Annotated in this window: 50 protein-coding genes and 1 pseudogene (1 of these 51 running past the window's edge); 43 read left to right on the top strand and 8 right to left on the bottom strand. The window is 73.5% G+C overall.

Annotated elements, in window-relative coordinates; translation table 11 throughout:
- Both smc and ftsY read left to right on the top strand, forming a co-directional pair.
- Positions 1–1971, top strand: the 3' portion of a protein-coding gene (smc, locus tag ACIQVD_RS31130) for a chromosome segregation protein SMC (protein ID WP_402292419.1). It extends 1761 nt beyond the left edge of the window; 1971 of the gene's 3732 nt are visible here — the last part of the coding sequence; its start codon lies off the left edge, out of view; the stop codon is at positions 1969–1971.
- Positions 1972–1995: 24 nt separating this feature from the next.
- On the top strand, positions 1996–3267 hold the full coding sequence (gene ftsY, locus ACIQVD_RS31125; protein ID WP_402292418.1) for a signal recognition particle-docking protein FtsY: 1272 nt from the start codon (positions 1996–1998) through the stop codon (positions 3265–3267).
- 114 nt (positions 3268–3381) lie between these two features.
- On the opposite strand, the gene ACIQVD_RS31120 is transcribed toward ftsY, so the two are convergent.
- On the bottom strand, positions 3382–4056 hold the full coding sequence (locus ACIQVD_RS31120) for a bifunctional DNA primase/polymerase (protein WP_400692742.1): 675 nt from the start codon (positions 4054–4056) through the stop codon (positions 3382–3384).
- Positions 4057–4496: 440 nt separating this feature from the next.
- On the opposite strand from ACIQVD_RS31120, the gene ACIQVD_RS31115 reads away from it, so the two are divergent.
- The 7 genes from ACIQVD_RS31115 (at position 4497) to ftsH (ending at position 14722) form a co-directional block, all read left to right on the top strand.
- Positions 4497–5954: a hypothetical protein gene (locus ACIQVD_RS31115; RefSeq protein WP_402292417.1), complete on the top strand. Its 1458-nt coding sequence runs from the start codon at positions 4497–4499 to the stop codon at positions 5952–5954.
- Between the two features lie 261 nt (positions 5955–6215).
- Positions 6216–7541 carry an ammonium transporter gene (locus ACIQVD_RS31110; RefSeq protein ID WP_400692746.1) on the top strand — a complete coding sequence of 442 codons (1326 nt, stop codon included), beginning with the start codon at positions 6216–6218 and terminating at the stop codon, positions 7539–7541.
- Entirely contained in the window at positions 7538–7876 is a 339-nt protein-coding gene (locus ACIQVD_RS31105) for a P-II family nitrogen regulator (protein WP_100836209.1), read from the top strand. Before ACIQVD_RS31110 ends, ACIQVD_RS31105 begins: the two co-directional genes overlap by 4 nt.
- A gap of 119 nt (positions 7877–7995) precedes the next feature.
- On the top strand, positions 7996–10428 hold the full coding sequence (locus tag ACIQVD_RS31100) for a [protein-PII] uridylyltransferase (protein ID WP_402292416.1): 2433 nt from the start codon (positions 7996–7998) through the stop codon (positions 10426–10428).
- Positions 10429–10530: 102 nt separating this feature from the next.
- The gene (ffh, locus tag ACIQVD_RS31095) at positions 10531–12090 is read left to right on the top strand and encodes a signal recognition particle protein (protein ID WP_400692752.1); all 1560 of its coding nucleotides are present in this window, start codon (positions 10531–10533) and stop codon (positions 12088–12090) included.
- 103 nt (positions 12091–12193) lie between these two features.
- Positions 12194–12718 (top strand): GNAT family N-acetyltransferase, encoded by a 525-nt coding sequence (locus tag ACIQVD_RS31090; RefSeq protein ID WP_402292415.1) that lies wholly within the window; start codon positions 12194–12196, stop codon positions 12716–12718.
- Between the two features lie 99 nt (positions 12719–12817).
- Positions 12818–14722, top strand: coding sequence for an ATP-dependent zinc metalloprotease FtsH (gene ftsH, locus ACIQVD_RS31085; RefSeq protein ID WP_400692757.1), 1905 nt, complete (start codon positions 12818–12820; stop codon positions 14720–14722).
- 27 nt (positions 14723–14749) lie between these two features.
- Here ftsH and ACIQVD_RS31080 read toward each other — a convergent pair whose 3' ends face one another.
- Positions 14750–15565 (bottom strand): SAM-dependent methyltransferase, encoded by an 816-nt coding sequence (locus ACIQVD_RS31080; protein ID WP_400692760.1) that lies wholly within the window; start codon positions 15563–15565, stop codon positions 14750–14752.
- Positions 15566–15915: 350 nt separating this feature from the next.
- Here ACIQVD_RS31080 and proS point away from each other — a divergent pair, with 350 nt between their 5' ends.
- The 18 genes and pseudogenes from proS to ACIQVD_RS30990 form a co-directional block, all read left to right on the top strand.
- The gene (gene proS, locus ACIQVD_RS31075; RefSeq protein WP_400692762.1) at positions 15916–17328 is read left to right on the top strand and encodes a proline--tRNA ligase; all 1413 of its coding nucleotides are present in this window, start codon (positions 15916–15918) and stop codon (positions 17326–17328) included.
- A gap of 421 nt (positions 17329–17749) precedes the next feature.
- The gene (locus ACIQVD_RS31070) at positions 17750–18328 is read left to right on the top strand and encodes a hypothetical protein (protein WP_030458815.1); all 579 of its coding nucleotides are present in this window, start codon (positions 17750–17752) and stop codon (positions 18326–18328) included.
- Positions 18329–18635: 307 nt separating this feature from the next.
- Positions 18636–19064, top strand: a complete 429-nt coding sequence (rpsP, locus tag ACIQVD_RS31065; RefSeq protein WP_014138264.1) for a 30S ribosomal protein S16 — start codon at positions 18636–18638, stop codon at positions 19062–19064.
- 2 nt (positions 19065–19066) lie between these two features.
- Positions 19067–19306, top strand: a complete 240-nt coding sequence (locus tag ACIQVD_RS31060) for an RNA-binding protein (RefSeq protein ID WP_402292414.1) — start codon at positions 19067–19069, stop codon at positions 19304–19306.
- A gap of 201 nt (positions 19307–19507) precedes the next feature.
- Entirely contained in the window at positions 19508–20143 is a 636-nt protein-coding gene (rimM, locus tag ACIQVD_RS31055) for a ribosome maturation factor RimM (protein WP_402292413.1), read from the top strand.
- Between the two features lie 5 nt (positions 20144–20148).
- Positions 20149–20967: a tRNA (guanosine(37)-N1)-methyltransferase TrmD gene (gene trmD / locus ACIQVD_RS31050; protein ID WP_100838478.1), complete on the top strand. Its 819-nt coding sequence runs from the start codon at positions 20149–20151 to the stop codon at positions 20965–20967.
- Positions 20968–21123: 156 nt separating this feature from the next.
- Entirely contained in the window at positions 21124–21474 is a 351-nt protein-coding gene (gene rplS / locus ACIQVD_RS31045; protein WP_099902885.1) for a 50S ribosomal protein L19, read from the top strand.
- A 65-nt stretch (positions 21475–21539) separates the two neighbouring features.
- Complete coding sequence (gene lepB / locus ACIQVD_RS31040; RefSeq protein WP_402292412.1) at positions 21540–22430, top strand: signal peptidase I; 891 nt, start codon at positions 21540–21542, stop codon at positions 22428–22430.
- Entirely contained in the window at positions 22414–23517 is a 1104-nt protein-coding gene (gene lepB / locus ACIQVD_RS31035; RefSeq protein ID WP_402292430.1) for a signal peptidase I, read from the top strand. The genes lepB (ACIQVD_RS31040) and lepB (ACIQVD_RS31035) overlap by 17 nt, the downstream gene beginning before the upstream one ends.
- Before the next feature lie 203 nt (positions 23518–23720).
- Positions 23721–24638, top strand: coding sequence for a signal peptidase I (gene lepB, locus ACIQVD_RS31030; RefSeq protein WP_400692774.1), 918 nt, complete (start codon positions 23721–23723; stop codon positions 24636–24638).
- A 182-nt stretch (positions 24639–24820) separates the two neighbouring features.
- Entirely contained in the window at positions 24821–25567 is a 747-nt protein-coding gene (gene lepB / locus ACIQVD_RS31025; protein WP_402292411.1) for a signal peptidase I, read from the top strand.
- An 82-nt stretch (positions 25568–25649) separates the two neighbouring features.
- A complete protein-coding gene (locus ACIQVD_RS31020) occupies positions 25650–26123 on the top strand; it encodes an NUDIX hydrolase (protein ID WP_111556233.1) in 474 nt (157 codons plus the stop codon).
- A gap of 56 nt (positions 26124–26179) precedes the next feature.
- The gene (locus ACIQVD_RS31015) at positions 26180–26506 is read left to right on the top strand and encodes a DUF2469 domain-containing protein (RefSeq protein ID WP_030458804.1); all 327 of its coding nucleotides are present in this window, start codon (positions 26180–26182) and stop codon (positions 26504–26506) included.
- Between the two features lie 276 nt (positions 26507–26782).
- On the top strand, positions 26783–27253 hold the full coding sequence (locus tag ACIQVD_RS31010; protein ID WP_400692780.1) for a YraN family protein: 471 nt from the start codon (positions 26783–26785) through the stop codon (positions 27251–27253).
- The gene (locus ACIQVD_RS31005; protein WP_402292410.1) at positions 27254–28915 is read left to right on the top strand and encodes a YifB family Mg chelatase-like AAA ATPase; all 1662 of its coding nucleotides are present in this window, start codon (positions 27254–27256) and stop codon (positions 28913–28915) included.
- Positions 28916–29691: 776 nt separating this feature from the next.
- Positions 29692–30735, top strand: a complete 1044-nt coding sequence (gene dprA, locus ACIQVD_RS31000) for a DNA-processing protein DprA (protein ID WP_402292409.1) — start codon at positions 29692–29694, stop codon at positions 30733–30735.
- A gap of 1362 nt (positions 30736–32097) precedes the next feature.
- Positions 32098–32964, top strand: a complete 867-nt coding sequence (gene whiG / locus ACIQVD_RS30995) for an RNA polymerase sigma factor WhiG (protein WP_400692786.1) — start codon at positions 32098–32100, stop codon at positions 32962–32964.
- Between the two features lie 183 nt (positions 32965–33147).
- A pseudogene (locus ACIQVD_RS30990) lies at positions 33148–33720 on the top strand (TetR/AcrR family transcriptional regulator); the annotation flags it as partial.
- Between the two features lie 199 nt (positions 33721–33919).
- Here ACIQVD_RS30990 and ACIQVD_RS30985 read toward each other — a convergent pair.
- Positions 33920–34465 (bottom strand): murein hydrolase activator EnvC family protein, encoded by a 546-nt coding sequence (locus ACIQVD_RS30985; protein ID WP_402292429.1) that lies wholly within the window; start codon positions 34463–34465, stop codon positions 33920–33922.
- A gap of 658 nt (positions 34466–35123) precedes the next feature.
- Between ACIQVD_RS30985 and rpsB the strand changes: the two genes are divergently transcribed.
- The 7 genes from rpsB to rlmN all read left to right on the top strand — a co-directional run bounded on the left by rpsB (position 35124) and on the right by rlmN (position 41259).
- The gene (gene rpsB / locus ACIQVD_RS30980) at positions 35124–36044 is read left to right on the top strand and encodes a 30S ribosomal protein S2 (protein WP_402292408.1); all 921 of its coding nucleotides are present in this window, start codon (positions 35124–35126) and stop codon (positions 36042–36044) included.
- Between the two features lie 132 nt (positions 36045–36176).
- Entirely contained in the window at positions 36177–37016 is an 840-nt protein-coding gene (gene tsf, locus ACIQVD_RS30975) for a translation elongation factor Ts (protein ID WP_100836194.1), read from the top strand.
- Positions 37017–37307: 291 nt separating this feature from the next.
- Entirely contained in the window at positions 37308–38063 is a 756-nt protein-coding gene (gene pyrH / locus ACIQVD_RS30970; RefSeq protein WP_400692793.1) for a UMP kinase, read from the top strand.
- 80 nt (positions 38064–38143) lie between these two features.
- Positions 38144–38701, top strand: coding sequence for a ribosome recycling factor (gene frr / locus ACIQVD_RS30965; RefSeq protein WP_033215169.1), 558 nt, complete (start codon positions 38144–38146; stop codon positions 38699–38701).
- 184 nt (positions 38702–38885) lie between these two features.
- A complete protein-coding gene (locus ACIQVD_RS30960; RefSeq protein ID WP_402292406.1) occupies positions 38886–39752 on the top strand; it encodes a phosphatidate cytidylyltransferase in 867 nt (288 codons plus the stop codon).
- A 145-nt stretch (positions 39753–39897) separates the two neighbouring features.
- Positions 39898–40086 (top strand): hypothetical protein, encoded by a 189-nt coding sequence (locus tag ACIQVD_RS30955; RefSeq protein WP_400692800.1) that lies wholly within the window; start codon positions 39898–39900, stop codon positions 40084–40086.
- Positions 40087–40158: 72 nt separating this feature from the next.
- Positions 40159–41259, top strand: coding sequence for a 23S rRNA (adenine(2503)-C(2))-methyltransferase RlmN (gene rlmN, locus ACIQVD_RS30950; RefSeq protein WP_100836190.1), 1101 nt, complete (start codon positions 40159–40161; stop codon positions 41257–41259).
- A 64-nt stretch (positions 41260–41323) separates the two neighbouring features.
- On the opposite strand, the gene ACIQVD_RS30945 is transcribed toward rlmN, so the two are convergent.
- The 4 genes from ACIQVD_RS30945 to ACIQVD_RS30930 form a co-directional block, all read right to left on the bottom strand.
- On the bottom strand, positions 41324–42463 hold the full coding sequence (locus tag ACIQVD_RS30945) for a hypothetical protein (protein ID WP_400692804.1): 1140 nt from the start codon (positions 42461–42463) through the stop codon (positions 41324–41326).
- A gap of 10 nt (positions 42464–42473) precedes the next feature.
- A complete protein-coding gene (locus ACIQVD_RS30940) occupies positions 42474–43190 on the bottom strand; it encodes an ABC transporter ATP-binding protein (RefSeq protein WP_111556221.1) in 717 nt (238 codons plus the stop codon).
- A gap of 276 nt (positions 43191–43466) precedes the next feature.
- Positions 43467–44861 (bottom strand): aspartate aminotransferase family protein, encoded by a 1395-nt coding sequence (locus tag ACIQVD_RS30935; protein WP_014138338.1) that lies wholly within the window; start codon positions 44859–44861, stop codon positions 43467–43469.
- Positions 44858–45331 (bottom strand): Lrp/AsnC family transcriptional regulator, encoded by a 474-nt coding sequence (locus ACIQVD_RS30930; RefSeq protein ID WP_030458782.1) that lies wholly within the window; start codon positions 45329–45331, stop codon positions 44858–44860. Before ACIQVD_RS30930 ends, ACIQVD_RS30935 begins: the two co-directional genes overlap by 4 nt.
- Before the next feature lie 266 nt (positions 45332–45597).
- Between ACIQVD_RS30930 and ACIQVD_RS30925 the strand changes: the two genes are divergently transcribed.
- From ACIQVD_RS30925 to ACIQVD_RS30905, 5 genes are all read left to right on the top strand, one after another.
- On the top strand, positions 45598–47043 hold the full coding sequence (locus ACIQVD_RS30925; protein WP_402292405.1) for a gamma-aminobutyraldehyde dehydrogenase: 1446 nt from the start codon (positions 45598–45600) through the stop codon (positions 47041–47043).
- Positions 47044–47257: 214 nt separating this feature from the next.
- On the top strand, positions 47258–48616 hold the full coding sequence (locus ACIQVD_RS30920) for an aspartate aminotransferase family protein (RefSeq protein WP_402292404.1): 1359 nt from the start codon (positions 47258–47260) through the stop codon (positions 48614–48616).
- Between the two features lie 115 nt (positions 48617–48731).
- Entirely contained in the window at positions 48732–49046 is a 315-nt protein-coding gene (locus ACIQVD_RS30915) for a hypothetical protein (protein ID WP_400692814.1), read from the top strand.
- Positions 49043–50062 carry a WXG100 family type VII secretion target gene (locus ACIQVD_RS30910; protein ID WP_400692816.1) on the top strand — a complete coding sequence of 340 codons (1020 nt, stop codon included), beginning with the start codon at positions 49043–49045 and terminating at the stop codon, positions 50060–50062. Before ACIQVD_RS30915 ends, ACIQVD_RS30910 begins: the two co-directional genes overlap by 4 nt.
- A complete protein-coding gene (locus ACIQVD_RS30905; RefSeq protein ID WP_402292403.1) occupies positions 50059–50757 on the top strand; it encodes a hypothetical protein in 699 nt (232 codons plus the stop codon). Before ACIQVD_RS30910 ends, ACIQVD_RS30905 begins: the two co-directional genes overlap by 4 nt.
- A 24-nt stretch (positions 50758–50781) precedes the next feature.
- Here the strand turns inward: ACIQVD_RS30905 and ACIQVD_RS30900 are convergent, their stop codons facing one another.
- A complete protein-coding gene (locus tag ACIQVD_RS30900) occupies positions 50782–52428 on the bottom strand; it encodes a PucR family transcriptional regulator (protein ID WP_111556214.1) in 1647 nt (548 codons plus the stop codon).
- 202 nt (positions 52429–52630) lie between these two features.
- Here ACIQVD_RS30900 and ACIQVD_RS30895 point away from each other — a divergent pair, with 202 nt between their 5' ends.
- From ACIQVD_RS30895 to ACIQVD_RS30880, 4 genes are all read left to right on the top strand, one after another.
- Positions 52631–54145: a gamma-aminobutyraldehyde dehydrogenase gene (locus ACIQVD_RS30895; protein WP_402292402.1), complete on the top strand. Its 1515-nt coding sequence runs from the start codon at positions 52631–52633 to the stop codon at positions 54143–54145.
- Between the two features lie 124 nt (positions 54146–54269).
- The gene (locus ACIQVD_RS30890) at positions 54270–54800 is read left to right on the top strand and encodes a hypothetical protein (protein WP_402292401.1); all 531 of its coding nucleotides are present in this window, start codon (positions 54270–54272) and stop codon (positions 54798–54800) included.
- A gap of 4 nt (positions 54801–54804) precedes the next feature.
- Positions 54805–55644 carry a hypothetical protein gene (locus ACIQVD_RS30885; protein WP_402292400.1) on the top strand — a complete coding sequence of 280 codons (840 nt, stop codon included), beginning with the start codon at positions 54805–54807 and terminating at the stop codon, positions 55642–55644.
- A gap of 106 nt (positions 55645–55750) precedes the next feature.
- Positions 55751–57277, top strand: a complete 1527-nt coding sequence (locus ACIQVD_RS30880; protein WP_100836178.1) for a CoA-acylating methylmalonate-semialdehyde dehydrogenase — start codon at positions 55751–55753, stop codon at positions 57275–57277.
- Positions 57278–57506: the final 229 nt, after the last annotated feature.

Here is a 57506-nt window from a genome sequence, read left to right as displayed (position 1 = left end):
GCCGACACCGAGCGCCTGCCCGCGGGCGCCCGCCGGGCCGGGGAACTGGTCGGCGGACCGGACGCGGTGGCCGCCGCCGCCCGGCGGGTGCTGGCCCGCACCGCCGTGGTCGCGGACCTCGCCGCCGCCCGGCGGCTGACCGACCGCCACCCCGGCTGGAGCGCCGTCACCCGGGACGGCGACCTGCTCTCCGCCGCCCTCGCCCACGGCGGCTCGCCCGGCGCGCCCAGCCCGCTGGAGACCCGGGCCGCCGTCGCCGAGGCCGCCCGCGGCATCGCGGAGCTCGACACCCGCTGCGCCGGAGCTGCCGAGGAACTCGCCGCCGCCCGCGAACGGCGCGCCGAACTCGCCGCCGAGGTCGAACGGACGACCGCGCTGCGCCGCCAGGACGAGCGGCGCCGGGCCGACCGCGCCGGCGCCCTCGGCCGCTCCGGCGGCGCCGCCCGGGCCGCCGCGGACGAGGCCGACCGCGCCGCCACCGCCGCCGCCAAGGCCGACAGCGGCCTCGCCGAGGCCCGCGCCGCCGCCGAGGAACTCGCCGAACGCCTCGCCGCCGCCGAGGAACTCGCCGACGCCGGCGAGGACGAACCCGACCCCGCCGAACGCGACCGGCTCGCCGCCGCCGCCTCCGCCGCCCGGCAGACCGAGACGGAGTCCCGGCTCGCCGTCCGCACCCACGAGGAGCGCGTCCGCGCCCTCGCCGGACGCGCCGACCAGCTCGACCGGGCCGCCCGCGCCGAACGCGAGGCCCGCGCCCGCGCCGCCGAACGCCGCGAACGCGCCCGCCGGGAAGCCGCCACCGCCACCGCCGTCGCCACCGGCGCCCGCCGACTGCTCGGCCGGATCGAGGAGACGCTCGCCGCCGCCGAGGCCGGACGCGCCGCCGTCGAGGCCGACCGCACCGCCCGCGAGGCCGAACTGCGGCAGTTCCGCGAGCACGGCCGCGTCCTCAAGGCCGAACGCGACCGGCTGGTCGACGCCGGCCACCGCGACGAGGTGCTGCGCGCCGAGAAGCGGCTGCGGATCGAACAGCTGGAGGCCCGGGCGCTGGAGGAGTTCGGCATCGAGGCCGGCGACCTGCTGGCCGGCTACGGCCCCGACCAGCCCGTCCCCGCCCCGCCGCCCGAGGACGGCCGGGAACCCGGCGAACCCGGCGCGTCCGGTGCGTCCGGCGAGCCGGCCGAGCCCGGAGCGCCCGTCCGCTACGTCCGCGCCGAGGTCGAGCGGCGGCTCAGGGCCGCCGAACGCGCCCACCAGCAGCTCGGCAAGGTCAACCCGCTCGCGCTGGAGGAGTTCGCCGCCCTGGAGGCCAGGCACCGCTTCCTCGGCGAACAGCTCGACGACCTGCGCAGGAGCCGCCGCGACCTGATGGACATCGTCCGCGACGTCGACACCCGGGTCGAGCAGCTGTTCACCGCCGCGTACCGCGACACCGCCGCCCAGTTCGAGGGCGTCTTCGCCCGGCTGTTCCCCGGCGGCGAGGGCCGGCTGCTGCTCACCGACCCGGAGAACATGCTCACCACCGGCGTCGAGGTCGAGGCCCGCCCGCCCGGCAAGAAGGTCAGACGGCTCTCGCTGCTCTCCGGCGGCGAGCGCTCGCTCACCGCCGTCGCCCTGCTGGTGTCGATCTTCAAGGCCCGGCCCAGCCCGTTCTACGTCATGGACGAGGTCGAGGCCGCGCTCGACGAGACCAACCTGCGGCGGCTGGTCGGGATCATGGAGGAGCTGCGGGAGAGCTCCCAGCTGATCGTCATCACCCACCAGAAGCTCACCATGGAGTCCGCCGACGCCCTGTACGGCGTCACCATGAAGGGCGACGGCATCTCCCAGGTGATCAGCCAGCGGCTGCGGGTACCCGAACCGGGGAGGCAGGCACGGCCACCGCGGCAGGCGGAGCCGACGGAGCGGTCGCAGCAGGCCGAGCAGGGGCACAGGACAGCGCTGGAACCCGCGGAACCGGGCCCGGCATAGGCGCTACGTGATACTGGACGGGTTATGGAATACGTGATCCTTGCCGTTGTCATTGCGGTGGTCGCCATCGGCGCGATCACCGGACTCGTCGTCTCCGGCAAACGACGCAGAGAACTGGACCGGCCGAGCCAGCCGCCGACCATCACCGCGCCCGCGAAGTCGGACCCGGCGACGACCGCGACCGCTCCGGCCAAGCCCGCGGAAGGGGCCGCCGAGCCCACCGCGCCGCCCACCGCCTCCGGCGCCACCCGGGCTCCGGAGGCCCCGGGAGTCCCGGCCGGGGAACCGGCCGCCGGAGAGCCCGCCGTCGAGGCGCCGACCGCGGGGGAGCCGACCGCCGAGGAGGCCGAGGCCGCGCCCGCGATCGAGGTGCCCGAGCCCACCGCCGGGCGCCTGGTCCGGCTGCGCTCCCGGCTCTCCCGCTCGCAGTCCACCCTCGGCAAGGGCCTGCTCACCCTGCTCTCCCGGGACCGCCTGGACGAGGACACCTGGGAGGAGATCGAGGACACCCTCCTCACCGCCGACGTCGGCGTCGCCGCCACCCAGGAACTGGTCGACAACCTGCGGACCCGGGTCAAGGTGCTCGGCACCCGCACCCCCGACGAACTGCGCACCCTGCTCCGCGAGGAGCTCGTCAAGCTGATCGGCACCGACGCCGACCGCACCGTCCGCTCGGTCAAGCACGAGGAGGGCCCGGCCGTCGTCCTGGTGGTCGGCGTCAACGGCGTCGGCAAGACCACCACCACCGGCAAGCTCGCCCGGGTCCTGGTCGCCGACGGCCGCAAGGTCGTGCTCGGCGCCGCCGACACCTTCCGCGCCGCCGCCGCCGACCAGCTCCAGACCTGGGGCGAGCGGGTCGGCGCGCACACCGTGCGCGGCCCCGAGGGCGGCGACCCGGCGTCGGTCGCCTTCGACGCGGTCAAGCAGGGCATCGCCGACGGCGTCGACACCGTCCTGATCGACACCGCGGGCCGGCTGCACACCAAGACCGGCCTGATGGACGAGCTCGGCAAGGTCAAGCGGGTCGTCGAGAAGCACGGCCCGGTGGACGAGGTGCTGCTGGTGCTGGACGCCACCACCGGGCAGAACGGCCTGGTCCAGGCCCGGGTGTTCGCGGAGGTGGTCGACATCACCGGCATCGTGCTCACCAAGCTGGACGGCACCGCGAAGGGCGGCATCGTCATCTCGGTCCAGCGGGAGCTGGGCGTGCCGGTCAAGCTCATCGGCCTCGGCGAGGGCGCGGACGACCTCGCGCCGTTCGAGCCGGGGGCGTTCGTGGACGCGCTGCTCGGTTAGTGCCGCGTCCGGACGGCTGCCGAAGGGGCGGCTCCGGGAAGGGACTCCCTTCCCGGAGCCGCCCCTTCGCTCGTCCGCTCCCGTGCCCCCGCGCCCTCGTGGCCCTCGCGGCCGTCAGCCGGCGAACTCCGCCGTGCGGGCGCGGGTGCGGTGGCAGGCGTAGGCCAGGGTGCCGAGCAGCAGGCGGGCCTCGGGCGGGGCGCTGTCGGTGGCGGGGCGGCGCAGCCAGCGCATCGGGCCGAGCGGGCCGAGCGGGGTGGGCGGGGCGGCCAGGTAGGAGCCGAGGCCGTGGCAGGCGAGGTCGAGCGAGGCGTCGTCCCAGCCCATCCGGTAGAGCAGCTCGGGCAGGCGCTCGGCGGTGCCGGGGGCGACGAAGAACAGCAGCCGGCCGGCCGGGGAGGCCAGCACCGGGCCGACCTGGGTGCCCATCCGTTCGAGCCGGACCAGGGCCTGCAGGCCGGGCTGGGCCGGGACGTCCAGCACGTCGAACTGGTGGCCGGTCGGGAGCAGCAGCGGGGCGTCGGCCGGACATCGGGCGGCCAGCTCGGCGGCCGTCGCGCCGGGGGCGATCGCGGGCCCGACCAGGTGGTGCAGGTGGGGCGCGGCGCAGCGCGGGACGCCGCAGCCGCAGGCCGTCGGGGCGGTCGCGGGGTGCGGGTCCGGGCTGCCGGCCGCCAGCGTCCAGCCCCAGCGCCCGGAGTACTCGGCGGCGGCCTGCAGCGCGGCGGGCCGGGTGCGGCGGCGGGCGCCGAGGGGGGTGAGCCGCAGGGTGCCGAAGAGCTTGTCCATGCCACCCCCAACCGGTTCCGGTCGCCGCTGGTTACGGGACGGTGACGGCGCGTCGTCCGACGGGTGCGTGGTGCGTGGTGCACCGGAGGCGTGCGCGGACCGGCGCACACCGATTCGGGTGGCGCGGGCGAGCAGGCGCCTTGCACCAGCGCTGCGGATGCCGGATCGTCGTTGCCGCACGCGTGCCTCCGTCAAGTCCGGGCATGTGCCGGGGTCATGCCGAGCTGATTCCCAGTGAAGCGCGGTACCCGGCCCGGTAGTTCACTCGTGGGGGTGGCGAAAGGTGGCGTTTTTCCGGCGTTGCTCCCCCGGATGGCGCAGGGGCGCTACGTTCGGGATACGGAACGCAGCCGACCGGTCACGCGGACGGCGGTGCAGGCGATGAACACGAGTCAGGGCGAAGCGGGGCCCCGGGTTCGGGGCGGGATGGGGACGTTCCCATGGGTGAGAAGCAGCCGAACGAGAAGCTGGGCTCCTGGTTCGCGCGCAGCGGCTGGTCGAAGGGCGAGCTGGCGCGTCAAGTGAACCGCAGGGCGCGGCAGATCGGCGCCCACCACGTCTCCACCGACACCTCGCGGGTGCGCCGGTGGCTGGACGGGGAGCAGCCTCGGGAGCCGATCCCGAAGATCATGTCCGAGCTGTTCTCGGAGCGCTTCGGCTCGGTGGTCTCGGTCGAGGACCTCGGCCTGCGCGCGGTGGTCCAGGTGACCACCGTCGGCAGCGGGGTGGACCTCCCGTGGAGCCCGCAGCAGACCGTGCAGGCGATCAGCGAGTACTCGCGCAGCGACCTGATGCTCAACCGGCGCGGCTTCCTCGGCACTTCGCTGGCGCTGACGGCCGGCGCGGCGCTGATCGAGCCGATGCAGCGCTGGCTGACGCCCGGTCCGAACGGCGCCCCCACCCCGATCCTGGCGGCGGCCAACGGCGGCGAGCACTTCTCCGGACGGCTGTCCGAGCCGGAGATGCAGCTGCTGGAGCAGACCACCGAGATGTTCCGGAAGTGGGACGCGCAGAACGGCGGCGGCCTGCGCCGCAAGGCGGTGGTCGGCCAACTCCACGAGGTCACCGACCTGTTGCAGGAGATTTACCCCGAGGCGACCACCAAGCGGCTGTTCCGGATCACCGCCGAGCTGGCCCACCTGGCGGGCTTCATGTCGTACGACGTGGGCATGCACCCGAGCGCGCAGAAGTACTACGTGCTGGCGCTGCACGCGGCCAAGGAGGCCGGGGACCGCCCGTTCGGGGCGCACGTGCTGACCGACATGAGCCGGCAGATGATCCACCTGAACCGCGGCGAGGACGCGCTGGAGCTGATCCACCTCGCCCAGTACGGCAGCCGGGACACCGCCACCGCCCGCCAGCAGTCGCTGCTGTACGCGATGGAGGCGCGGGCGTACTCCACCATCGGCGAGGTCAACCGGTGCGCCCGGGCGGTGCGGCTGTCGGAGGACACCTTCAGCGACATCCGGGAGACCAACGAGGCGGCGCCGAGCTGGCTCAGGTTCTTCTCGTACGCCGAGCTGTGCGCGGAGAACGGCCACTCCTACCGGGACCTGGCGTACACCTCGGACCGCGGGCCGGCGATGGCCAAGGCCGCCGAGCCGCTGATCACCGAGGCGGTCGACCGGTTCCGGGAGGACGGCGACCACGTCCGCACCTACGCGTTCAACCTGGTCGGGATGGCCTCGGTGCGGCTGCTGCAGAGCGAGCCGGAGGAGGCCGCGAAGTACTGCGAGGAGGCGGTCGACATCGCCAAGAAGGTGCGCTCCGAGCGGCTGAACACCCGGGTCCGCAAGACCTCCGAGGCGGCCAGCCGGGACTTCCGCGGCGCCCCCGGGGTGGACCGGCTGGCCGAGCGGGTGGTGCACGACATCCCGGAGTTCGTCGCGGTGGTCTGATCCGCTCCGCCCCCGCCGCCCGCGGCCGTCCGCCCCCCGTCCGGACGGCCGTCGGCGTATAGCACGCGCTGTCCAGTACGCGTCACCTGCCGTGGTTCACCTCCCCGTAACGGGCGCGTCAACCGCGTCACTGCGGTGAAACACCGAGCCGCATCGGCCGAAACCCGCCTTCGGCACTCTCCTCTCATCGCCGACACGCCGGGATGGGCACGGGACAGGTAATCCCGGTCGTGGTGCGGCTCTCATTCGGAGGAGACGCCGATGCCGGACGGCTTCAGCGCGGGCGATACCGCCTTTGTGTTCATCTGTGCGGCCCTGGTCATGTTGATGACCCCGGGCCTGGCCTTCTTCTACGGAGGCATGGTCAGGGTCAAGAGCACCCTCAACATGCTGGTGATGAGCTTCATCTCACTGGCGATCGTCTCGGTGCTCTGGGTCCTGTACGGCTACTCGCTGGCCTTCGCGCCGGACGCCGGAGCCGGTCTGATCGGCAACCTCGACTTCCTGGGGATGCGCGGCATCGACCTGAACGCCCTGACCGGGACGATCCCGGTGACCGGGTTCGCGGCCTTCCAGCTGATGTTCGCGATCATCACCCCGGCCCTGATCAGCGGCGCGATCGCGGACCGGGCGAAGTTCACCGCCTGGAGCCTGTTCGTGGCGCTCTGGGTGACCGTGGTGTACTTCCCGGTCGCGCACTGGGTGTTCTTCTTCGACGGCGGCAACGGCGGCTGGCTCGGCGACCGCAACGGCGTGATCGACTTCGCCGGCGGCACCGCGGTGCACATCAACGCCGGTGCGGCCGGCCTGGCCCTGGCCCTGGTGCTGGGCAAGCGGATCGGCTTCAAGAAGGACCCGATGCGCCCGCACAACCTGCCGCTGGTGATGCTCGGCTCCGGCCTGCTGTGGTTCGGCTGGTTCGGCTTCAACGCCGGCTCCGCGCTGGCCGCCAACGGCGTGGCGGGCATGGCCTTCGTCAACACCCAGGTCGCCACCGCCGCCGCGATCCTCGGCTGGCTGGCCTACGAGAAGGTCAAGCACGGCGCGTTCACCACCCTCGGCGCCGCCTCCGGCGCGGTGGCCGGCCTGGTCGCCATCACCCCGGCCTGCGGCTCGGTCTCCCCGCTCGGCGCGATCGCGATCGGCCTGATCGCCGGCGTGCTGTGCGCCGCGGCGATCAGCCTGAAGTACAAGTTCGGCTTCGACGACTCGCTCGACGTGGTCGGCGTCCACCTGGTCGGCGGCATCATCGGCTCGCTGCTGATCGGCCTCTTCGCCACCGGCCACGTCGGCCAGACCGCCTCCGGCCTGTTCTACGGCGGCGGCCTGGGCCAGCTCGGCAAGCAGGTGCTCGGCGTGGTCGCCGTCCTGGTCTACTCGTTCGTGCTCTCCTGGCTGCTGGGCATGCTGATCCAGAAGACCATCGGCTTCCGGGTCGCCGAGGAGGTCGAGGTCTCCGGCATCGACCAGGCCGAACACGCCGAGTCCGCCTACGACTTCACCGCCGTCGGAGCCAGCCTGGTGCGCACCGCCCCGGCCGCCCCCGCGACCGCCCCCGCCGAGAAGACCGAGGTCGACGCCCGATGAAGCTCATCACCGCCGTCATCAAGCCGCACCGCCTGGACGAGGTCAAGGACGCCCTGCAGGCCTTCGGGGTGCACGGCCTGACCGTCACCGAGGCCAGCGGGTACGGCCGGCAGCGCGGCCACACCGAGGTCTACCGCGGCGCCGAGTACACCGTCGACCTGGTCCCGAAGGTCCGGATCGAGATACTGGTCGAGGACGAGGACGCCGAGCAGCTGATCGACGTGGTCGTCAAGGCCGCCCGCACCGGGAAGATCGGCGACGGCAAGGTCTGGTCGATCCCGGTCGAGACCACCGTCCGGGTCCGCACCGGCGAACGCGGCCCCGACGCCCTCTGACCCCCGCCCGCCCCTCCTCCGATCCACCCTGATCCACCGCTGAAACCCTCCTGGCGGACCTGCCCCCGTGGCAGGTCCGCCGAAGGCGTATCCGGCACCCGCACGCACCGGGAGCAGACGTGAGCAGCACCGACCCCGCCGAGTACGGCTACCCCGCCGAGCGCGCCCGCCTGCTGGCCGACCCCGACACCACCGGCCCGCGCCGGCGCGCCGCCCTGGCCCGGCTCACCGACGACTGGCTGGCCGCCCTCTACCGGGCCGCCGGCGCCCCCGCCCGCACCGCGCTGGTCGCCGTCGGCGGCTACGGCCGGGCCGAACTCTCCCCGCGCAGCGACCTGGACCTGCTGCTGCTGCACGAGGGCCCGCTCGCCGCCGACCTGGCCGAACGGATCTGGTACCCGGTCTGGGACAGCGGCGTCGCCCTCGACCACGCCGTCCGCACCCCCGGCGAGGCCCGCAAGGTCGCCGCCGAGGACCTCAAGGCCCAGCTCGGCCTGCTCGACGCCCGCCACCTGGCCGGCGACCCGCAGCTCACCGCCGACCTGCGCTCCGCCGTCCTGGCCGACTGGCGCGCCGCCGCCCCCGAACGGCTCCCCGAGCTCCAGGAGCTCGGCCGGGCCCGGGCCGAGCGCCACGGCGAGCTGTCCTTCCTGCTCGAACCCGACCTCAAGGAGGCCCGCGGCGGCCTGCGCGACCTGGTCGCGCTGAACGCGGTCGCCGCGACCTGGCTCGCCGACGCCCCCCGCGACGGCCTGGACGCCGCCGCCCGCACCCTGGCCGACGTCCGCGACGCGCTGCACCTGACCACCGGGCGGGCCACCGAACGGCTCTCCCTCCAGGACCAGGACCAGGTCGCCGAACGGCTCGGCGTGCTCGACGCCGACACCCTGCTGCGGCAGGTCTACCAGGCGGCCCGCACCGTCGCGTACGCCTCCGACGTCACCTGGCGCTCGGTCGACCGGGTGTTGGCCGAGCGCCGCCGCCCGGCCCGCCGCGCCGCCCGGTTCGGCTTCCCGTTCAACGGCGCCCGGCGGGCCCCGATCGGCCCCGACGCGCCCGAGCGCCGCCCGCTCGCCGAGGGCGTGGTCGAACAGGACGGCGAGGCGGTGCTGGCCCACGCCGCCCGGCCCGCCGCCGACCCGGTGCTGCCGCTGCGGGCCGCCGCCGCGGCCGCCCAGGCCGGGCTCACCGTCGGCTACGCCACCGTCCGCCGGCTGGCCGCCGAGACCGGGCCGCTGCCGGTGCCCTGGCCCGACGAGGCCCGCGCCCAGCTGGTCACCCTGCTCGGCGCGGGCGAGGCCTGCCTGCCGGTCTGGGAGGCGCTGGAGGCCGAGGGGCTGGTCAGCCGGATGCTGCCGGACTGGGAGCGGGTCCGCTGCCGCCCGCAGCGCAACGCCGTGCACCGCTGGACCGTCGACCGGCACCTGATCGAGACCGCCGTCCGGGCCGCCGCGATGACCCGCCGCACCGCCCGCCCCGACCTGCTGCTGGTCGCCGCCCTGCTGCACGACCTCGGCAAGGGCTGGCCCGGCGACCACTCCGAGGCCGGCGAGGTGATCGTCCGCGACGTCGCCGTCCGGATGGGCTTCGACCGGCAGGACACCGACACCCTCGCGCTGCTGGTGCGCCACCACCTCACGCTGGTCGACACCGCCACCCGCCGCGACCCCGACGACCCCGCCACCGCCGACCTGATCGCCAAGACCGTCGGCACCCAGACCCACCTGGAACTGCTGCACGCCCTCACCGAGGCCGACGCCACCGCCACCGGCCCGGCCGCCTGGTCGAGCTGGCGCGCCTCGCTGGTCGCCACGCTGGTCGAGCGCACCGCCGCCCGGCTGGCCGGCGACACCAGCCCGCCCGCCGCCGACCCCGAGGTCACCGCCGACCAGGAGCGCCTGGCCGTCGAGGCCGCCCGCACCGGCGGGCCCGCGCTCACCCTGGCCGCCCACCCCGAACCGGCGGGGGAGCAGGGCACCGAGCCGATGGGCGTCGAACTCACCCTGGCCATCCCCGACCGCCCCGGCCTGCTCGGCACCGTCGCCGGGGTGCTCGCCGTGCACCGCCTCGCCGTCCGCAAGGCCGGGCTGCGCGAACTCGACCCGGTCGGCGCCGGACCCGTCCTGCTGCTCTCCTGGACGGTCGCCGCCGAGTACGGCGACCTGCCCGAGGCCGCCCGGCTCCGGGCCGACCTGCGCCGCGCCCTGGACGGCTCGCTCGACGTCGCCCGCAAGCTCGCCGAACGCGACGCCGCCGCGCCGCGCCGCCGCGGCATCAGCACCCCGCCGCCGGTGGTCACCGTCGCCCCGCACGCCGCCTCGCGGTCCGCCACCGTGCTGGAGGTCCGCGCGCACGACGCCCCCGGCCTGCTGCACCGGATCGGCCGGGCGCTGGACGTGGCCGGCGTGCGGGTGCGCACCGCGCACGTCTCCACCCTCGGCGCGGAGGCCGTCGACGCCTTCTACCTCACCTCGCCGGACGGCCGGCCGCTGGAGCGGGAGCGCGCGCACGAGGTCGCGCGGGTGGTCAGGGCCGCCCTGGAGACCCCCTGACCCGCGGTTCGCGCAGGGGCGCAGACCGTCCGCCGGGGGTACGGCTACCCTTGGGGCGACGACAGTACCCGTACTCGATGCCGCAAGGGACCCGCGACCGACGTGTTCGACACTCTCTCCGACCGCCTCGCAGCGACGTTCAAGAACCTCCGGGGCAAGGGCCGTCTCAGCGAGGCGGACATCGACGCCACCGCGCGCGAGATCCGGATCGCCCTGCTGGAGGCGGACGTCGCGCTCCCCGTGGTCCGCGCCTTCATCAAGCAGGTCAAGGACCGGGCCCTCGGCTCCGAGGTCTCCGGCGCGCTGAACCCCGCCCAGCAGATCATCAAGATCGTCAACGAGGAGCTGGTCAGCATCCTCGGCGGCGAGACCCGCCGCCTGCGCTACGCCAAGACCGGCCCGACCGTGATCATGCTGGCCGGCCTCCAGGGCGCCGGCAAGACCACGCTGGCCGGAAAGCTCGGCCACTGGCTCAAGAGCCAGAAGCACACCCCGCTGCTGGTCGCCTGCGACCTCCAGCGCCCCAACGCCGTCACCCAGCTCGGCGTCGTCGCGGAGCGGGCCGGCGTCGCCTTCTACGGACCGCAGCCCGGCAACGGCGTCGGCGACCCGGTGCAGGTCGCCCGCGACTCCGTCGAGTACGCCAAGCAGAAGCAGTACGACGTCGTCATCGTCGACACCGCCGGCCGCCTCGGCATCGACGCCGAACTGATGCAGCAGGCCGCCGACATCCGCGCCGCGATCGACCCGGACGAGGTCCTGTTCGTGGTCGACGCCATGGTCGGCCAGGACGCGGTCACCACCGCCCAGGCCTTCCTGGAGGGCGTGGACTTCACCGGCGTCGTGCTCTCCAAGCTCGACGGCGACGCCCGCGGCGGCGCCGCCCTCTCGGTCGCCCACGTGACCGGCCGTCAGATCATGTTCGCCTCCAACGGCGAGAAGGTCGACGACTTCGACGCCTTCCACCCCGACCGGATGGCCTCGCGCATCCTCGGCATGGGCGACGTCCTCTCGCTGATCGAGAAGGCCGAGCAGACCTTCTCCCAGGCCGAGGCCGAGAAGATGGCCGCCAAGCTCCAGGGCGGCGGCAAGGACTTCACGCTCGACGACTTCCTGTCGCAGCTGGAGCAGGTCCAGAAGATGGGCTCGATCTCCAAGCTGCTCGGCATGCTCCCGGGCATGGGCCAGATCCGGGACCAGATCAACAACCTGGACGACAAGGACGTCAACCGGGTCGGCGCGATCATCAAGTCGATGACCCCGGCCGAGCGGGCCGACCCGAAGCTGATCAACGGCTCGCGCCGGCTGCGCATCGCCAAGGGCTCCGGCGTCCAGGTCGGCGAGGTCTCCAGCCTGGTCGAGCGGTTCTTCGAGGCCCGCAAGATGATGTCCGCGATGGCCTCCGGCAAGGGCATCCCCGGCATGCCGGGCATCCCCGGGATGGGCGGCGGCGGCAAGCGCTCCGGCAAGAAGGCCCCGGTCGCCAAGGGCAAGCGCAAGAGCGGCAACCCGCTCAAGCGGGCCCAGGAGGAGGCCGCGGCCGCCGAGCGCAAGGCCCTCGGGCCGGGCCAGGGCGCCCAGTCCGGCGGCGCGTTCGGCGTCCAGCCGGGCCAGGGGCCGGCGGACTTCCAGCTCCCCAAGGAGTTCAAGGACCTGCTGTAGGCGGCGGGGCCGGGGGCGCGGGCAACCGCGCCCCCGTTCGCGTCCGCCCGCCCCCGCCACCCGTGCCCGCGCTTCCGCGCGCGGGTGCGCCATGATGTCCCGTATGCGCGTGACGATCCGAGCCCCCCGCCCCGATGACGTCGTCCCCTACGCCGAGGCGGTGCGGCGCTCCGCCGCGCACATCGGGCGGTGGAACCCGGTGGAGCCGGACGGCATGCCGGACCTGCTGAGCCGTCAGGGCGCGGGCCTGCGGACGTTCATGATCGTCGACACCGAGACCGGCGGCCTGGTCGGCAAGTGCAACGTGGCCAACATCGTGATGGCGCGGTTCTGCAACGGGGTGCTGGGCTACGACTCGTACGAGCCGTTCGTCGGGACCGGCCGGATGTCGGAGGGCATGCGGCTGGTGGTGGAGCGCTGCTTCACGCGGCCGGAGCGCGGCGGGCTGGGGCTGCACCGGCTGGAGATCAACGTCCAGCCGGACAACGAGCGGTCGATCGCGCTGGCCCGCCGGCTGGGCTTCCGGCACGAGGGGCTCACGCCGCGGATGCTGTTCCTCCAGGACGCCTGGCGCGACCACGAGCGCTTCGCGCTGACCGCGGAGGAGTGGCCGACGCCGGTGCGCTGACCGGGGCGGCCGGCCGGTGCGCCGACCGGGGCGGCCGGCCGGGGCGGGGCGCGGCGTTGCGCGCCGTCCGGCGGGCCCGGGGTCCGTATCGTCCGACGGGTGAGCAACCCCGTGCCGCCGCGCCAGACCCCCGACCAGCCCTGGCGGTCCGAGGGGGCGCCGCCCCCTCCGCCGCCGAAGAAGAGGATGCCGGGCGGCTGGACGGGCCTGATCCTCACCGCGCTGGTGGTGTTCCTGCTCTCGGACCTGCTGCTGAGCTTCTTCGGCAACGGCGGGTCCACCACGATCTCGTACACCGAGTTCACCAAGCAGCTGAACGGCGGGAACGTCACCAAGGTCTACGCCAAGGGCGACGCCATCGAGGGCACGCTCAAGAGCGAGCAGCCCAAGCCGGACGGCGAGAAGGGCGACTACACGGAGTTCACCACCCAGCGGCCGGAGTTCGCCACCGACAACCTCTGGGGCACCCTGCAGTCGCAGAACGTCGAGGTGACGGCCCGTCCGGTGGTGCAGCAGCGCAGCTTCCTGGCGAACCTGCTGATCTCGCTGGCTCCGATGCTGCTGCTGATCGGGGTCTGGGTGCTGATCGCCCGCCGGATGTCCGGCGGGATCGGCGGCGGCGCGCTCGGCCGCAAGGCCCCGCCGAAGCCGGTGGACACCAGCCAGGGCAAGCGCACCACCTTCCGGGACGTGGCCGGCATCGACGAGGTCGAGGCCGAGCTCAGCGAGGTGGTCGACTTCCTGAAGAACCCGCAGGCGTACCGCCGGCTCGGCGCGAAGATGCCGCGCGGCGTCCTGCTGTCCGGTCCGCCCGGCACCGGCAAGACGCTGCTGGCCCGGGCCGTCGCCGGGGAGGCGGACGTGCCGTTCTTCTCCGCCTCGGCGTCCGAGTTCATCGAGATGATCGTCGGCGTCGGCGCCAGCCGGGTCCGCGAACTGTTCGCCGAGGCCCGCAAGGTCGCCCCGGCGATCGTGTTCATCGACGAGATCGACACCATCGGCCGCCAGCGCGGCGGCGGTGGCGGCATGGGCGGCCACGACGAGCGCGAGCAGACGCTCAACCAGATCCTCACCGAGATGGACGGCTTCTCCGGCTCCGAGGGCGTCATCGTGATCGCCGCGACCAACCGCGCCGAGGTCCTCGACCCGGCGCTGCTGCGCCCCGGCCGGTTCGACCGCCGGATCACCGTCAGCCCGCCCGACCGGGCCGGCCGCGAGCAGATCCTGAGGATCCACACCCGCCAGGTGCCGCTCGCCGAGGGCACCGACCTGGACGCCGTCGCCCGCACCACGCCCGGCATGACCGGCGCCGACCTGGCCAACCTGGTCAACGAGGCCGCGCTGATCGCCGTCAAGCGCCAGCAGGACGCCGTCGACCAGGCGAACCTCTCCGAAGCGCTGGAGAAGGTCCAGCTCGGCGCGGTGCGCCCGCTGGTGATGCCCCAGCAGGAGCGCGAGCGCACCGCCTTCCACGAGTCCGGGCACGCCCTGCTCGGCATGCTGCAACCCGGCGCCGACCCGGTCCGCAAGATCACCATCGTGCCGCGCGGCCGGGCCCTCGGCGTCACCCTCTCCACCCCCGACACCGACCGCTACTCCTACACCGAGCCCTACCTGCGCGGCCGGATCATCGGCGCGCTCGGCGGGATGGCCGCCGAGCAGGTGGTCTACGGGGTGGTCACCACCGGCGCCGAGAGCGACCTCGAACAACTCACCACCATCGCCCGCTCGATGGCCGGCCGCTGGGGCATGAGCGAGCGGGTCGGCCGGGTCACCGCCGTCCCCAACGACAGCCAGTCCCCGTACGGCCTGGCCGCCGCCCCCACCACGCTGGACGCGGTCGACGAGGAGGCCCGCCGGATCGTCGCCGAGTGCTGGGAGGAGGCCGTCGCCCTGCTGCACCGGCACCGCGACCGGCTCGACGCGCTGGCCGCCGCCCTGCTGGAGGCCGAGACCCTGGACGAGGACGCCGCGTACGCCGCGGCCGGGCTCGGCCGGTCCTGACCCCGCGCCGGACTCCGGGCCGGTCGCTCAGCGGCGCGGCCGCGTCCCCACCGCCCAGCGGAACTCGTTCGCCATCCGCACCGAACCGTCCGGGCGCAGGTACGGCCGCAGCGCCTCCTCCAGCTCCTTGACCACCAGCGCCGTCCCCGCGGCCGCCTCGGCCCGGTCGAACAGGCCGGTGGAGAGCAGGCCGCGGACCGCCGAGTCCAGGCCCGCGTAGGCGAACGGGCAGGCCGCCCGGCCGCCCCCGGACGGGCGCGTCCCCGCCGCCGCCAGCAGCGACTCCAGGGCGCCCGGGCCGGACGCGGCGAACGGGTCCGGCGCGTCGAGCGGCGCGTGCCGGCGGGCCACCTCCAGCACGGCGGCGCTCTCGCAGCGCTCCGGCCGGCCCCAGGCGGCCACCACCAGCTGCCCGCCGGGCAGCGTGCGCTCGGCCGACCAGGCGACCAGCGCGGGCACCGGCGGCTGCTCGAAAACCGTCACCAGGGAGTGCGCCGGGCGGGGGACGGGGTGCGCCGAACGGGCGAGGGCCGCCGCGCCCCCGCCCGGCGCCACCTGCAACCCGCGGGCCGCCGCCAGCTCCCGCAGTCCGCCGTCCGCCTCCACCCCCGCGACCTGCGCGCCGCGCCCGGCGGCGAGCAGCAGCGCCAGCCCGGAGCGGCAGCCGACGCCCAGCAGACTGGTGGCCGCGCCGACCTCCAACCGCCGGTAAACGTCCTGGTAGAGGGGGACGAGCATGCGCTCCTGGATCTCCGCCCAGTCCCGCGCCCGACCGCCGCGCCCCGCCGGGCCGTCCGTCCGGACCCGGTCCACGGTGCTGCCGGTCACCTGCGCTGAAGCCATCGCGGCCTCCCATTCGGTCCTCGGAATCGGCTGCGGCCCCCGCAGCCCGGCCCCCCGGCCCCCCTCCCAGCGAACAGCGGGCGGCCCCCGCCGTCCAGAGGGGTGCGAGCAGGTATCCGTGCGCCGCGGGTGTGCGCCCCGGGGTGTGCGCGGGCGCGGTCCGGTGCGGCGCGGTCCGGTCCGGTGCGACGCGGCGCGGTGCGGCGCGGGGGCGAGGGTCGGTCCGGTGCGGCGCGGCGTGGGGGCGAGGGTCGGTGCGGCGCGGGGGTCGGTGCGGTGCGGGGGCGGGGTTTCGGGCCGGGACGAAACGGATTCACGGTCCGGCCCCGGTTTTCCGTACCATTCGGCCCATGGCTAAGGCACCCGTTCTCACTCCCCAGGCGGACGACTTCCCCCGCTGGTACCAGGACCTCATCAACAAGGCAGAGCTGGCCGACAACGGTCCGGTGCGGGGCACCATGGTCATCCGACCGTACGGCTACGGCCTGTGGGAGCGGATGCAGCAGGAGATGGACGCGCGGATCAAGAAGGCGGGCGCGCAGAACGCCTACTTCCCGATGTTCATCCCGCAGTCCTACCTGACCAAGGAGGCCGAGCACGTCGAGGGCTTCGCCCCCGAGCTCGCGGTGGTCACCCACGGCGGCGGCAAGGAGCTGGAGGAGCCGGTCGTCGTCCGGCCCACCTCCGAGACCATCATCAACGAGTACTTCTCCAAGTGGGTGCAGAGCCACCGCGACCTGCCCCTGCTGATCAACCAGTGGGCCAACGTCGTCCGCTGGGAGCTGCGCCCGCGCGTCTTCCTGCGCACCACCGAGTTCCTCTGGCAGGAGGGCCACACCGCCCACGCCACCTACGAGGACGCCCGCGCGTACGCCTCGCTGATCCACACGGACGTCTACGGCGACTTCATGACCAACGTGCTGGGCATCGACGTGGTGCTCGGCCGCAAGACCGCCAAGGAGCGCTTCGCCGGCGCCATCAACACCCTCACCCTCGAGGGGATGATGGGCGACGGCAAGGCGCTGCAGATGGGCACCAGCCACGAGCTGGGCCAGAACTTCGCCAAGGCGTTCAACACCACCTACCAGCTGCAGGGCGCCGAGCGCGAGTACGTCTGGCAGACCTCCTGGGGCGTCTCCACCCGCATGGTCGGCGGCCTGATCATGTCCCACGGCGACGACAACGGCCTGCGGGTCCCGCCGCGGCTGGCCGCCGTGCAGGCCGTGGTGCTGGCCATCAAGGGCGACGACGCGGTGCTGGCGAAGGTCCGCGAGATCGGCGCCGCGCTGGAGGCGGCGGGCGTGCGGGTGGTCGTCGACGACCGCACCGACACCCCGTTCGGCCGCCGCGCCGTCGACTGGGAGCTCAAGGGCGTCCCGCTGCGGATCGAGGTCGGCCCGCGCGACCTGGAGGCCGGCACCGCGATGCTGGTGCGCCGGATCGCCGGCGGCAAGGAGCCGGTCACGGTCGACTCCCTGGCCGCGATCGTCCCCGGCATCCTGGAGGAGGACCAGGCGCAGCTGCTGCGCGAGTCCCGCGAGCGCCGCGAGGCCCGCACCGTGGACGTCAAGACCATCGAGGAGGCCGCCGAGGCCGCCACCACCGGCTGGGGCCGGATCTCCTGGGCCGACCTCGGCCCCGAGGGCGAGGCCAAGTTGGCCGAGCAGGGTGTTTCGGTGCGCTGCCTGATCGCCGAGGACGGCTCCGTGCCGGCCGCCGACGACCAGCCCGGCAACCTCGCCCTGGTCGCCCGCGCGTACTGAGCCGCCCGCCGCGGCCGCCCCTCCCGGGCGGCCGCGGACCGGCTCCCGGCCGGCCCCGGACCCGTGAACTGCGCGATCGGCGGCTCTCCCGGCGAATTCCGGAAACCCGGTCCGCGTCACGGCAGTTGAGCTACTCACCAGTCAACTCCCCGAGGTAGTCGACAAGCGGTACGGTGTACGGCCCGTGGCCCTGTCAATTTTCGGACAGGACGCGGGCCGTCCGTCGTGGGGATGTTGGGCTCCGCGGCGGATGCCGAGAGCCCGGCGAAACCCGCCGGTTCGATACGTGCAGGGGGTTGGTCTTGCGTCAGTCCGGAGCCGCGCAATTCGCGCGCGGAAGTGCGTTTCTGAGAGTCCGCTGGGAATTCCCCGACCTGGGTGCCCGCCGGAACACCACCTCTCTCTCCATCGTTGGTACAGCGTGAGCACGACACAGCCCCTCGTCCTCGCGGCCGAACTGGCCGCCGCCTGGAGTGACATCCAGGCCCACCACCGGGACCTGCCCGATCTGGCGTCGCCCGAGGCGCTGATCGGCGAGTCCTCGTCCGCCTGCGGCACCCAGCTCAACTTCGAGCGACTGCTGCACGAGGCCGCCCACGGCCTGGCCGCCGCCCGGGAGATCCGCGACACCTCGCGGGCCGGCCGCTACCACAACCGCCGCTTCCTGCTGCTCGCCTCCGAGCTGGGCCTGGCCCACCCGGTCGAGCCGCACGCCAGCAGCGGCTTCTCCCAGGTGACGATGGGGCACGAGACCCGCGACCGCTACGCCGAGACCATCGAGCGTCTCGACCGCGCGCTCGGGGCGCACCAGCTCGCCGTCGCCGGCGAGGGCAACCACCGCGCCTTCCGCGGGCCGGCCGCACGGCACGGCTCCTCGGGCGGCGGCGTCCGGGTCAAGGCGGTGTGCGGCTGCGGTCGCAACGTCCGCGTCGTCCCGTCCGTGCTGGCGCAGGCCTCGATCGTCTGCGGCGCCTGCCAGCAGCCCTTCAAGATCGCCTGAACCGTTCCGGGCGACGCCCGGCCGGGATGCTGCTCGGCCGGGACGGTGCTCGACCGGAACGTTGCTCGACCGGGCCGCGGGCGGGGTGCCCGCGGCCCGTCGGCACCCGGAGGTCCCGTCCGGACCGTGCGGGGGCGCGGTCCGGGGGGCCCTCGGCGGTGTGGCACAATGGATGGCTGAGTACTCGGCAGCCTAGACAGGACCCTCTCTCCTAACGGCTGGCGTGTCCCTTGAACGGCACCTCGCGCCGCAGCCCCACGCGGCGGAGCGCTGCTCACCCACGTCAAAACCAGGAGAATCCACACCCGTGGCTGTCAAGATCAAGCTGAAGCGTCTGGGCAAGATCCGCTCCCCGCACTACCGCATCGTCGTCGCCGACTCGCGCACCAAGCGTGACGGCCGCGCGATCGAGGAGATCGGCATCTACCAGCCGACGTACAACCCCTCGAAGATCGAGGTCGACGGCGAGCGCGCCCAGTACTGGCTGTCCGTCGGCGCCCAGCCGACCGAGCCGGTCCTCGCCATCCTCAAGCTGACCGGCGACTGGCAGAAGTTCAAGGGCCTGCCGGCTCCGGAGCCGCTGAAGGTGGCCGAGCCCAAGGTCGAGGACTTCTCGCACCTGTTCGCCAAGGCCGTCGCCGGCTTCGAGGACGCCACCACCGGTGTCGCCATCACCCCGAAGGCCAAGAAGTCGGACAAGGCTGACGAGGCCGAGGCCGCTTCCACCGAGGCCTGAGCATGATCGAGGAAGCCCTCGATCACCTGGTGAAGGGCATCGTCGAGCACCCCGACGAGGTGCAGGTCCGCTCGCGGAACCTGCGCCGCGGCCACACCATCGAGGTGCGCGTGCACCCCGACGACCTCGGCAAGGTGATCGGCCGGGGCGGCCGCACGGCTCGCGCGCTGCGCACCGTGGTCGGCGCCCTGGGCGGACGCAACGTCCGGGTCGACCTGGTCGACGTGGGCAGCCTCCGCTGACCTCCGCTCGACCGCCGAGGGCGCCGACCGCCAGGTCGGCCAACCGGGTTTCAGGACCGGCCGGGACGCATCCGTCCCGGCCGGTCCTTCCCGTTTCCGGGTCCTTCCCGCTATCCGGGATCTTCCCGGCTCCGGGAGCTCTCCGTTCCGGGGGCTCCCCGCTTCCCACCAGTGCCATCACCTCTCAGGAGAACGATCACCGTGCAGCTCGTCGTCGGCAGGATCGGCCGCGCCCACGGCATCCGGGGGGACGTCAGTGTCGAAGTCCGCACCGACGAGCCGGAGCTGCGGCTCGGGCCCGGCGCGGTCCTCTTCACCGACCCCGCCGCCATCGGACCGTTGACCGTCGAGACCGGCCGGGTGCACAGCGGACGCCTGCTGCTGCGCTTCGCCGGCGTCAAGGACCGCACCGCCGCCGAGGCCCTGCGCGGCACCATGCTGATCGCCGAGGTCGACCCGGACGAGACCCCCGACGACCCGGACGAGTACTACGACCACCAACTCATCGGCCTGGACGTGGTGCTGGCCGACGGCACCCCGGTCGGCGAGCTCACCGAGGTGCTCCACCTCCCGTACCAGGACCTGCTCACCGTCCAGCGCCCCGACGGCACCGAGGTGCTGATCCCGTTCGTCGAGCAGATCGTCCCCACCATCGACCTGGACGAGCAGCGCGTCGTCATCACCCCGCCGCCCGGCCTGATCGACGCCGCCGACGCGGGTGCGGGTGCGGGTGCGGAGGAGGGCTCGGGCGACGGCTCGGACGCGGGCCCGGGCGCCGGTCCGGACGCCGGCGAGAACGGCGGCTCGGACGCCGGCGAGAACGGCGGCGGCGCGTGAGCGACCTGCGGATCGACGTCGTCACGATCTTCCCCGAGTACCTGGAGCCGCTGAACGTCTCCCTGGTCGGCAAGGCGCGGGCCCGCGGGCAGCTGGACGTCCACCTGCACGACCTGCGGACCTGGACCACCGACATCCACCGCACCGTGGACGACACCCCCTACGGCGGCGGGCCCGGCATGGTGATGAAGCCCGAGCCGTGGGGCGCCGCCCTGGACGCCGTCCTGGCCGCCGGGCCCGAGGGCGAGGTGCCGACCCTGGTGGTACCCACCCCCAGCGGACGCCCCTTCACCCAGGAGCTGGCCCAGGACCTGGCCGCCCGCCCCTGGCTGGCCTTCGCGCCCGCCCGCTACGAGGGCATCGACCGCCGGGTCATCGAGGAGGCCGCGACCCGGATGCCGGTGGTCGAGACCTCGATCGGCGACTACGTGCTGGCGGGCGGCGAGGTCGCCGTGCTGGTGATGGTCGAGGCGATCGCCCGGCTGCTGCCCGGCGTGCTGGGCAACGCCGAGTCGCACCGCGACGACTCCTTCGCCCCCGGTGCCATGGCCGACCTGCTGGAGGGCCCGGTGTACACCAAGCCCGCCGAGTGGCGCGGCCGGGAGGTGCCGGAGGTCCTGCTCAGCGGCCACCACGGGAAGATCGCCCAGTGGCGGCGCGAGCAGGCGTTCGCCCGCACCCTCGCCAACCGGCCGGACCTGGTGGCCCGGTGGCAGCGCGAGGCGTTCACCAAGAAGGAGCGCGAAGCGCTCAGCGTGCTCGGCCTGGCCTGGGACGAGGCAGACGGCCGATTTCGGTCTGTGGCCGACCCTGTGGAACAATAGGCGACTGCTGTCTGTCGCCCGGCTCCCCTCGCGGGGAGCCAGTGGACCGGTGCCCCCGCCACGGGGGGCTCACCGCCAGCCGAAGCGGCCCGCAGCACCACCCAGTTGACACGAATATCCGTGGGCGGCCCGTGGCGCCTGCGATGGAGAGCAACGATGAGCAACAAGCTCGCTGCTGTCGACGCGGCCTCGCTGCGCACCGACGTCCCCGCCTTCCGCCCCGGCGACACCCTCAAGGTGCACGTCCGAGTCATCGAAGGCAACCGCTCGCGCGTCCAGGTCTTCCAGGGCGTCGTCATCCGCCGTCACGGCGCCGGCATCGGTGAGACCTTCACCGTTCGCAAGGTCAGCTTCAACGTCGGTGTCGAGCGCACCTTCCCGGTGCACACCCCGATCGTCGAGAAGATCGAGGTCGTGACCCGCGGTGCGGTCCGCCGCGCCAAGCTGTACTACCTGCGCGACCTCCGCGGCAAGGCCGCGAAGATCAAGGAGAAGCGCGACGCGTGATCGCGCAGGCTCACCCGGGGTCGGCCCTCCAACCGGTGTAGACCGGGGGGATAAGCTCACCTCCGATGAGCACGCACGAGCCACCAGCGGACCGCGACGGCAGTCCCGCACCCACGGGTGCGGACTCGCCGCCGCGGTCCGCCGCCGTTTCCGCCCCCGGAGCGGCGACCGGCACCGTCACCGGCACTGCCACCGTCACCGCCCCGGTTTCCGGTACGGACTCCGAAGGTGCGGAAGGCCCGGCGGGCGGGGACGGCCCCGAGGACGCGGGGGACGACGGCCACGGCGGCGGGCGGCGGTGGTCGCGGGACCTGCTGTGGATCGCGGCGGTGTGCGTGGTCGTGCTGCTGCTGGTGAACGCCTTCGTGGTCCGGCCCTTCGCGGTGCCGTCCGGCTCGATGGAGGGGACACTGCGACCGGGCGACCGGGTGCTGGTCAACCAGCTCGCGTACGCCTTCGGCAAGCACCCGCAGCGGGGCGACGTGGTGGTCTTCGACGGCATCGGCTCCTTCCTGCCGTACCAGGACGAACCGTCCGGCCTGAAGAGGCTGCTGGCCGGCGCGGGCCTCGCCCCGGCCGGTGACACGGTCTACGTGAAGCGGGTGATCGGCGTCGGCGGCGACCGGATCACCTGCTGCGGCACCGACGGCCGGCTCAGCGTCAACGGCGTGCCGCTGGACGAGAGCGCCTACCTGCTCCCCGGCGACGCGCCCTCGGCGGTACCGTTCGACATCGTGGTTCCTGACGGCAAGTTGTGGATGATGGGCGACCACCGCAGCGCCTCCCGGGACTCCCGCGACCACCTCGGCGAGCCCGGCGGAGGCGCCGTGCCCGAGGACAAGGTGATCGGCCGCGCGGACTGGGTGATGTTCCCCCTCGGCCGCGCCACCTCCCTCGACCGGCCGGCGGCGTTCGCCGCGATTGAGGGGACCGGTGGCCATGGGGAGCAGAGGTAGACCCAGGACTGCCGCCGCCGCTGCCGCCGGGCCGTCCGACTCCGACCTCGGAGTCGACCCCGACCACGACCCCGCGTCCGGATCCGGGTCGGTGTACCTGCCGCCCGCGGGCGGGACGGAGGGCGCGCCGGGCGCGGAAGGCACGGACGACGCAGACGACGCGCAGGACGCAGCCGGCCACGGCGGCAGCGGTGCGGTCGGCGCCGGCGCGGGCGGTACGGACGGTGTGGTGAGTCGTCCCGTCCGGGGCCGCGCCGAGCGCCGCCGCACCGCCAAGCGTGCCGCGCGCCGCAGCCGTCGCTCCCTCCTGCGCGAACTGCCGGTGATCGTGCTGGTGGCCCTGGTCATCGCGCTGGTGATGAAGACGTTCCTGATCCAGGTGTTCGTGATCCCCTCCGGTTCGATGGAACAGACCCTGCGGATCGGCGACCGGGTCGTCGTGGACAAGCTCACCCCGTGGTTCGGCTCGGAGCCGGAGCGCGGCGAGGTGGTGGTCTTCAAGGACCCGGGCGGCTGGCTGGAGAACGACCACAAGCCGTCCACGGAAGGGCCCGTGCTGCGGAACGTGAAGTCGGTGTTCTCGGCGGTGGGGCTGCTCCCTTCCGACGACGAGCGGGACTTGATCAAGCGGGTGATCGGTGTCGGCGGCGACACCGTCGAGTGCTGCGACGAGCACGGCCGGGTGAGCGTGAACGGCACGCCGCTGGACGAGCCGTACGTCGCGGCCGGCAACTCGCCCTCGCGGATCACCTTCAAGGTGACGGTGCCTCAGGGACGGCTCTGGGTGATGGGCGACCACCGCGACCTGTCCGCCGACTCCCGCTACCACATGGGCAATCCTGGCTCCGGGACGATCCCGGTGGGGAACGTGGTCGGGCGCGCCTTCGTGGTGGCCTGGCCGCTCTCCCACTTCGGTCAACTCGGCGTTCCCGATTCACTCTCCTCCCTGCCGGGGCGGGCGGCCGGATCGGCGGCCATCGGGCCGGTTCCTGCGGAACCCCCGCTCGTTATGGGTGTGTTGGGCGTGCTTCCGCTCCTCACCCGGTACCGCGGCACGCGCCGGAGGGGCGGGCCGGTGGCCGACTGACATCCGGGTCGGCGCGTGGGAGCACGGGCGCGTCGACCGGTAGTGATAGAGAAGTGTGAAGTGCTCGGTTCCGGCCTGGTGTCGTGCCTGCCCCAGTGGGCAAGCCAGAGGCGGGTTTTCGATCGATCGCAGAGTGTGGTGCCCGCTGTGCGGCACTCGTGAGCGCGGGCGCACAGGCGTCCGCACAGCAGGGAGGAGATGTCGTGGGGGATCTGGTGATCGGTGCCCGCTCAGGTGCTCCGGAGCCCGACGGGGAACCCGTGGGCAACCAGGAGGGACTGCCCGCCGGTGGCGGCGAGGACCAGCGGGACGCCGAAGCGGGGGCGGAGGCCGCCGGGGATTCGGCGACACCGTCCAGGCGGGCGCCGAAGCAGCGTTCCTTCTGGAAGGAACTGCCGATCCTGATCGGCATCGCGCTGATCCTGGCCCTGGTGATCAAGACCTTCTTCGTCCAGGCGTTCTCGATCCCCTCCGGGTCGATGGAGAACACGCTCCAGGTCGGTGACCGCGTCCTGGTCGACAAGCTCACCCCGTGGTTCGGCTCGGAGCCGGAGCGCGGCGAGGTGGTGGTCTTCAAGGACCCGGGCGGCTGGTTGAACGACGAGCCGACCCAGCGCAGCGACAACTCCTTCGTGCGCGGCGTGCAGGACGTGTTCAGCTTCATCGGGCTGATGCCGTCCAGCGACGAGAAGGACCTGATCAAGCGGGTCATCGCGGTCGGCGGTGACACCGTGGAGTGCCAGGGCTCCGGCCCGGTCAAGGTGAACGGCATCGCGCTCGACGAGCCGTACATCTTCCCCGGCAACACCCCGTGCGGGGAGAAGCCCTTCGGCCCGGTGAACGTGCCCAAGGGACGGCTCTGGGTGATGGGTGACCACCGAGGCAACTCCCTGGACTCGCGGTACCACATGGACCAGCCCGGCGGCGGAACCGTCCCGGTCGACAACGTGGTCGGCCGTGCGTTCGTGGTGGCCTGGCCGATCGGCGACTGGGCGACGCTGCCCGTCCCGGACACCTTCGACCAGAAGGGTCTGGCCGCCGCCGGACCGCTCGCTCCGACGATGGCCGGTACGGCGCTCGCCGCCCCCGCCGTGTGGTGGGTGCGCAGGCGCCGCCGCTGACCGGAGGGCGATCGGTCGGCTACGCCTCTTGCGCGGGCCGTGGTACCGGCGAGTAATCTGCTCGCACGTGCCACGGCCCGCAGCGCTGTCCGGCCCCGGCCGGCCGGCGGTCGACCGGCGGCGGGCGGACCGGCCGAGAGCGCTCGGCCGGAGCGCCCGAGCACCAGGAGAGGGCGTAACCGATGAGCAGCGTCGCGGAGCGGACACCGCGCACCGGGGCCGGACCGGCCCGCCGCCGGAACACCGCGTCGATCGTGCAGGGCGTGGTGATCGCGCTCGGCTTCGTGATGCTGGTCGGCGGCTTCGGGGTGCTCGCCGTCCAGTACCGGCCCTACCGGATCCCGACCGGTTCGATGAGCCCGACCCTGGAGTCCGGCGACACCGTCCTGGCCCGCACCGGCGGATCCGCCGGCCGCGGCGACATCGTGGTCTTCCAGGACCAGGACTGGGGCGACGCGACCTTGGTGAAGCGCGTGGTCGCGGTCGGCGGCGACACCGTCTCCGGTGACCGCGAAGGACGGATCACCGTCAACGGGCACCAGGTGTCCGAGCCCTACCTGGCCCCCGTCCGGATGAACACGACCGAGTTCTCGGTCACGGTGCCCGAGGGGCGGCTGTTCCTGCTCGGCGACTTCCGCGGCAACTCCCTGGACTCGCGAAGCCACCTCGACGTGGCCTTCGGTTCGGTGCCCGCCTCCGAGGTGAAGGCGAGGGTGGAAGCGGTGATCCAGCCGCTGTCCCGGGCCGGGCTGGAGCGGCGCGTCCCGGCCTTCGACGCGCTGGGCGCGCCCGGCGCGCACCGGGCCGGTCCGCTGCTGCCCGCCGCCTGGACGGCGGTCGGCGGCGCGGTGCTGATCGTGGCGGCCTCCGCGGCGGGCTGGGCGGTCTCGCTGACCCGGTGGCTGCGGGGCCGACGGCGGAGGGCCTGACCCCGGGGCCGGCGGCGCGCCGGCCCGGGCGCCGCCACCTGCCAGGAGGCGCACCCAGTGCCTCAGGACGGAGCTGAACCAGATGGCCGTCGAGCACCGCCGAGCCGTTCGGGTGCTGCTGCTGGACCCGGACGGGCGCGTCTTGCTGCTGCGCGGGACGGACCCGGCCGCGCCGGGGACCACTTGGTGGATCACGCCAGGCGGCGGCATCGAGCCGGGCGAGAGCCCGGCTGCGGCGGCCCGGCGCGAACTGGCCGAGGAGATCGGGCTGACGGACGTGGACTGGGGACCGCTGGTCGGGTACGGCACGGCGGAGTTCTCCTTCCGGGGCAGGGAGTACCGACAGGAGCAGTGGTTCCGGCTGGCCCGCACCACACGGACCGCGGTGTCACTGACGGAGGGTGGAGCGGACGAGCACGCGCTGTTGCTGGCCGTCCGCTGGTGGACGCCGGACGAGTTGAGGACCACCGGGGAGACCGTCCACCCGCGCGGACTGGCCGAACTGGTGGAACGGGTTCTGACCGAAGGGCCGCCAGAACCACCAGTAAGGCTCTGAGTGCGGGTCCGGTGGTCCACAATGGGGTGGACGTGACGAGTGAGGGGACGCTTGGAATGAGTGCCGAAGACCTCGAGAAGTACGAGACCGAGATGGAGCTGAAGCTCTACCGGGAGTACCGGGATGTCGTCGGCCTGTTCAAGTACGTGATCGAGACCGAGCGTCGCTTCTACCTGACGAACGACTACGACCTCCAGGTGCACTCCGTGCAGGGCGAGGTGTTCTTCGAAGTGTCGATGGCGGATGCCTGGGTCTGGGACATGTACCGACCGGCCCGGTTCGTCCGGAAGGTCCGTGTGCTGACGTTCAAGGACGTGAACATCGAGGAGCTGGCCAAGAGCGATCTTGAGCTGCCCTCGGACGACTCCGCCTTCGGGAACTGACCACCCCGCGGCCGGGCGGCCGGTCTCCCTCGGGCCCGGTGCCCGGCGGGGACGGCACGGCCGACCGTGCCCTCCTGCCAGGGCCGTCGCACCTCCGTGAGCTGCGGCGGTGCCCGGGCCACCGAGACTGGCCGCGCTGATCGGGCACTGTCCAGCGCATTTTTCGATTTGTCGCTCGAACGGGTGACCTGAGTTATCCACAGGCCCGGGTTATCCACAGGTCTGGCGATCCCGCTGGCCCGCCCCCGGCGTCTGACGGCAACCTTCCGGCCGGAGGTGATTGCCGTGCAGAACCCCAACAAGATTTCCACCAACGGCCTCGGACGCTACGGCGAGGAGGTCGCCGCCCGCCGGCTCGCCGAGGACGGCCTGTACATCCTGGAACGCAACTGGCGCTGCGCCGACGGCGAGCTCGACATCGTCGCGCTCGACGGGGACGCCCTCGCGATCTGCGAGGTGAAGACCCGCTCCGAGCGGGGCTTCCAACAGCCCGCCGAGGCGATCGACCAGACCAAGGCCGACCGGTTGCGCCACCTCGCCGAGCGCTGGCTCGCCGAACGCTGGCCGGTGCACTTCTCCCGACTCGTGCTCGCCGTCGAACGGGCCGGGGGCGCCGACCCGCAGCCCGACGCGGAGAGCGGCGGGCCGGCCCCGCCGCCGCCCGGCGGCATCCGCATCGACTTGGTCGCCGTGGTCAACCCCCGCCGGGGCGCGGCCGCGGTCGAGCACCTGCGCGGGGCGGTGTGAATGGCCTTTGCCCGCACCTGCTCGGTCGCCCTGGTCGGCGTGGACGGCATCGTGGTCGAGGTCCAGGCCGACCTCGAACCCGGACTCGCGGCCTTCAGCCTGGTGGGCCTCGCCGACAAGGCCCTCCTGGAAGCCCGCGACCGGGTCCGCGCCGCCGTGTCCAACAGCGGAGAGAAATGGCCGCTGCGGAAACTCACCGTGGGCCTCACCCCGGCCTCCGTACCCAAGAGCGGCAGCGGGTACGACCTCGCGGTGGCCTGCGCCGTCCTGGCAGCCGCCGAACGGCTCGACCCCGCGTCGATCGACGGCCTGCTGATCATCGGAGAGCTCGGACTGGACGGCCGGGTGCGCCCGGTGCGCGGAGTCCTGCCCGCGGTGCTGGCGGCGGCCGACGCCGGCTACCGGCAGATCGTGGTCGCCGAGCAGACCGCCGCCGAAGCGAAACTGGTGCCCGGCGTCTCCGTCCTCGGAGTGCGCAGCCTGCGCCAGCTCATCGCGATCCTCACCCACGCCCCCGTCCCCGACGAACCGCCCGACCCGCCCAACGGCCGCCCCGACTCCTCGTTCGCCGGACTGCTGCTGCCCGGCCTCGGCGTCCGCGACCTCGCCTCCGAACCGGCCCTCCGCCCCGACCTCGCCGACGTGGCCGGGCAGTACGAGGCCCGCCAAGCCCTGGAGATCGCCGCAGCGGGCGGCCACCACCTCTACCTGAAGGGCCCACCGGGAGCCGGCAAGACGATGCTGGCCGAACGGCTCCCGGCCCTGCTCCCACCGCTCACCCCCGCCGAAGCCCTCGAAGTGACCGCGATCCACTCCGTGGCCGGCCTGCTCCCACCCGACCGCCCCCTGATCGACACCCCGCCCTACTGCGCCCCGCACCACTCGACGACCATGCCCGCCATCATCGGCGGCGGAACGGGACTGCCCAGGCCCGGGGCCGTCTCCCTCGCCCACCGCGGCGTGCTGTTCCTCGACGAGGCGCCCGAATTCCCGGTCCGGGTCCTCGACGCGCTGCGCCAACCCCTGGAGTCGGGGGAGGTGATGATCGCCAGAGCCGCGGGCTCGATGCGGTTGCCCGCCCGCTTCCTGCTCTGCCTGGCCGCCAACCCCTGCCCCTGCGGCCGCTATTCACTGAGAGGAGAAGGATGCGAATGCACCCCCGTCATGGTCAACCGCTACCAGGCCAGGCTGTCCGGTCCGCTGCTGGACCGGGTGGACCTCCAGGTGCAGGTTGCCGGAGTCACCAAGGCCGAGCTGATGCAGCGAGGCGGAAAGGCCGAGAGCACGGCGACGGTCGCCGCACGCGTGCGGGAGGCCCGGGCGCGGGCCGCCGCTCGCCTCGTCGACACCCCGTGGCGGACCAACGCCGAAGTGCCCGGGCACGAACTGCGCACGCGCTGGCAACTCGCACCCGGATCGCTGGCCGACGCCGAACGTGACCTCGACCGGGGCCTGCTCACCGCGCGCGGCCTCGACCGCGTCCTACGGGTGGCCTGGACGGTCGCCGACCTGGCCGGCCGGAACTGCCCGAACCGGTCCGACGTCCAGACCGCGCTCACCCTCCGCACCGGGGTCCAGCGCGTCCTCCGCCCGACCGACCGCAGGAACGACCCGCGCTACCCGTACGCCGACGCGGACACCGACCCGGGAGAAGCGTTCTGACCCGGCCTCACCTGCCGGGGTGGCAAGACGCCGGCAGCGGAGCGGACCCGGCCGACGGGCGGGTCGTCCCTTCGGCCACCCAGTACGGCAGAGGCAGAGCACGGCAGAGGCAGAGCACGGCACAGACAGAAGGAGCACCGATGACCGCACACCCCGTACCCCGCGACCACACCGGCCGGTCCGCTGCCCCACCGGAAGCGCCGACGGCCGACCGGCCCGCACCGTGCGGCGCCGCCCACCGGTTCGGCACTGCACGATCCGGCGGCGGAGGCCTTGACCACTGGCGGCGCCCGGACGGCACCGGGTCGGGCGGGCCACCCGGCCGCTCGGGCCTGCCGAACCTGCCTGACACCCCCGCCGACCAGGCCGGCACCCGCACGGCGTGCGACGGTGGCGAACGACTCCGGCAGCCGGTCCGTGGCGGCGATCCACCGGTGGTGCACCGGGCACGTCACGGACCGCCGGAACCGGTCCGGACCGCACCGGGAGCCGACGGCCCCGGCACCATGGCCCCGACCCCGACCCCGACCCCGACCCCGACTGCCGCGGACCGGCCCGAGGCCGTACACCGCGCACCGCCGGTCGCGGCCACCGAACGCGCCTTCCCCGCCGGAACCGCGCGGGTCGAGCACCGGGCCATCCGACCCACGGCGTGGGCCGCGCCAACGGTCCCGCCCGATCCACCGGAGCCCGAGCGGATCTCCCGGGCGGCGCTCACCCGACTGATCGAACCGGGCGACGCCGCGATCGGCCGAGCCGTCCAACGGCACGGCGTGGTGGGGCTGGTCCAGGGGTTCTACGAAGGAGCACCCGCGAACCGGCTGGGGCTCGGCGCCGACCGGATCACCGCCTACCAGGAGAGGCTGCGAAAGTTCAACCCGGTCACCGACCTGGAACGGATCGCCAAGCTCGGTGGGAGGTTCATCATTCCGGGCGACAGCGAGTGGCCCTCCCAGCTCGACGACCTCGGCGACAGCCGCCCGATCGGGCTGTGGGTCCGCGGCCTGCCGTCACAGCGGCTGCCGTCGCTGCGCCTGCTCGCGCTGCGGTCGGTCGCCGTCGTCGGGGCGCGGGCCTGCACCGCGTACGGGCGCCACGTCGCCGGCCAGCTCGGCTCCGAACTGGCCGAGCGCGGCTGGGTGGTGGTGTCCGGTGCGGCGTACGGGGTGGACACCGCCGCGCATCTCGGGGCGCTGGCGGTCAACGGAATGACGATCGCCGTGCTCGCCAGCGGCGTCGACATCTGCTACCCGCGCGGGAACGAGTCGCTGATCGAACGGATCGGCCGGGACGGGCTGCTGGTGAGCGAGCTGGCGCTCGGGATGAACCCCACCCGGTTCAGGTTCGTGCTGCGGAACCGGGTGATAGCGGCGCTCACCCGCGGCACGGTGGTGGTCGAGGCCGCACCGCGCAGCGGCGCGCTCAGCACCGCGCGGCGGGCCCGCGACCTCAACCGGCACACCATGGGCATCCCCGGCCCGATCACCTCCGAACTCTCGGCGGGCGTCCACACGTTGATCAGGAACGGGGCGGCCATCATGGTCACCAGCGGCGCCGAGGTGGGCGAGCTGATCGGCGCGATCGGGTCCGACCTGGCGCCGGAGCGGGTCGGCCCGATCCTGCCGCGGGACGCGCTGGAACCACCGGTGGCCCGGGTCCTGGAAGCCGTCCCGGCGAGCGCGGACGGCGCGCCGGTCCAGCGACTCGCCCACTACGCGGCGCTCTCCGAGGCCACCACCGTCCAGCACCTCCACGAACTGAGCTCGCTCGGCTTCGTCGAGCGGCACGGAGCGCACTGGAGGCTGGTGCGTCGGAAGTGATCGCATCCGGGCAGAGCCGGACAGGCTGCGGGGCTCCGAACGGGTCAATCGGTCAACAGGAGGTGATGCAGGCCGAGTTGAGGGACGATGGCGGACCGGCCGGTTCGGTCGGAGTGCCGCGCCGAGGGCCGGACCCGGGCCGTCCGGAGGTGGCGCGCAGATCCGTGCCGGTCAACGGGTCGGCCGGGCGGGGAGGGTCCGGGACACGCCGGAGACCCGCCCGCGACGCGCCGGTGCCGCCCTTTGCTGCCACCGGATCGGGCGACGCCCGAGTGGCGGTAGCACTGTGCAGCGACTCGGTCACGCTACGCTCGCTTATGGCGTCCCTATCAGCACATGACTCGGCAGAACGGCGCAGACCAACGCATGCCCACTCACATTCCCGGACACAGGGTGACCGGTGACGGTCGGTCCCCGGACGGGACGGGGGCCGAGACCCACAGCACCGCGGAACTGCGGCCCAGATCCTCGGGAGTCGTGGGAATGACGAGGCCGGGCAGCGTCCCGGCCGCGACCCCACAGCCCCAGGCCCGTCCCGTCCCGTCCTCGCCCCTCCCGCGCCCACCGGCCCCGTCGGGGCCCGCGGCCCGGCCCGGCCCGGTGCGCCCACCGGCCGACCGGCCGGGCCAGGTGCTGCCCTGTCCACAGGTGGCACCGCCCGGCGTGGCGGCGAAGCCGCGATCGCTCGGGGCCGAGGACACCGGTGCGGTGACCGGCACGGGTGCCCGAACGATCGGACCGACCATGGCGGGCGGCGCCAAGTCCACGGGTGCCCAGTCCGCCGGTGCCAAGACCAGGAGCGTGAAGGTCGGCGGCCAGGGCGGTGCCGGGCAGCCCGGCAGCGCCCCGGGCAGCGGTGCCCCGGGCGGTGGCGGGCAGGGTGGGGCAGAGCGGGACGGTGGAGAGTGGGGCATCGACGGGTCGCGCTCCGGACCGGCCACCGCCGAGCCCCCGGTCTCGCCTCAGCCTCCGTCCGGAGCCGGGCGGTCGGCGCGCGGTCAGGCCAAGCGGGGCGCGCGGGCGAAGGCGAAGGACTCGTCCGTCCGCAGCGCCCAGGTCCGCAGGCAGGCGGGCGGACCACCACCCGCGCGCTCGCCGGAACCCCCGGACCGGAACCTCGGTGAGCGCCCGGCCACCGGGCAGGGCGCGCCACCGTCGGTGCCACTGCCCGCTCCGGCCCCGGGCTCGGCTCCGGCTTCCGGGCCAGCGGCGACGCCGGCCCGGCCCGCGGCTCCGGACGGAGTCGACGGCGCGGTCGCGGTGCGGCCGGTCGAGGAGGCGTCCGCGAAGAGCGGCGGCCACGGGGGCGCGCCGGGCGGCGGCGGGGCAGGCGCGGGGACGGACACGCGGGTCGGTGCGACGGTGCCCGCACCGGCTGCGGCACCCGCTTCGGCACCGGATGCGGCCGTCGGCGCGCGCGGCGGTACGGCGGACGAGGGCAAGGGCGGCGACCGCCCGAAGGACGCCGACCAGTCGGCGTTGCAGGCGCTGTGGCGCTCGTACAAGGACACCGGCGACCACGGGCTCCGGGACCAGCTGATCCTGCACTACTCGCCGCTGGTGAAGTACGTGGCGGGCCGGGTCGGGGTCGGGCTGCCGGCCAACGTGGAGCAGGCGGACTTCGTCTCCTCCGGGGTGTTCGGGCTGATCGACGCCATCGAGAAGTTCGACATCGACCGGGCGATCAAGTTCGAGACCTACGCGATCAGCCGGATCCGCGGTGCGATCATCGACGAACTGCGGGCGCTGGACTGGATCCCCAGGTCGGTCCGGCAGAAGGCCAAGGCCGTCGAGCGGGCCTACGCCACGCTGGAAGCCCGGCTGCGGCGGTCTCCGCACGACCCCGAGGTCGCGGCGGAGATGGGAATCTCGCTGGACGACCTGCACACCATTTTCAGCCAGTTGTCGCTGGCCAACGTGGTGGCGCTGGACGAACTGCTGCACTCGGCGGGCGAGGGCGGCGACCGGCTGACCCTGATGGAGACGCTGCCGGACAGCGGCGCGGACAACCCGGTCGAGATCGCCGAGGACCGCGAGCTGCGCCGGCTGCTCGCCTCGGCGGTCAACACCCTCCCCGAGCGGGAGAAGACCGTCGTGACGCTCTACTACTACGAGGGCCTGACGCTGGCGGAGATCGGCCAGGTGCTCGGGGTGACGGAGAGCAGGGTCAGCCAGATCCACACCAAGTCGGTGCTGCAACTGCGGGCCAAGATGTCCGACGCCCGGTGAGCGGGGCCCGGCGCGGGGCGTCGGGCCCGCCGGGGCCGGGCGGTGCGGGCCGGGGCGCGACGGGACGTGACGGGACGTGACGGGCGTGGAGCGGCGCGTGATGGCCGGTGGGTACGCGATGTCGTGTCCGCCGGTCGTCGGCGTCCGTAGAGTTGGTCCGTGCCGAAAATCCGGGCGGCCACGGTGGCCGAGCATCGACAGTTGCAGCAGGCAGCGCTGCTGGACGCCGCACGCGTCCTGCTGGCGGAGGGCGGCCGGGAGGCGCTGAGCTTCGGCGCGCTCGCGGCGCGCGCCGGTCTCGCGCGCTCCTCGGTGTACGAGTACTTCCGCTCCAAGTCCGAGCTGGTGGAAGCGCTCTGCACGGCCGACCTCCCGCTCTGGGCCGCCGAGATCGAAGCGGGCATGGCCGCCTGCGACAGTCCGGCCGAGCGGATCGAGGCGTACGTCCGCGGCCAGGTGTCGCTGGCCACCGACCCGGTGCACCGGGCCGTGGTGGCCGTCGCCGAGTACGAACTCGACGACGCCGCGCGGGCCAGGATCAGGGCGGCCCACGCCGGGCTGACCACCATGGTGGTGCGCACCCTGGAGGAGCTCGGCCACGGCCGGCCCGGAGTCGCGGCCTCGCTGCTCCAGGGCGTGGTGGAGGCGGCGGTCCGCCAGTGCGGACGCGTCCGGGGCGAGGACGGCGCACCCGCGGCCGAGGCCGTCCGGGAGATCGCCGACACCGCGGTGCGCTTCGCCCTCGACGGCCTGCGCTCGAGAGACCGGCAGCGGGCCGACGCGCAGCACCGGCCCGACCGCGCGCCCGAGGGCGGCGCGGACGGCGCGGACGGCGCGGAAGATTCGAGCAACACGAGCAGCGCGAGCAGCACGAGCAGCACGAACAGTGCGAACGCAGCGAACAGCCCTGGCCGGGCGTGCGGGCGGTCGCGACGGGGCGGGAGCTGACTTCGCGTCAGGGCGGGGTGAGCGGCAGCAGCCGGGCCCGGCCGGAGCCGAGCAGGGCGAGCGGGTCGAGGTAGCGCTCGCCGCGCAGCAGGCCCCAGTGCAGGCACCCGACCGGGCAGTGGCCGGAATCGGCGGTCAGCACCCCGATCGGGTCGCCCGCCGCGACGCCGGTGCCGACCGGCACGGAGCCCGCCACCGGCAGGTAGGTGGTCCGCAGCGGGGGAGTGCCCGAGCCGGGGTGCGTCACCACGACCACCGGACGCCCGGCCACCAGACCGGCGAAGGTCACCACCCCGGGCGCCGCCGCCCGCACCGCCGTGCCCGGGGAGGCCGCCAGGTCCACACCGCGGTGTCCCGCGGCCCAGCGCGCCGGCGGCGGCTCGAACCGCCGCAGTAGCCCCGAGCGCCCGCCCACCGGCCACACCCGCCCCGGCCCGGGTCCCAGCGCGGCGGTGCGCCCCACCAGGAGCGGCCCGGCCGCAGAAGCCTCCGCCGCCGCCCTCGGCACGAACCCGCCGAACGCCGACAGCAGCACCAGCGTCGGCACCAGCACCAGCGGCAACGCCGTCCTCGCCCCCGCCCCCACCCCAGAAGCCCGCGCCGACACCCGCGCCCGCAGCGCCCGCAGCCTCCGTCGCCCCCAGCCACCCCGTCCGTGCACCCCGCACCTCCGCGTCGACTCCCGTACCGCCCGCCGGACCCACCCGCCGGACCCACCCGCCGGACCCATCCACCGGGCCCCTCCACCGGGGCGGTCACCAGGATGGGGTCGGCGGGGCCCGTCGCGCGCGTCGGTTCCGGGGCCTGTGGACAGACCGGGGGCTGTGGACAACTGCCGTCCCCCGCAGGGGTGAACGGTGGGCGGCGGGCCGGTCCGGACGGCGCTGAACAGGGCGGTGGGAACGCCGGGAGTCGCCCGTCGCTCGGGGCTTCCCGTACACTTCACACGCGACCCGGTCTGCCGGGTCGACTTCGCACGCCCCGCCACCGGCGGTCCGGCCCCCTCGGGGGAGCGGTCGCGACGGTGCGAGTGCCGCTCGGTCCGCCGAGCCCGCCGAGGCCGCAAGCCTCGCGCAGGCCGAGCGGCTTGGCACGTCGGGGCGTCAGGCGTGACGGTCGCCCGACCGGCACGGACAAAACCGAGTACCCCGGCACCCCACAGGACGCAACTGCCTCACGGCGCGCCGGGCAACACACGAGGAGTACGGCACATGGCCGTCGTCACGATGCGGGAGCTGCTGGAGAGCGGCGTCCACTTCGGTCACCAGACCCGCCGTTGGAACCCGAAGATGAAGCGCTTCATCTTCACGGAGCGCAACGGCATCTACATCATCGACCTCCTGCAGTCGCTGAACTACATCGACCGCGCCTTCGAGTTCGTCAAGGAGACCGTTGCCCACGGCGGCAGCGTCCTCTTCGTCGGCACCAAGAAGCAGGCCCAGGAGGCCATCGCCGAGCAGGCGACCCGCGTGGGCATGCCGTACGTCAACCAGCGCTGGCTGGGTGGCATGCTGACCAACTTCTCGACCGTCTACAAGCGTCTGCAGCGCCTCAAGGAGCTCGGCGAGATCGACTTCACGGATGTGGCCGGCTCCGGCCTCACCAAGAAGGAGCTCCTGGTCCTCCAGCGCGAGTACGACAAGCTGGAGAAGACCCTCGGCGGTATCCGCGACATGCAGCGCGTGCCCAGCGCCGTCTGGATCGTGGACACCAAGAAGGAGCACATCGCGGTCGGCGAGGCCCGGAAGCTCAACATCCCGGTCGTCGCCATCCTCGACACCAACTGCGACCCGGACGAGGTCGACTACAAGATCCCGGGCAACGACGACGCGATCCGCTCCGTCACCCTGCTGACCCGCGTGATCGCCGACGCCGTCGCCGAGGGCCTGAAGTCCCGCGCCGGTGTCGCCAAGGGCGACGCCAAGGCCGAGCCGGGCGCCGACCAGCCGCTGGCCGCCTGGGAGAAGGAGATCCTCGAGGGCGAGAAGGCCGCCGAGGCCCCCGCCGCCGAGGCCGCTGCCACCGAGGCCCCCGCCGAGGCTGCTGCCGAGGCCGAGGTCGAGGCTCCGGCCGCCGAGGCTGCTGCCGAGGCCCCCGCCGAGGCTCCGGCCGCCGAGGCCGAGCAGGCCTGACGTACCACCAGGGTGAGGGGCACCGGCCGGGCTGAGCCGGTGGGTGCCCCTCTCTCCCGTGCCGGGGGCCCGCACCACGGGCCGCGGCACTTTCCCACGCAGACACGCGAGACGTGAGAAGAGATCACAACCATGGCGAACTTCACCGCCGCGGACGTCAAGAAGCTCCGTGAGCTCACCGGCGCCGGCATGATGGACTGCAAGAAGGCCCTGGACGAGGCCGAGGGCGACGTCCAGAAGGCCGTCGAGCTCCTGCGCATCAAGGGCCAGAAGGGCGTTGCCAAGCGCGAGGGCCGCGACGCCTCCAACGGCGCCGTCGCCGCGCTGATCGCCGAGGACAAGAAGTCCGGCGTCCTGGTCGAGCTGAACTGCGAGACCGACTTCGTCGCCAAGGGCGGCAAGTTCGTCGAGGTCGCCAACGCGATCGCCGCGCACGTCGCCGCCACCTCCCCGGCCGACCTGGACGCCGCCCTGGCCTCCGAGATCGCCCCGGGCCAGACCGTCCAGCAGTTCGTGGACGAGGCCAACGCGACCCTCGGCGAGAAGATCGTGTTCCGCCGCTTCGCGCAGTTCGACAACGACGGCTTCGTCGGCCTCTACCTGCACAAGTCGGACCCGGACCTGCCGCCGACCATCGGTGTCCTGGTCGAGCTCGACCAGGAGAACGCCGACACCGCCAAGGACGTCGCCCAGCACATCGCCGCCTTCGCGCCGAAGTACCTCTCCCGCGAGGACATCCCGGCCGAGGACCTGGAGAACGAGCGCCGCGTCGCCGAGGCCACCGCTCGCGAGGAGGGCAAGCCCGAGGCCGCCCTGCCGAAGATCGTCGAGGGTCGGGTCACCGGCTTCGTCAAGGAGAACGCCGTGCTGGAGCAGGCGTTCGCCAAGGACAACAAGAAGAGCGTCGCCAAGGTCCTCGACGAGGCCGGCGTCACCCTCAAGCGCTTCGTCCGCTTCCGCGTCGGCGCCTGAGACCCGTTCCCCGCGGTCCGTCCCGCCACTCCGGGCCCCGTGCCGGACATAAGGTAGGAGGACCGCCCCCGTCCGCGAGGACGGTGGAGCGAGCCGACGAGCCCCCCAGCACCCCCGGGGAAGCGGCGTCGGCACCATGAACGACGAGGAGGCCATTGCCGTGCAGGAGACCGTACCGGTTCCCGCGGCAGTGGCCTCCTCTCGTGTACACGGCGCCGGGACCGCACGCCCCGCGCCGTGACCAGCACTTTGCAGATCTGCTGAACCAGCAGGCGGAGAAGGAGAAAGTCCATGCAGGAGACGCAGGAGACCGCTCCGGGCGGTGCACGCCGCCGGGTACTGCTCAAGCTGTCCGGCGAGGCGTTCGCCGGCGGAGGCGGCCTCGGCGTCGACCCGGACGTGGTGCACGCCATCGCCCGCGAGATCGCCACGGTGGTCCGGGCCGGGACGGAGGTCGCCGTGGTCATCGGCGGCGGCAACTTCTTCCGCGGCGCCGAGCTCCAGCAGCGCGGCATGGACCGGGCCCGCTCCGACTACATGGGCATGCTCGGCACCGTGATGAACTGCCTGGCGCTCCAGGACTTCCTGATCAAGGAGGGCATGGAGACCCGGGTCCAGACCGCCATCACGATGGGCCAGGTCGCCGAGCCCTACCTGCCGCTGCGCGCCATCCGGCACCTGGAGAAGGGCCGCGTGGTGATCTTCGGCGCCGGGATGGGCATGCCGTACTTCTCCACCGACACCACCGCCGTGCAGCGGGCGCTGGAGATCCAGGCCGACGTCCTGCTGATGGGCAAGAACGGCGTCGACGGCGTCTACGACTCCGACCCGCGCACCAACCCGGCCGCGGTCCGGTTCGACGCGCTGGACTACACCGAGGTGATCTCCCGGGACCTCAAGGTCGCCGACCTGACCGCGATCACCCTGTGCAAGGACAACGGGCTGCCGATCCTGGTCTTCGAGCTGCTGGCCGAGGGCAATATCGCCCGCGCGGTCAAGGGTGAGAAGATCGGCACACTCATCAGCGAGGATTCCGCCCGGGCCTAGCCGTCGGGGTTCCGAGCAGCAACAGCCGTCCGGGGCACCGGTACGGGACAACAGCAGATGAACCGGACAGGGAGCACACAGTGATCGATGAGACCCTCCTCGAGGCCGAGGAGAAGATGGAGAAGGCCGTCGCCGTCGCCAAGGACGACCTCGCGGCCATCCGCACCGGGCGCGCGCACCCGGCCATGTTCGCCAAGATCGTCGCGGAGTACTACGGTGCGCTGACGCCGATCAACCAGCTGGCCTCGTTCTCCGTCCCGGAGCCGCGGATGGCCATGGTCACCCCGTTCGACAAGACCGCGCTGAAGGCCATCGAGACCGCGATCCGCGACTCGGACCTGGGCGTCAACCCGTCGAACGACGGCTCCGTCATCCGGGTGGTGCTCCCGCAGCTCACCGAGGAGCGCCGCCGCGAGTACATCAAGCAGGCCCGCGGCAAGGGCGAGGACGCCAAGGTCTCGGTCCGCTCCATCCGCCGCAAGGCCAAGGACGCGATCGACAAGCTGGTCAAGGACAAGGAGATCGGCGAGGACGACGGCCGTCGCGCCGAGAAGGAGCTCGACGACCTGACCGCCAAGTTCGTGGCGCAGATCGACGAGCTGCTCAAGCACAAGGAAGCCGAGCTGCTGGAGGTCTGACCCAGACCCCGCCCGCAACGCCCCGGACCGGCGGCCCGACCGCCCGGCCCGGGGCGCGGCTCCACCCGGGCCCGCCCCCGCTCCGGCCGGGCCGGCCCCGGCGGCCCGACCCGGCCGACACCAAACGGGTCACGCGCGGCGGCCTCCGGCATGACGAGGGGGCGGCGCGGCACAGACTCAGTTCATGCCCCCCGCCCAGGAGACCTCCGTGGCCCAGACCGACCAGCAGCCCCGCAAGCCGCGCGGCGGCCGCAACCTGCCCGCCGCGATAGGCGTGGGCATCGGACTCGGGGCGGTCGTCGCGGCCTCGCTGTTCGTGGTCAAGGCGGTCTTCATGGTGGTCGTCGCGGCCGCCGTGGCCGTCGGCGTCTGGGAGCTCACCAGCCGGCTCGCCGAGCGCAAGGACGTCCGCGTCCCGCAGGTCCCGCTGATGGTCGGCGGCGCGGGCATGGTCGTCACCGGCTACTTCGCGGGCGGCCAGTGGGCCGCCGCGATCCTCGCGGTGACCGGCCTGGCGATGATGGTGGCCCGGATGGCCGTCCCGCCGGAGAACTACCTGCGCGACATAACGGCCGGCATCTTCACCGCCTTCTACGTGCCGTTCCTGGCCACCTTCGTCGCGCTGATCCTGGCCGCGGACGACGGCGCCTGGCGGATCCTGCTCTTCCTGGTCGTCACCATCTGCTCCGACACCGGCGCCTACGCCGTCGGCTACAAGTTCGGCCGCACCAAGCTCGCGCCCGCCATCAGCCCCGGCAAGACCCGCGAGGGCCTGGCCGGCGGCATCGGCCTGTCGATGATCGCCGGCGCGCTGCTGATGCAGTACCTGATCGACGACGGCACCTGGTGGCAGGGCCTGATCCTGGGCGGCTGCGCGGCGGTCACCGCCACCCTCGGCGACCTCGCCGAGTCGATGATCAAGCGCGACCTCGGCATCAAGGACATGGGCACCCTGCTCCCCGGCCACGGCGGCATCATGGACCGCCTGGACTCGCTGCTGCCCACCGCCCCCGTGGTCTGGCTGCTGCTCGCCGCCTTCGTCGGCAGCTGAGCCCGAGCCTCCCCCGGCCCCGAGGAGGGCCCGCCACCGGGCCGGTCCCCGCCGGAGGCGGGCCCTTCCGCACGTTCCGGGCCGCGCTCGACCCGTCCGGGAGCGGGCCGGCCGGAGGCCGGTGGGACGCCGACGAGGAGGTGCCGTGAACGAGGAGGCCCGGGACGGCGACCTGGCCCACGAAGCCGCCGTCGAGCGGGCCGAGCGCGTGGCCCGGTTCGGCCTCGGGGTGAGCGCCGGTGTCGCCGTGCTGGTCGTCGGCTTCGTGGCCCTGGCGGTCCTGCTCGGCTCCGCGGTGATGCTGGGCGGTGTCCACCTCCTCGCGCGCCAGTAGCCGCCCCGGCCTCCGTCACCGGCCCGGAGCGGGGCGGGACCGGTTCCCGGCGTCTGCGACACTGGAACAACCATGCCTAAGCCCGGAGAACTGACCTTTGTCGCGCCGCGCGGCGCCAAGCCCCCGCGACACCTCGCCGACCTCAGCCCCGCCGAGCGCAAGGAGGCCGTTGCCGAGCTGGGCGAACAGCCGTTCCGCGCGAAGCAGTTGTCGAACCACTACTTCGGCCGGATGTCCGCCGACCCGGAGACCTGGACGGACATCCCGGCGGCGAGCCGGACGAAGCTGACCGAGGCGCTGCTGCCCGAGCTGATGTCCGTGGTGCGGCACGTCTCCTGCGACGACGACGCGACCCGCAAGACGCTGTGGAAGCTGTTCGACGGCACGCTGGTCGAGTCGGTGCTGATGCGCTACCCCGACCGCGTCACCATGTGCATCAGCTCGCAGGCCGGCTGCGGCATGAACTGCCCGTTCTGCGCGACCGGCCAGGCCGGGCTGACCCGCAACCTGTCCACCGGGGAGATCGTCGAGCAGATCGCGGCCGGCATGCGCGACCTCAGGACCGGGGCGGTCCCCGGCGGCGAGGCCCGGCTGTCCAACGTGGTGTTCATGGGCATGGGCGAGCCGCTGGCCAACTACAACCGCGTCCTGTCCGCGATCCGCCGCCTCACCGACCCGTCCCCGGACGGCTTCGGCCTCTCCCAGCGCGGCATCACCGTCTCCACCGTCGGCCTGGTCCCGGCCATGCACCGCTTCGCCGACGAGGGCCTGAGCTGCCGCCTCGCGCTGTCGCTGCACGCGCCGGACGACGAGCTGCGCGACGAGCTGGTGCCGGTCAACACCCGCTGGAAGGTCGACGAGGTGCTGGACGCCGCCTGGAACTACGCGGAGAAGTCCGGGCGGCGGGTGTCCATCGAGTACGCGCTGATCAAGGACATCAACGACCAGGCGTGGCGGGCGGACCTGCTCGGCCGCCTGATCAAGAACCGCCGGGTGCACGTGAACCTGATCCCGCTCAACCCGACCCCGGGTTCGAAGTGGACGGCCTCCCGGCCCGAGGACGAGCGCGAGTTCGTCCGCCGCCTCCAGGCGCACGGCGTGCCCACCACCGTCCGCGACACCCGCGGCCAGGAGATCGACGGGGCCTGCGGGCAGCTGGCCGCCGCGGGCTGACGCGACCGCGCGCGCCGACGCGACCGAGGGGCCCGACCGGGAACGGCGGGCCCCTCCGTCCGTCTCACGGCAGCGGGCAGAGCAGCACCGTCAGTCCGCCCGTCAGCAGCAGGACCGTGCCCGCGGCGAGGGCGCGGAGGGTGACGGTGCCGGTGAGCAGGCCGGGCGGGGTGCCGAGGCGGTCGAGGGCGTCGAGGGTGGGGCCGCGGTCGGCGCGCAGTTCGTGGAGGCGGGCGGCCAGGGCGGCGACCGCGCAGGCGAGCACGAGGGCGCCCTCGACCAGGGTGAGGCCGGGGAGCGCGGTGCCGGTCCGGGCCCAGCTGCGCCAGGCGACCAGCGCCAGCGCGACGACCGCGGTGAGGACGGCCAGCGGGGTGCCGAGGCGGCGGGCCTGGGCGGTGAGGGTCCGGCCGGCGAGCAGCCGGAGCGGGGCCGGGCGGCGCAGGGCGAGCAGCCGGCCGGCCAGGGCGAGCAGCGGGCCGGTCCACAGCGCGAGGGCGAACGCGGTGAGCGTCCAGCCGGCGAGCAGCGCGGGGCTGGTGGCGGGGAGTCCGGCGGGGAGGGCGAGGGTGCGTTCGGCGTCGGTGGCGTCGGGGCGCAGCCCGTACAGTTCGAGGCCGAGTCCGGCGAGCAGGACGGGGGCGGGCAGCAGCACCCGCAGCAGGGTGTGGCGGGTGCGGGCGGGTTCGGCCGGCCGGCCCGGGAGGCTGTCGGGGAGGCGGATCGCGCCGGCCGCGGAGACCCCGGCGACCAGCGGGAGGACCGCGAGCAGGACGACCGGCGCGGCGGCGGGCAGCGGGACGCCCATGCCGACGGCGGGGGCGAGCGAGGGCCCGGCGATGTCGTTGCGCAGGATCAGGAACAGCAGCAGGGTGACCGCGGAGCCGAGCCCACAGGCGAGCGCGATCTCCCCGGCGACCAGCAGCCGGATCCGGGTGGGGCCGGCCCCGGCGGCGGTGAGGCCGGTGATCCGCTCGGGGTGCTGGGCGGGAACGGCCCGGGCGGCGACGGCCGCGAACCAGGCGACGGCGGCGAGCGGCGGCAGGCACCAGAGCAGCCGTTCGAGGTTGCCCTCCGTCCCGTTGAGGGCCCGGCCGAGGGCGCGCAGCAGGAAGGCGGCGACCACGGCGGCGGCGGTCGCGGTGAGCAGCCAGCGGGCGAGGTCGAGGGCGCGGTAGCCGCGGGCGAGCCTGAGGTAGTACACGGCGCTCCCCTCAGTTCCCGGCGGCGACGGCGGGCGCGTCGGCGGGTTCGGTCGAGAGCCGGCCGTCGACCAGGTGGACGGTGCGGTCGGCGAACCGGGCGAGGGCCGGGTCGTGGGTGGCCAGGACCAGGGTCAGCCGGTGCGAGCGGGCGGCGCTGGCCAGTATCCGCATGACCTGTTCGCGGGCGTCGCGGTGCAGCGGCGCGGTCGGGTCGTCGGCGAAGACGACCGGCGGCTGGGGGGCGAGGGCGCGGGCGACGGCGATCCGCTGGCGCCGGTCCTGCTGGAGCTCGGCCGGGCGCAGGCGGGCGCAGTCGGCGACGTCGAGGCGCTCCAGCCACTCGCCGGCGGCGCGGTAGGCGGCGCGGTGGCCGGTGCCGGCCAGCAGCAGGGGGAGGGCGACGTTCTCCCGGGCCGTCAGTTCCGGGACCAGGTGCGGCTCGGGGCCGACGTAGCCGAAGCGCTCGCGGCGGAGCTTCTCGCGTCCGGCCCGGCCCAGGGTGTGCACGGGGGAGCTGTGGAACCAGACCTCGCCCTCGTCGACCGGGAGCTGCGCGGACAGGCAGCCGAGCAGGGTGGACTTGCCGGAGCCGCGCGGGCCGGTGACGGCGAGCATCTCGCCCTCGCGGACGCCCAGCGAGACGCCGCGCAGGGCGGGGGTGCCGTGGTGGGACTTGACGATCCCTCGGGCCCAGAGCACGTCGTTGTCGGGCGGGGCCGCTGACATGAGATCCATCCAGGTGCCGACGGGGATATGACAGTCGTCAGATTAGAACGATCGGACGGTGCCGCGGGCACGCCGCACGGGGTCGATCCGGGACGAATCACCCCGAACACGGCGTGTCGGACGGCAGATTCACCCCGGCGGCGGCCGGTGGCCGGACGTTCGGGGGCCCCGGTACCCGGACGCCCGGACGCTCACGGCGGGCCGGGACGCACCGAAGGGCGGTCCCGGCGGTGAGGAGCCGGGGCCGCCCTTCGGTGGAGGGTGGGGAGAGGAGGATCAGATCTTCTGCCACGCGTCGGACAGGCTGGTCCGCAGGATCTGCTCGATCTCGTCGAAGGTCGACTGGTCGGAGATCAGCGGCGGGGCCAGCTGGACGACCGGGTCGCCGCGGTCGTCGGCCCGGCAGTACAGGCCGTTGTCGAACAGCGCCTTGGAGAGGAAGCCGTACAGGACGCGCTCGACCTCGTCGTCGTTGAAGGACTCCTTGGTGACCTTGTCCTTGACGAGCTCGATGCCGTAGAAGTACCCGTTGCCGCGGACGTCGCCGACGATCGGCAGGTCGCGCAGCTTGTTCAGGGTGGCCAGGAACTTCGACTCGTTGTCGAGGACGTGCTGGTTCAGGCCCTCGCGCTCGAAGATGTCGAGGTTGGCCAGCGCCACCGCGGAGGAGACCGGGTGGCCGCCGAAGGTGTAGCCGTGCAGGAAGGTGTTGTCGCCCTTGTAGAACGGCTCGGCGATGCGGTCCGAGATGATCGTGGCGCCGATCGGGGAGTAGCCCGAGGTCATGCCCTTGGCGCAGGTGATCATGTCCGGCACGTAGCCGAACTTGTCGGCGCCGAACATGGTGCCGAGGCGGCCGAAGGCGCAGATGACCTCGTCCGAGACCAGCAGCACGTCGTGGCGGTCGCAGATCTCGCGCAGGCGCTGGAAGTACCCGGGCGGCGGCGGGAAGCAGCCGCCGGCGTTCTGCACCGGCTCGACGAAGACGGCGGCGACGGTCTCGGGGCCCTCGAAGAGGATGGCCTGCTCGATCTCGTCGGCGGCCCAGCGGCCGTAGGCCTCCGGGTCGACCGTGCCGTCGGGGCCGGCCAGGAAGGCCGGGGCGCGGTAGATGTTGGTGTTCGGGGCCTTGTGGGTGCCCGGCACCAGCGGCTCGAACGGGGCCTTCAGGCCCGGCAGGCCGGTGATGGACAGCGCGCCCTGCGGGGTGCCGTGGTAGGCGACGGCCCGGGAGATGACCTTGTACTTGGTGGGCTTGCCGGTCAGCTTGAAGTACTGCTTGGCCAGCTTCCACGCGGTCTCGACGGCCTCGCCGCCACCGGTGGAGAAGAACACCTTGTTCAGGTCGCCGGGGGCGTAGTTGGCCAGGCGCTCGGCCAGCTCGACGGCCTTCGGGTGGGCGTAGCTCCACACCGGGAAGAAGGCCAGCTCCTTGGCCTGCTTGGCGGCGGCCTCGGCGAGCTCCTCGCGGCCGTGGCCTGCCTGCACCACGAACAGGCCGGCCAGGCCGTCGAGGTACTTGCGGCCCTTGTCGTCCCAGACGTAGGTGCCCTCGCCCTTGACGATCGTCGGCACGGGGGAGTTCTCGTACGACGACATGCGGGTGAAGTGCATCCACAGGTGGTCGTAGGCGGTCTTGGAAAGGTCCTTCTGCGCCGGGTCGGCTGTCATCGGGTGCCCCAGGTGTAGGTCTGTTTCCGGAGTTTCAGGTAAACGAAGCTCTCGGTGCTCCGCACGCCGGGAAGCGCGCGGATGCGCTTGTTGATCAGTTCGAGAAGGTGCTCGTCGTCCTCGCACACCAACTCGGCGAGGAGGTCGAACGAACCCGCGGTGCACACCACGTAGTCGACCTCGTCGAAGGCGGCCAGCGCGTCGGCGACCGGTTCGATGTCGCCCTCCACCCGGATGCCCACCATCGCCTGGCGGGTGAATCCGACGGTGAGGGGGTCGGTCACGGCGACGATCTGCATCACGCCCTGGTCGAGCAGCTTCTGGACGCGCTGCCGGACGGCCGCCTCGGACAGGCCCACGGCCTTGCCGATGGCGGCGTACGGACGGCGCCCGTCCTCCTGGAGCTGCTCGATGATCGCCTTGGAGGCGGCGTCGAGGGGAACGCTGGCGTTCCGGTCACGGTTGGCCACGCCGCCACTGTGCCTGACGGGCGGCGGAATCGCAAGCGGCCGTGCTGCTGATTTCGTCGCCCTTTCGAAGATCGGACGCGGAAAGCGTGGCTCTTGATGAGAGCCTCTGTCGATACCGGCAGTGGCATGGGTACCCTGGCCACATACACGCGCGACCCTGCACACCGCCGATCGTGGCTTGTCGCTGACATGCCGTGGCGCCCCGGACCCAGGGGTAACCTGGCGCCCGGAGCTGCAACGACGCAGGCCCAGACCGAGGAGAGACCGTGAGCGAGCTTCGTACGCTGCGCAACTACATCAACGGCGAGTTCGTCGACGCTGCGGACGGCCGCACGCTCGACGTCGTCGACCCGACCACGGGCGAGGTCTACGCGACCTCCCCGCTCTCCGGCCCGGCCGACGTGGACGCCGCGATGGCCGCCGCCGCGGCCGCGTTCCCGGTCTGGCGGGACTCCACCCCGGCCCTCCGGCAGAAGCTGCTGCTCAAGGTGGCCGACGCGGTCGAGGCCCGGGCCGACGAGATCGTGGACGCCGAGGTGCGCAACACCGGCAAGCCGCGCGGGCTGACCCTCTCCGAGGAGATCGGCCCGATGGTCGACCAGCTGCGCTTCTTCGCCGGCGCCGCCCGTCTGCTGGAGGGCAAGGCCGCGGGCGAGTACATGGACGGCCTGACCTCGATCGTCCGCCGCGAGCCGGTCGGCGTCTGCGCGCAGGTCGCGCCGTGGAACTACCCGATGATGATGGCGGTGTGGAAGTTCGCCCCGGCGATCGCCGCGGGCAACGCCGTGGTGCTCAAGCCCTCCGACACCACCCCGGCCTCCACCGTGCTGCTGGCCGAGATCATCGGCGGCGTGCTGAAGGACCTGGAGCTGCCGGCCGGCATCTTCAACGTGATCTGCGGCGACCGGGAGACCGGCCGCCTGATGGTCGAGCACCGCACCCCGGCGATGGCCTCCATCACCGGCTCGGTCCGGGCCGGCATGCAGGTCGCCGAGTCCGCCGCGAAGGACGTCAAGCGGGTCCACCTGGAGCTCGGCGGCAAGGCCCCGGTCGTGGTCTTCGAGGACGCCGACATCGCCGAGGCCGTCGAGGGCATCTCGGTGGCCGGCTACTTCAACGCCGGCCAGGACTGCACCGCCGCCACCCGCGTGCTGGTGCACGAGTCGATCCACGACGCCTTCGTCGAGGCGCTCGCCAAGGCCGCCGCCGACACCAAGACCGGCGGCGTGGACGACGAGGACGTGCTGTACGGCCCGCTCAACAACGCCAACCAGCTGGAGCAGGTGGCCGGCTTCATCGAGCGGCTGCCCGCGCACGCCAAGGTCGAGGCCGGCGGCCACCGGGTCGGCGACAAGGGCTACTTCTGGGCGGCGACCGTGGTCTCCGGCCTGAAGCAGGACGACGAGATCATCCAGAACGAGGTCTTCGGCCCGGTCATCACCGTGCAGAAGTTCACCGACGAGGAGCAGGCCGTCGAGTACGCCAACGGCGTCGAGTACGCGCTCGCCTCCTCGGTGTGGACCAAGGACCACGCCCGCGCGATGCGGATGTCCCGCCGGCTGGACTTCGGCTGCGTGTGGATCAACACCCACATCCCGCTGGTCGCCGAGATGCCGCACGGCGGGTTCAAGAAGTCCGGCTACGGCAAGGACCTGTCCTCGTACGGGTTCGAGGACTACACCCGGATCAAGCACGTCATGACCGCGATCTAGCGGGTCAGGACGATCGGGCGCAGTATGACCGCGATCTAGCGGGTCAGGACGATCGGGCGCAGTACGACCGTGGTCTGACCTGCTGACCGGCCTGTCGGCGGGGGCGCGGGGACTTCTTCCCGCGCCCTCGGCTTTTCACCCTGTCAGGGCGGCGCGCGACTCGCGTGACAGGATGGAGCTGCCCCGGGCCGGGGGCGCTCCCTACGCTGGTCGCATGAGCACTCCCACCGCTGACTCGGTCGCCGGGCAGGCCGTCAAGGCCGCCGACCGCGCGCACGTCTTCCACTCGTGGTCCGCCCAGGCGCTGATCGACCCCCTCGCGGTGGCCGGTGCCGAGGGCTCCTACTTCTGGGACTACGACGGCAACCGCTACCTGGACTTCTCCTCGCAGCTGGTGAACACCAACATCGGCCACCAGCACCCGAAGGTGGTCGCGGCGATCCAGGCGAAGGCCGCGCAGCTGTGCACCATCGCCCCGGGCTTCGCCGAGGAGTCGCGCAGCGAGGCCGCCCGGCTGATCGCCGAGCGGACCCCCGGCGACCTGGACAAGATCTTCTTCACCAACGGCGGCGCCGAGGCGAACGAGAACGCGATCCGGATGGCCCGGCTGCACACCGGCCGGCACAAGGTGCTCTCCACCTACCGCTCGTACCACGGCGCCACCGCCAACGCGATCGCCCTGACCGGCGACCCGCGCCGCTGGGCGAACGAGGCCGGCGTCTCGGGCATCGTGCACTTCTGGGGCCCGTACCCGTACCGCTCGAACTTCCACGCCGAGAACGAGGCGCAGGAGTGCGAGCGCGCGCTGGCGCACCTGGAGCAGACCCTCGCGTTCGAGGGCCCGGGCACCGTCGCGGCGATCATCCTGGAGACCGTGGTCGGCACCGCGGGCATCCTGGTGCCGCCGGCCGGCTACCTGGCGGGCGTGCGGGACATCTGCGACCGGTACGGGATCGTGTTCATCCTGGACGAGGTGATGGCCGGCTTCGGCCGCACCGGCGCGTGGTTCGCCGCCGACCACTGGGGGATCACCCCCGACCTGCTGACCTTCGCCAAGGGCGTCAACTCCGGCTACCTGCCGCTGGGCGGCGTGGCGATCTCCGGGGCGATCGCGGAGACCTTCGCGCAGAAGGCGTTCCCGGGCGGCCTGACCTACTCGGGCCACCCGCTGGCCTGCGCCTCCGCGGTGGCGACGATCAACACGATGGCCGAGGAGGGCATCGTGGAGAACGCCAAGCACATCGGCGAGACCGTGCTCGGCCCCGGCCTGCGCGAGCTGGCCGAGCGGCACCCCTCGATCGGCGAGGTGCGCGGCCTGGGCGTGTTCTGGGCGCTGGACCTGGTGAAGAACCGGGAGACCCGCGAGCCGCTGGTGCCGTACAACGCGGCCGGCGCCGACAACGCGCCGATGGCGCAGCTCGCGGCGGCCTGCAAGCAGCGCGGCCTGTGGCCGTTCACCAACATGAACCGCTTCCACGTGGTGCCGCCGTGCAACGTCAGCGAGGAGGAGGCCAAGACCGGTCTCGCCGTGCTGGACGAGGTGCTCACCCTCACCGACGCGCACACGGTCTGACGATCCTTCACGAATACTTCACAGGGGCTCCGGGGAAACCACCCGGGGCCCCTGGATGTCTTTGCTCATCGGATCAGTACGATGATTCGCCTGACCTGAGAGCAAAGGAACTGTCATGGGGGACACGGGGTTTCGGGTCGAGCCCGAAGCACTGACCGGATACGCGGCCGTACTGGACGCCCAGGCCGAACGGATCGCGCAGATCCGCTCGGCCCTGGCGGGCGTCCAGCTCTCGTCCGAGGCCTTCGGCAAACTGCCGGGCTCGGGCGAACTGCACGGCTCCTACCAGGAGCACGCCGAAGCGGAGCAGGAGAACTTCGCCGACCTGCTCGACCTGCTCGACGGCACCGCCGAGGGCGTCCGGTTCGCGGTGGACAACTACGAGAGCAACGAGCACGAGACCGCCGCGGTGTACGGGGGCGGCCAGTGAGCACCCTGGCTCCCGGCTCGTTCGGCGACGCGGTCGACGCGTACCGGTGGACCCGCGACCGGGTCACCGAGCAGCTTCCGCCGCTGCCCAGCTTCGAGAACCCGGTCAGCGAGGGCCTCGACGCGGGCCTCGACTCCATCGTCAAGGCGGCGCTGGACGCCACCGGGCTGATGGACGTGCTGGAGAAGGTCACCGGCGACCTCCAGGCGCTGACCGCCGCCTCGCACGAGTGGCAGGCCCAGGCGAAGGCGATGCAGGAGGTCGCCGAGGAGCTGCGGGCGGCCGGCACCCGGGTCGAGGGCGGCTGGGAGGGCGCGGCCTCCACCGCGTTCGGCGGCCACATGGCCACCGTCGTCGAGGCGGTCGACGCCACCGCCGCCGACATGGCCCAGGTCGCCCAGATCATCAGCCAGGCCGCCGCCGAGTGCCAGCTCGCCGAGAACCTGATCATCGAGATCATCCGCGAGGCCATCGAGACCCTGATCATCACCCTGGCCGCCTCCGTGGTGGTCGACATCCTCACCCTGGGCCTGGCCACCGCCGCCGAGGCGCTCATCGTCGAGGGCGAGATCGCCATCTACATCGCCCGGGTGGGCCAGGTCTCGCTCAAGCTGGAGAAGGCGCTCAAGGAACTGCACGAAGCCATCAAGGCGATGAAGGCGGCGCGCACCCTGGGCAAGTTCAACAAGGCCCGCAAGGCCGCCAAGGCCGTCCGCAAGCTCGGCGGCCGGGGCAACCGCTGGAAGTCCGGCCTCGACCTGGTCCGCAACCCCTCGATGGCCAACCTCGGCGAGTTCGCCACCGCGCAGGCCCTGGGCAAGGGCTTCGGCGTGGTCAAGGGCGGCGTCAAGGGCGGCCTGGGCGCGATCACCGGCGCCGGCGACTTCCCCGGCGTCCTCACCGACAACCTGCTCAGCGACCAGGGCCTGGACACCGTGGCCGGCGCGCTGGACGGCCCGCCCGACGGCGAGCCGTACAGGGTGCCGGGCAACCGCGTGACGGAGGCGTTCGGATGACCGGCGGCCCCCCGGGCGCGGGCCCGTACGGTGCCGGCCCGTACGGCCAGGGCCCGCACCCGCACCCGTACCCGGCCGCGCCGCCGGTGTACGAGCCGCAGCGGCTCGGCGGCGGCTCGTACCTGCCGCTGGTGGCGCCGCACCTGGCGCCCGGCGAGCAGGTGCACGCCGTGCTCGACATCCGGCTCAGCGACCTGCTCCGCCGCGTCCCGCGCCGCCACCGGAAGGAACGGGACGGCCTGTTCCAGGCGCTCGGCGTCCTGCTCGACCTGGTCGGCGCGGTCGTCGACGCGATCGAGGAGGCCATCGGCGGCTTCTTCCGCAACCTCCGGCGGATCTTCCGCGGCCGCGGCCTGTCCGGCGGCTGGGAGAGCCAGGCCGGCCGGTTCGCCGTCCAGGTGCTGACCGGCGGCCCGGGCGACCGGAGGTACGAGAACCGCGGCGTCGTACTGGTCTTCACCGACCGCCGGATCCTGCTCGGCAGCGCCCTCTCCGACGGCTACCACCCGTACGGCGAGATCCCCCGGCAGCAGCTCGCCCGGGTCGAACCGCGGATGGGCTCCTGGTCCGACCGGGTCGAGGCGTACTTCGCGGACGGCTCCCGGGTCGCCCTCGACGCCCGCGACCGGCACGACGCGCAGGCCCTGGAACTGCTGGTCCGCGGCCAGGTCCCGCCGCCCGGGCCGCGGGACTGACCGCGGCGCGCCGCTGACCCGCCGTCAGCGGCGCACCGCGTCCAGCGCCAGCAGCGCCACGTGCAGCGACAGGCAGGACTCCACCTGGTCCAGGTCGACGCCCAGGATCCGCTCCACCTTGTGCAGCCGGTCGTAGAACGACGGCCGGGACAGGTGCGCGGCGTCGGCCGCCGCCGACTTGTTGCGGCCCTGCTCCAGGTAGATCCGCAGCATCTGCACCAACTGGCCGCCGTGCTCCGCGTCGTACGCCAGCAGCGGGCCCAACTCCCGCTCCACGTACGTCTGCAGGCGCTCGTCGTCGCGCAGCAGGTGCAGCAGGCCGCGCAGCCGGACGTCCGGCAGCCGGTAGTACGCCGCCCGGCCGCCCGGCGCGTCGTGCAGCGCCGCGTCCGCGACCTGGGTGGCCTCCAGCAGGGTGCGCCGGGCGTCCCGGACCGAACCCACCGAGGAGCCGACCGCTATCACCGGCTCGGCCGCCGCCCCGTCCCGGCCCGCCTCCGCGGACAGCCGGCGCAGCGCCGCCGCGAACGCCTCAAGCGAGGCGTGCTCCTCCTGCTGGGAGCCCAGCGCCACCAGCAGGCCCACCCCCTCGTCGTCCAGCGCGCCGACCAGCGCCGACAGCCGGGAGGTGCGGATCGCGGTCGCCGCCAGCTCGGTGAAGTCCCGCAGCCGGGCCTGCGCCTCCAGCGCCGCCGGCAGCGGACCCTGCCGCTGCCGCAGCACCACGCCCACCAGCCGGCGGCCCTCCAGCGGCACCCCCAGCGCCTGTGCGCGCAGCGCCACCTCGGAGACCGTCAGCGCGTGGGTCAGGATGCCCGACAGCAGGGTGCGGTGGGTCTGCCGCTCCAGCGACTCCCGGTCGCGCACCACCAGCCGGTTCAGCGCCAGCGTCGCCGCACCGCGCTCCAGCAGCATCGCGTGCGGGTGCGGCACGTCCGGCGGCAGCGGCACCGGCTCGTCCACCAGCACCAGCCGCCCCCAGTCCTGGCCGCGCGCCCCGACCGTGGTCACCAGCCAGCCCGAGCGCGGGTCGTAGCCGGTGCGGCCCGCCGGGTGGACGCCGCGCGAGCGGTGCTCCCAGTTCTCCAGCAGCTCCTCCTCGCCGCGCCCCGCCGGGTCGTGCGCCAGCACCTGGTGCGCCAGGTTCTCCAGCACCACCGGCGCTCCCGCCATCCGGGCCACCTGCCGCACCACCTCGGCGGGCTCCGCGCCCTCGGTGGCCAACTCGTTGAACACCTGGTGCACCGCCTCGGACACCCGCAACTGCTCCAGCTGCGCGTTCACCACCAGCGCGTGCACCGCCTCGGTCACCGCGACGAACTTCAGCTCCCGGCGCAGCACCACCAGCGGCAGGCCGTGCCGCTCCGCCGCCGCCACCAGCGCCCGCGGCAGCGAGTCGAAGTACCGCCGGCCGAACTCGATCACCAGCCCCGCCACCCCGACCTCGGCCAGCTCCCGCACGTACCGGGCCAGCCCCTCCCGGTCCTCCGGCAGCGCGATGCCCGTCGACAGCACCAGCTCGCCGCCGCGCAGCACCCCCGCCACGTCCGGCAGCTCGCTCACGTGCACCCAGCGCACCGGCCGCTCCAGCGCCGCCGCGCCGGCCACCACCTGGGGCACCCCGCGCCGCATCACGTCGAGGTCGAGCACGCGGGCGACGGTGGGGAGCATCGCGGATACCTCCGGGGGGTTCTCAGGGGGACGGGGGTTCTCAGGGTGTCAGGACAATCATCCGCGACGGCGACGCCCTGTCGCCCGGACGCGGCCTTGCAGCGTGTAAGGCCCTTCGACCGGGCCGTTGCTGAGTGACGCTTGCCCCCGGGGCCGAACCGAGGCATCGTCGGCCGGGTCGAGTAGGCAATGGAGGCAGCTCATGGACCTGACCAGCTTCAACGAGGGCGCGCAGCACATCGCGGGCCGCCCGGCCCGGGGCTCCGGCGGTGAGCCCTTCGCCGTGGTCAACCCCGCGAACGGCGCCACCGTCCAGCAGGTCGAGCTCGCCACCGCCGCCGACGTCGACACCGCCGTCGCCGCCGCCCGCGCCGCCCTCCCCGAGTGGTCCGGCGCCACCCCCGGCGCCCGCTCCGAGGCGCTCAACCGCCTCGCCGGCATCCTGGCCGAGCACGCCGAGGACTTCGCCCGGGTCGAGACCGCGCAGACCGGCAAGCCGATCAAGCTGTCCACCGAGTTCGACGTCCCCGGCACGATCGACAACACCGCGTTCTTCGCCGGCGCCGCCCGCAACCTGGAGGGCAAGGCCGCCGGCGAGTACAGCGGCGATCACACCTCGTACGTACGCCGCGAGGCGATCGGCGTGGTCGGCAGCATCGCGCCCTGGAACTACCCGCTCCAGATGGCCGCCTGGAAGATCCTCCCGGCCATCGCGGCCGGCAACACCATCGTCCTCAAGCCCGCCGAGATCACCCCGCTGACCTCGCTGATGTTTGCCCGCGCCTGCACCGCCGCCGGCATCCCCGACGGCGTCGTCAACGTCGTCACCGGCGCCGGACGCACCGCCGGCGAGCACCTGATCGGCCACCCCGACGTCGCGATGGTCTCCTTCACCGGCTCCACCGCCGTCGGCAAGCGGGTCGCCGAGATCGCCACCGCCACCGTCAAGCGCACCCACCTCGAACTCGGCGGCAAGGCCCCCTTCGTGGTCTTCGACGACGCCGACCTCGACGCCGCCGTGCACGGCGCCGTCGCCGCCTCCCTGATCAACAGCGGCCAGGACTGCACCGCCGCCACCCGCGCCTACGTCCAGCGCCCGCTCTACGACGCCTTCGTGGCCGGCGTCGCCGAGCTCTACGACGGCATCCGGCTCGGCGACCCGCTCGACCCGCGGACCGACCTCGGCCCGCTGGTCTCCTACGCCCACCGCGACCGGGTCGCCGGCTTCGTCGAGCGCGCCCGCTCCTACGCCACCGTCGTCACCGGCGGCCCCGCCACCGGCAAGGGCCACGACGGCACCGACCTCGCGCTCGGCGCCTACCACCGCCCCACCCTGATCACCGGCGCCGCCCAGGACAGCGAGGTCGTCCAGGGCGAGATCTTCGGCCCGGTCCTCGTCGTGCTGCCCTTCGACAGCGACGAGGAGGGCCTGCGCCTGGCCAACGACACCCCCTACGGCCTGGCCGCCTCCGCCTGGACCCGCGACGTCCACCGCTCGCTGCGCGCCACCCGCGAGATCGCGGCCGGCTGCGTCTGGGTGAACGACCACATCCCGATCATCAGCGAGATGCCGCACGGCGGGTACAAGGCGTCCGGCTACGGCAAGGACATGTCGCAGTACTCGCTCGACGAGTACACCCAGGTCAAGCACGTCATGTTCGACACCACCGCGGTCGCCCGCAAGGACTGGCACCGGACGATCTTCGGCGACCGCTGACCGCGGGCCGCCCGCGGGCGGCCCGCCGATCCGTGTAAGAGATCCCCGGTACCCCGCTCTCCCGGGTGACGGCAGCAGGCACCCCGCCCGCCGCCCGCCACCCGGGAGAGACGAGGAACCGCACGTGAGCACCGTCCGCCACCCCAGCGCCCTGCACTGGCTGGCCGAGGCCGCCCCCGACCCCGACCACTGCCGGCGCACCTGGGAACGCACCCGGTTCGGCCTCGCCCTGCTCCCCGCCGGCCGCCGCTGGGACGTCCTGCACGCCCCCGGCCCGCTCGGCCGCCCCGCCGCCGCGCTGCTCGACCGGCTCGGCGGCGGCCCCGTCCTGGAGGACCCCGACGGCGACACCGTCGGCTTCCTCGTCCCCGTCGGCACCGCCGAACGCTGGACCGGCACCGGCATCCGCGCCTCCGGCGACGGCACCTGGATCGCCGTCCCGCACCCCACCCGCCCCACCCGCGGTCCGCACTGGCTGATCCCCCCGCACCCCGACGGCCGGCTCGTCGACCCCCGTGCCCTCGAACTCGCCCTGCACGACGCCGCCGCGCACCTGCGCGGGCCGGACCGGGACGGGACGGGTGGGGTGCGGGACGGACGGGAGCGGACGGGGCGGGACGGACTGCACTGGATCGGGCCGGACGGGACAGACTGACCCCATGGAGGACACCAGCCCCGCCGACCTCGTCGACGAACCCGGGCCGCCCGGCGACCGCGACGGCGACCGCGAGCGTGATCGGGACCGCGACCGTGCCGCGCTGCTCGCCGCCGTCCAGCCGTACTGCCTGCGGCACGGCCTCACGCTGGCCGGACCGGACGCGCTGCGCCTGCACGGCCTGGCCGCCCCCGTCCGCGGCACCGAGCTGCTGCTGGTCACCGCCGAAGGCCCGCCGCTGGCCGACCTCGCCACCGGACTCGCCGAGACCCTGCGCGCCGCCGGCCACCGCGTCCAGGCGCCGCCCGGCACCGCCCGCCGCCGCCAACTCGCCGTCAGCACGGGGGAGCCGCCCCTGAACGGCGTCCCCGGAGAGACCCCGCGGGCCGAGCTGCCGCCGCTCGGCGTCGAACTGCGCCGCGAACCGCTGCGCCACCCGCCGACCCTCCCCGACGGCGCCCCCGTCCCGGTCGCCGCGCTGGACGACACCGCCGCGCTCGCCGTCCTCACCCTCTGCGAACGTGCCCTGCCCGCCGACCTCCAGGCCCTGCACGCCCTCACCGACCACCGGCGGGAGGGCGAACTCCTCTCCCTGGCAGGCGCGTTCGACGAGGACTTCACCGCCCGCGCGCTCGCCGACCGGCTGGAGACCGCCGCCGCCCTGCTCCCGCCCGAGGCCACCGGTACCCGGCAGTGGGCCGAGACCTGGGCCCAGGACCTGCGCCTCGACCTGCTGGAGACCACCGCCCTCGCCGACGGCCTGCACGACCCCTACCTGGACCACCTCGACCACCTCGACCGCCTGGACTCCCCAGACCCGGCGGACCACTCCGACGACCTGTAAGGGTGAATCACGCTTCCCCGTCAGGGTGCTCGTTGAGCGGGCCCGCCGTCCCGCGCAGACTGGAGGACGAGCGCGGGACATCCGTGGACATCGGAGGCAGAGACCCTTGAGCAGCAAGCACATCACCCACTGGATCGGCGGCCAGTACGTCGCCACCGCCGGAACCGCGCCCCGCCGCGGCGACATCCACGACCCGGCCACCGGCCAGGTCACCGGCCAGGTGGACTTCGCCGAGATCGCCGAGGTCGACCAGGCGGTCGCCGCTGCCGCCCAGGCGTTCACCACCTGGCGCCAGGCCTCCATCGCCAAGCGCACCCAGGTGCTGTTCAACTTCCGCGAGCTGTTCAACGCCCGCAAGGACGAACTCGCCGCGATCATCGTCTCCGAACACGGCAAGGTGCACTCCGACGCCCTCGGCGAGCTGGCCCGCGGCCAGGAGGTCGTCGAGTACGCCTGCGGCATCCCGCAGCTGATCAAGGGCGGCTTCACCGAGCAGGCCTCCACCGGCGTCGACGTCTACTCGATCCGCCAGCCGCTCGGCCCGGTCGCCATCATCTCGCCGTTCAACTTCCCGGCCATGGTGCCGATGTGGTTCTTCCCGATCGCGATCGCGGCCGGCAACACGGTCATCCTCAAGCCGTCCGAGAAGGACCCGTCCGCCGCCAACTTCATCGCCGAACTGTGGAAGGAGGCCGGCCTCCCCGACGGCGTCTTCAACGTCGTCCACGGCGACAAGGTCTCCGTCGACCGCCTGCTGGAGCACCCCGACGTCAAGTCGGTCTCCTTCGTCGGCTCCACCCCCATCGCCCGCTACGTGTACGAGAACGGCACCCGCTACGGCAAGCGCGTGCAGGCCCTCGGCGGCGCCAAGAACCACATGCTGGTGCTCCCCGACGCCGACCTCGACCTGGCCGCCGACGCCGCCATCAACGCCGGCTTCGGCGCGGCCGGCGAGCGCTGCATGGCCGTCTCCGTCCTGGTCGCCGTCGACCCGATCGGCGACGAGCTGGTCGCCAAGATCAAGGAGCGGATGGCCACCCTCAAGGTCGGCCCCGGCTGCAACGGCGACTCCGAGATGGGCCCCCTGGTCACCGGCCAGCACCGCGACAAGGTCACCTCCTACGTCGAGTCCGGCGTCGCCGACGGCGCCGAGCTGGCCGTCGACGGCCGCAAGCACGCCATCGCCGCCGAGGACGCCACCGGCGCCCCCACCGCCGACGGCTTCTGGCTCGGCCCCACCCTGTTCGACCACGTCAAGCCGGGCATGTCCGTCTACAACGACGAGATCTTCGGCCCGATCCTGTCTGTCGTCCGGGTCCCCTCCTACGACGAGGGCCTGGAGCTCATCAACGCCAACCCGTACGGCAACGGCACCGCCATCTTCACCAACGACGGCGGCGCGGCCCGGCGCTTCCAGAACGAGGTCGAGGTCGGCATGGTCGGCATCAACGTGCCGATCCCGGTCCCCGTCGCCTACTACTCCTTCGGCGGCTGGAAGGCCTCGCTGTTCGGCGACTCCCACGCCTACGGCGCCGACGGCGTCCAGTTCTTCACCCGCGGCAAGGCCGTCACCCAGCGCTGGCTCGACCCCTCGCACGGCGGCATCAACCTGGGCTTCCCCACCAACAACTGAGCAGCCCACCGCACCCCGGCACAACCGAAGGCCGGCCCCCACCCGGGGCCGGCCTTCCGGCTGTCGTCCTGGCCGTCACCGCTCACTGCGGGCGGTTGTTTGCACCGGGCCCGGATCCGGCGTAGTGTTCACTGGTCGCTCGGCAGGGAGCACCGGACACGTGTCTGCGTGGACGGTCCCGGGGCGGCCAATCCCTTGAGAAACCGGTTCGGCTGATCCGTGACGGGTC

Source organism: Kitasatospora sp. NPDC090308, from assembly GCF_044769485.1.
Classification (GTDB): Bacteria; Actinomycetota; Actinomycetes; order Streptomycetales; family Streptomycetaceae; genus Kitasatospora; species Kitasatospora fiedleri.
This window is presented reverse-complemented; position numbering and strand designations above follow the sequence as displayed.

What these genes read in the sequence shown, in the direction of transcription:
- proS (WP_400692762.1), top strand. Translation starts at nt 15,916, where the DNA reads ATGGCTAAGGCACCCGTTCTCACTCCCCAGGCGGACGACTTCCCCCGC.
- ACIQVD_RS31060 (WP_402292414.1), top strand. Translation starts at nt 19,067, where the DNA reads ATGATCGAGGAAGCCCTCGATCACCTGGTGAAGGGCATCGTCGAGCAC.
- ACIQVD_RS31005 (WP_402292410.1), top strand. Translation starts at nt 27,254, where the DNA reads ATGGCCTTTGCCCGCACCTGCTCGGTCGCCCTGGTCGGCGTGGACGGC.
- rlmN (WP_100836190.1), top strand. Translation starts at nt 40,159, where the DNA reads ATGCCTAAGCCCGGAGAACTGACCTTTGTCGCGCCGCGCGGCGCCAAG.
- ACIQVD_RS31015 (WP_030458804.1), top strand. Translation starts at nt 26,180, where the DNA reads ATGAGTGCCGAAGACCTCGAGAAGTACGAGACCGAGATGGAGCTGAAG.
- ACIQVD_RS30885 (WP_402292400.1), top strand. Translation starts at nt 54,805, where the DNA reads ATGGAGGACACCAGCCCCGCCGACCTCGTCGACGAACCCGGGCCGCCC.
- ACIQVD_RS31020 (WP_111556233.1), top strand. Translation starts at nt 25,650, where the DNA reads ATGGCCGTCGAGCACCGCCGAGCCGTTCGGGTGCTGCTGCTGGACCCG.
- ACIQVD_RS30905 (WP_402292403.1), top strand. Translation starts at nt 50,059, where the DNA reads ATGACCGGCGGCCCCCCGGGCGCGGGCCCGTACGGTGCCGGCCCGTAC.
- lepB (WP_402292430.1), top strand. Translation starts at nt 22,414, where the DNA reads ATGGGGAGCAGAGGTAGACCCAGGACTGCCGCCGCCGCTGCCGCCGGG.
- ACIQVD_RS31120 (WP_400692742.1), bottom strand. Translation starts at nt 4,056, where the DNA reads ATGGACAAGCTCTTCGGCACCCTGCGGCTCACCCCCCTCGGCGCCCGC.
- pyrH (WP_400692793.1), top strand. Translation starts at nt 37,308, where the DNA reads ATGCAGGAGACGCAGGAGACCGCTCCGGGCGGTGCACGCCGCCGGGTA.
- ACIQVD_RS31105 (WP_100836209.1), top strand. Translation starts at nt 7,538, where the DNA reads ATGAAGCTCATCACCGCCGTCATCAAGCCGCACCGCCTGGACGAGGTC.
- tsf (WP_100836194.1), top strand. Translation starts at nt 36,177, where the DNA reads ATGGCGAACTTCACCGCCGCGGACGTCAAGAAGCTCCGTGAGCTCACC.
- ACIQVD_RS30895 (WP_402292402.1), top strand. Translation starts at nt 52,631, where the DNA reads ATGGACCTGACCAGCTTCAACGAGGGCGCGCAGCACATCGCGGGCCGC.
- ACIQVD_RS31115 (WP_402292417.1), top strand. Translation starts at nt 4,497, where the DNA reads ATGGGTGAGAAGCAGCCGAACGAGAAGCTGGGCTCCTGGTTCGCGCGC.
- rpsB (WP_402292408.1), top strand. Translation starts at nt 35,124, where the DNA reads ATGGCCGTCGTCACGATGCGGGAGCTGCTGGAGAGCGGCGTCCACTTC.
- ACIQVD_RS31110 (WP_400692746.1), top strand. Translation starts at nt 6,216, where the DNA reads ATGCCGGACGGCTTCAGCGCGGGCGATACCGCCTTTGTGTTCATCTGT.
- lepB (WP_402292411.1), top strand. Translation starts at nt 24,821, where the DNA reads ATGAGCAGCGTCGCGGAGCGGACACCGCGCACCGGGGCCGGACCGGCC.
- ACIQVD_RS30900 (WP_111556214.1), bottom strand. Translation starts at nt 52,428, where the DNA reads ATGCTCCCCACCGTCGCCCGCGTGCTCGACCTCGACGTGATGCGGCGC.
- ftsY (WP_402292418.1), top strand. Translation starts at nt 1,996, where the DNA reads ATGGAATACGTGATCCTTGCCGTTGTCATTGCGGTGGTCGCCATCGGC.
- lepB (WP_402292412.1), top strand. Translation starts at nt 21,540, where the DNA reads ATGAGCACGCACGAGCCACCAGCGGACCGCGACGGCAGTCCCGCACCC.
- rplS (WP_099902885.1), top strand. Translation starts at nt 21,124, where the DNA reads ATGAGCAACAAGCTCGCTGCTGTCGACGCGGCCTCGCTGCGCACCGAC.
- ACIQVD_RS30940 (WP_111556221.1), bottom strand. Translation starts at nt 43,190, where the DNA reads ATGTCAGCGGCCCCGCCCGACAACGACGTGCTCTGGGCCCGAGGGATC.
- ACIQVD_RS30935 (WP_014138338.1), bottom strand. Translation starts at nt 44,861, where the DNA reads ATGACAGCCGACCCGGCGCAGAAGGACCTTTCCAAGACCGCCTACGAC.
- ACIQVD_RS30920 (WP_402292404.1), top strand. Translation starts at nt 47,258, where the DNA reads ATGAGCACTCCCACCGCTGACTCGGTCGCCGGGCAGGCCGTCAAGGCC.
- ACIQVD_RS31090 (WP_402292415.1), top strand. Translation starts at nt 12,194, where the DNA reads ATGCGCGTGACGATCCGAGCCCCCCGCCCCGATGACGTCGTCCCCTAC.
- ACIQVD_RS30960 (WP_402292406.1), top strand. Translation starts at nt 38,886, where the DNA reads ATGCCCCCCGCCCAGGAGACCTCCGTGGCCCAGACCGACCAGCAGCCC.
- ACIQVD_RS31080 (WP_400692760.1), bottom strand. Translation starts at nt 15,565, where the DNA reads ATGGCTTCAGCGCAGGTGACCGGCAGCACCGTGGACCGGGTCCGGACG.
- ACIQVD_RS30915 (WP_400692814.1), top strand. Translation starts at nt 48,732, where the DNA reads ATGGGGGACACGGGGTTTCGGGTCGAGCCCGAAGCACTGACCGGATAC.